This window comes from Bradyrhizobium sp., from assembly GCF_035570375.1.
Lineage (GTDB): Bacteria > Pseudomonadota > Alphaproteobacteria > Rhizobiales > Xanthobacteraceae > Bradyrhizobium.
In genome coordinates, this window is the sequence record NZ_DATMLW010000008.1 from 1 (window position 1) to 56,523 (window position 56,523).

General features: G+C 61.3%; 55 protein-coding genes (1 of these 55 only partly in view). 26 read left to right on the forward strand and 29 right to left on the reverse strand.

The genetic code is table 11. The features are described 5' to 3' along the window. Positions 1–222 (forward strand): PIN domain-containing protein (locus tag VNX23_RS00625; RefSeq protein WP_325626928.1); only part of this gene is annotated, 222 nt, incomplete at its 5' end. Between the two features lie 78 nt (positions 223–300). Here VNX23_RS00625 and ettA read toward each other — a convergent pair. After that, the gene (ettA, locus tag VNX23_RS00630; protein ID WP_325626930.1) at positions 301–1,953 is read right to left on the reverse strand and encodes an energy-dependent translational throttle protein EttA; all 1,653 of its coding nucleotides are present in this window, start codon (positions 1,951–1,953) and stop codon (positions 301–303) included. A gap of 229 nt (positions 1,954–2,182) precedes the next feature. On the opposite strand from ettA, the gene VNX23_RS00635 reads away from it, so the two are divergent. Together VNX23_RS00635 and VNX23_RS00640 are read left to right on the forward strand one after the other, a co-directional pair. Continuing rightward, complete coding sequence (locus VNX23_RS00635) at positions 2,183–2,383, forward strand: hypothetical protein (RefSeq protein WP_325626932.1); 201 nt, start codon at positions 2,183–2,185, stop codon at positions 2,381–2,383. A 231-nt stretch (positions 2,384–2,614) separates the two neighbouring features. Further along, positions 2,615–3,574, forward strand: coding sequence for a D-2-hydroxyacid dehydrogenase family protein (locus tag VNX23_RS00640; RefSeq protein WP_325626934.1), 960 nt, complete (start codon positions 2,615–2,617; stop codon positions 3,572–3,574). Between the two features lie 224 nt (positions 3,575–3,798). On the opposite strand, the gene VNX23_RS00645 is transcribed toward VNX23_RS00640, so the two are convergent. Both VNX23_RS00645 and VNX23_RS00650 read right to left on the reverse strand, forming a co-directional pair. Further along, the gene (locus tag VNX23_RS00645; protein WP_325626936.1) at positions 3,799–4,431 is read right to left on the reverse strand and encodes a hypothetical protein; all 633 of its coding nucleotides are present in this window, start codon (positions 4,429–4,431) and stop codon (positions 3,799–3,801) included. 178 nt (positions 4,432–4,609) lie between these two features. Further along, the gene (locus tag VNX23_RS00650) at positions 4,610–5,980 is read right to left on the reverse strand and encodes a L,D-transpeptidase (protein WP_414642927.1); all 1,371 of its coding nucleotides are present in this window, start codon (positions 5,978–5,980) and stop codon (positions 4,610–4,612) included. A gap of 494 nt (positions 5,981–6,474) precedes the next feature. On the opposite strand from VNX23_RS00650, the gene VNX23_RS00655 reads away from it, so the two are divergent. Further along, complete coding sequence (locus VNX23_RS00655) at positions 6,475–7,296, forward strand: hypothetical protein (RefSeq protein ID WP_325626940.1); 822 nt, start codon at positions 6,475–6,477, stop codon at positions 7,294–7,296. An 18-nt stretch (positions 7,297–7,314) separates the two neighbouring features. On the opposite strand, the gene sseA is transcribed toward VNX23_RS00655, so the two are convergent. The 3 genes from sseA to VNX23_RS00670 form a co-directional block, all read right to left on the reverse strand. After that, positions 7,315–8,175: a 3-mercaptopyruvate sulfurtransferase gene (gene sseA / locus VNX23_RS00660; RefSeq protein WP_325626942.1), complete on the reverse strand. Its 861-nt coding sequence runs from the start codon at positions 8,173–8,175 to the stop codon at positions 7,315–7,317. Between the two features lie 106 nt (positions 8,176–8,281). Beyond that, positions 8,282–8,695 carry a rhodanese-like domain-containing protein gene (locus VNX23_RS00665; protein ID WP_325626944.1) on the reverse strand — a complete coding sequence of 138 codons (414 nt, stop codon included), beginning with the start codon at positions 8,693–8,695 and terminating at the stop codon, positions 8,282–8,284. A gap of 110 nt (positions 8,696–8,805) precedes the next feature. Then, positions 8,806–9,981 carry a VWA domain-containing protein gene (locus VNX23_RS00670; RefSeq protein ID WP_325626946.1) on the reverse strand — a complete coding sequence of 392 codons (1,176 nt, stop codon included), beginning with the start codon at positions 9,979–9,981 and terminating at the stop codon, positions 8,806–8,808. 157 nt (positions 9,982–10,138) lie between these two features. Here VNX23_RS00670 and VNX23_RS00675 point away from each other — a divergent pair, with 157 nt between their 5' ends. Continuing rightward, complete coding sequence (locus VNX23_RS00675; RefSeq protein WP_325626948.1) at positions 10,139–10,384, forward strand: GlsB/YeaQ/YmgE family stress response membrane protein; 246 nt, start codon at positions 10,139–10,141, stop codon at positions 10,382–10,384. A gap of 82 nt (positions 10,385–10,466) precedes the next feature. After that, positions 10,467–11,309 (forward strand): MoxR family ATPase, encoded by an 843-nt coding sequence (locus VNX23_RS00680; protein WP_325626950.1) that lies wholly within the window; start codon positions 10,467–10,469, stop codon positions 11,307–11,309. A 1,022-nt stretch (positions 11,310–12,331) separates the two neighbouring features. Here the strand turns inward: VNX23_RS00680 and VNX23_RS00685 are convergent. Beyond that, the gene (locus tag VNX23_RS00685) at positions 12,332–13,933 is read right to left on the reverse strand and encodes a winged helix-turn-helix domain-containing tetratricopeptide repeat protein (RefSeq protein WP_325626952.1); all 1,602 of its coding nucleotides are present in this window, start codon (positions 13,931–13,933) and stop codon (positions 12,332–12,334) included. 133 nt (positions 13,934–14,066) lie between these two features. Between VNX23_RS00685 and VNX23_RS00690 the strand changes: the two genes are divergently transcribed. Together VNX23_RS00690 and VNX23_RS00695 are read left to right on the forward strand one after the other, a co-directional pair. Continuing rightward, positions 14,067–15,377: an MFS transporter gene (locus VNX23_RS00690; protein WP_325626954.1), complete on the forward strand. Its 1,311-nt coding sequence runs from the start codon at positions 14,067–14,069 to the stop codon at positions 15,375–15,377. Positions 15,378–15,816: 439 nt separating this feature from the next. Beyond that, positions 15,817–16,584, forward strand: coding sequence for a hypothetical protein (locus VNX23_RS00695; RefSeq protein ID WP_325626956.1), 768 nt, complete (start codon positions 15,817–15,819; stop codon positions 16,582–16,584). A 216-nt stretch (positions 16,585–16,800) separates the two neighbouring features. Here the strand turns inward: VNX23_RS00695 and VNX23_RS00700 are convergent, their stop codons facing one another. From VNX23_RS00700 to VNX23_RS00715, 4 genes are all read right to left on the reverse strand, one after another. Continuing rightward, entirely contained in the window at positions 16,801–18,420 is a 1,620-nt protein-coding gene (locus VNX23_RS00700) for a GMC family oxidoreductase (RefSeq protein WP_325626958.1), read from the reverse strand. 215 nt (positions 18,421–18,635) lie between these two features. Continuing rightward, positions 18,636–19,238, reverse strand: a complete 603-nt coding sequence (locus tag VNX23_RS00705) for a GNAT family protein (protein ID WP_325626959.1) — start codon at positions 19,236–19,238, stop codon at positions 18,636–18,638. Between the two features lie 133 nt (positions 19,239–19,371). Beyond that, a complete protein-coding gene (locus VNX23_RS00710; protein ID WP_325626961.1) occupies positions 19,372–20,301 on the reverse strand; it encodes an SMP-30/gluconolactonase/LRE family protein in 930 nt (309 codons plus the stop codon). 247 nt (positions 20,302–20,548) lie between these two features. Continuing rightward, positions 20,549–21,382: an AraC family transcriptional regulator gene (locus tag VNX23_RS00715; RefSeq protein WP_325626963.1), complete on the reverse strand. Its 834-nt coding sequence runs from the start codon at positions 21,380–21,382 to the stop codon at positions 20,549–20,551. Positions 21,383–21,620: 238 nt separating this feature from the next. Between VNX23_RS00715 and VNX23_RS00720 the strand changes: the two genes are divergently transcribed. Next, positions 21,621–22,850 carry an ABC transporter substrate-binding protein gene (locus tag VNX23_RS00720; RefSeq protein ID WP_325626965.1) on the forward strand — a complete coding sequence of 410 codons (1,230 nt, stop codon included), beginning with the start codon at positions 21,621–21,623 and terminating at the stop codon, positions 22,848–22,850. 151 nt (positions 22,851–23,001) lie between these two features. Here VNX23_RS00720 and VNX23_RS00725 read toward each other — a convergent pair whose 3' ends face one another. Then, positions 23,002–23,439: a hypothetical protein gene (locus VNX23_RS00725; protein WP_325626967.1), complete on the reverse strand. Its 438-nt coding sequence runs from the start codon at positions 23,437–23,439 to the stop codon at positions 23,002–23,004. Between the two features lie 500 nt (positions 23,440–23,939). Between VNX23_RS00725 and VNX23_RS00730 the strand changes: the two genes are divergently transcribed. After that, positions 23,940–24,146, forward strand: a complete 207-nt coding sequence (locus VNX23_RS00730; protein WP_325626968.1) for a hypothetical protein — start codon at positions 23,940–23,942, stop codon at positions 24,144–24,146. Between the two features lie 256 nt (positions 24,147–24,402). On the opposite strand, the gene VNX23_RS00735 is transcribed toward VNX23_RS00730, so the two are convergent. Beyond that, a complete protein-coding gene (locus tag VNX23_RS00735) occupies positions 24,403–25,056 on the reverse strand; it encodes a glutathione S-transferase family protein (protein ID WP_325626969.1) in 654 nt (217 codons plus the stop codon). Positions 25,057–25,276: 220 nt separating this feature from the next. Between VNX23_RS00735 and VNX23_RS00740 the strand changes: the two genes are divergently transcribed. Both VNX23_RS00740 and VNX23_RS00745 read left to right on the forward strand, forming a co-directional pair. Further along, entirely contained in the window at positions 25,277–26,500 is a 1,224-nt protein-coding gene (locus VNX23_RS00740) for a polyhydroxyalkanoate depolymerase (RefSeq protein WP_325626970.1), read from the forward strand. A gap of 223 nt (positions 26,501–26,723) precedes the next feature. Continuing rightward, positions 26,724–27,512: a molybdate ABC transporter substrate-binding protein gene (locus VNX23_RS00745; protein ID WP_414642929.1), complete on the forward strand. Its 789-nt coding sequence runs from the start codon at positions 26,724–26,726 to the stop codon at positions 27,510–27,512. Positions 27,513–27,541: 29 nt separating this feature from the next. On the opposite strand, the gene VNX23_RS00750 is transcribed toward VNX23_RS00745, so the two are convergent. The 3 genes from VNX23_RS00750 to VNX23_RS00760 all read right to left on the reverse strand — a co-directional run bounded on the left by VNX23_RS00750 (position 27,542) and on the right by VNX23_RS00760 (position 29,514). Then, positions 27,542–28,510 (reverse strand): ABC transporter substrate-binding protein, encoded by a 969-nt coding sequence (locus VNX23_RS00750; RefSeq protein ID WP_325626975.1) that lies wholly within the window; start codon positions 28,508–28,510, stop codon positions 27,542–27,544. A 126-nt stretch (positions 28,511–28,636) separates the two neighbouring features. Then, positions 28,637–29,263, reverse strand: coding sequence for a GNAT family N-acetyltransferase (locus VNX23_RS00755; RefSeq protein ID WP_325626977.1), 627 nt, complete (start codon positions 29,261–29,263; stop codon positions 28,637–28,639). A gap of 50 nt (positions 29,264–29,313) precedes the next feature. Next, on the reverse strand, positions 29,314–29,514 hold the full coding sequence (locus VNX23_RS00760; RefSeq protein WP_325626979.1) for a hypothetical protein: 201 nt from the start codon (positions 29,512–29,514) through the stop codon (positions 29,314–29,316). Between the two features lie 325 nt (positions 29,515–29,839). Here VNX23_RS00760 and VNX23_RS00765 point away from each other — a divergent pair, with 325 nt between their 5' ends. From VNX23_RS00765 to VNX23_RS00805, 9 genes are all read left to right on the forward strand, one after another. Continuing rightward, positions 29,840–30,403 (forward strand): hypothetical protein, encoded by a 564-nt coding sequence (locus tag VNX23_RS00765; RefSeq protein WP_325626981.1) that lies wholly within the window; start codon positions 29,840–29,842, stop codon positions 30,401–30,403. Between the two features lie 455 nt (positions 30,404–30,858). After that, entirely contained in the window at positions 30,859–31,713 is an 855-nt protein-coding gene (locus VNX23_RS00770) for an N-acyl homoserine lactonase family protein (RefSeq protein WP_325626983.1), read from the forward strand. A 116-nt stretch (positions 31,714–31,829) separates the two neighbouring features. Further along, on the forward strand, positions 31,830–32,021 hold the full coding sequence (locus tag VNX23_RS00775; RefSeq protein ID WP_325626985.1) for a hypothetical protein: 192 nt from the start codon (positions 31,830–31,832) through the stop codon (positions 32,019–32,021). After that, a complete protein-coding gene (locus VNX23_RS00780) occupies positions 32,021–32,581 on the forward strand; it encodes an ABC transporter ATP-binding protein (RefSeq protein WP_325626987.1) in 561 nt (186 codons plus the stop codon). The genes VNX23_RS00775 and VNX23_RS00780 overlap by 1 nt, the downstream gene beginning before the upstream one ends. Next, on the forward strand, positions 32,578–32,775 hold the full coding sequence (locus VNX23_RS00785; RefSeq protein ID WP_325626988.1) for a hypothetical protein: 198 nt from the start codon (positions 32,578–32,580) through the stop codon (positions 32,773–32,775). The genes VNX23_RS00780 and VNX23_RS00785 overlap by 4 nt, the downstream gene beginning before the upstream one ends. Then, the gene (locus VNX23_RS00790; RefSeq protein WP_325626990.1) at positions 32,739–33,278 is read left to right on the forward strand and encodes an ABC transporter permease; all 540 of its coding nucleotides are present in this window, start codon (positions 32,739–32,741) and stop codon (positions 33,276–33,278) included. The genes VNX23_RS00785 and VNX23_RS00790 overlap by 37 nt, the downstream gene beginning before the upstream one ends. Then, positions 33,275–34,768, forward strand: coding sequence for a GldG family protein (locus VNX23_RS00795; protein ID WP_325626992.1), 1,494 nt, complete (start codon positions 33,275–33,277; stop codon positions 34,766–34,768). Before VNX23_RS00790 ends, VNX23_RS00795 begins: the two co-directional genes overlap by 4 nt. After that, complete coding sequence (locus tag VNX23_RS00800; protein ID WP_325626994.1) at positions 34,765–35,286, forward strand: hypothetical protein; 522 nt, start codon at positions 34,765–34,767, stop codon at positions 35,284–35,286. The genes VNX23_RS00795 and VNX23_RS00800 overlap by 4 nt, the downstream gene beginning before the upstream one ends. Continuing rightward, a complete protein-coding gene (locus VNX23_RS00805; RefSeq protein WP_325626996.1) occupies positions 35,283–36,338 on the forward strand; it encodes a HupE/UreJ family protein in 1,056 nt (351 codons plus the stop codon). The genes VNX23_RS00800 and VNX23_RS00805 overlap by 4 nt, the downstream gene beginning before the upstream one ends. A gap of 68 nt (positions 36,339–36,406) precedes the next feature. Here the strand turns inward: VNX23_RS00805 and VNX23_RS00810 are convergent, their stop codons facing one another. Both VNX23_RS00810 and VNX23_RS00815 read right to left on the reverse strand, forming a co-directional pair. After that, positions 36,407–37,204, reverse strand: a complete 798-nt coding sequence (locus VNX23_RS00810; protein ID WP_414642928.1) for a transporter substrate-binding domain-containing protein — start codon at positions 37,202–37,204, stop codon at positions 36,407–36,409. A 251-nt stretch (positions 37,205–37,455) separates the two neighbouring features. Continuing rightward, entirely contained in the window at positions 37,456–39,213 is a 1,758-nt protein-coding gene (locus VNX23_RS00815) for a caspase family protein (RefSeq protein ID WP_325626998.1), read from the reverse strand. Positions 39,214–39,563: 350 nt separating this feature from the next. Here VNX23_RS00815 and VNX23_RS00820 point away from each other — a divergent pair, with 350 nt between their 5' ends. Continuing rightward, positions 39,564–41,171, forward strand: a complete 1,608-nt coding sequence (locus VNX23_RS00820; RefSeq protein WP_325627000.1) for an AMP-binding protein — start codon at positions 39,564–39,566, stop codon at positions 41,169–41,171. Positions 41,172–41,473: 302 nt separating this feature from the next. Here the strand turns inward: VNX23_RS00820 and VNX23_RS00825 are convergent, their stop codons facing one another. The 4 genes from VNX23_RS00825 to VNX23_RS00840 form a co-directional block, all read right to left on the reverse strand. Then, complete coding sequence (locus VNX23_RS00825) at positions 41,474–42,109, reverse strand: DJ-1/PfpI family protein (protein ID WP_325627002.1); 636 nt, start codon at positions 42,107–42,109, stop codon at positions 41,474–41,476. Between the two features lie 5 nt (positions 42,110–42,114). Then, positions 42,115–43,407: an MFS transporter gene (locus VNX23_RS00830; protein ID WP_414642930.1), complete on the reverse strand. Its 1,293-nt coding sequence runs from the start codon at positions 43,405–43,407 to the stop codon at positions 42,115–42,117. Positions 43,408–43,552: 145 nt separating this feature from the next. Further along, entirely contained in the window at positions 43,553–44,998 is a 1,446-nt protein-coding gene (locus VNX23_RS00835; protein WP_325627005.1) for a caspase family protein, read from the reverse strand. Between the two features lie 146 nt (positions 44,999–45,144). Next, positions 45,145–46,323, reverse strand: coding sequence for an MFS transporter (locus VNX23_RS00840; RefSeq protein ID WP_325627007.1), 1,179 nt, complete (start codon positions 46,321–46,323; stop codon positions 45,145–45,147). Positions 46,324–46,652: 329 nt separating this feature from the next. Between VNX23_RS00840 and VNX23_RS00845 the strand changes: the two genes are divergently transcribed. Together VNX23_RS00845 and VNX23_RS00850 are read left to right on the forward strand one after the other, a co-directional pair. Continuing rightward, the gene (locus VNX23_RS00845) at positions 46,653–48,014 is read left to right on the forward strand and encodes a malonyl-CoA decarboxylase (RefSeq protein WP_325627009.1); all 1,362 of its coding nucleotides are present in this window, start codon (positions 46,653–46,655) and stop codon (positions 48,012–48,014) included. Between the two features lie 258 nt (positions 48,015–48,272). Then, a complete protein-coding gene (locus VNX23_RS00850; protein ID WP_325627011.1) occupies positions 48,273–49,877 on the forward strand; it encodes a metallophosphoesterase family protein in 1,605 nt (534 codons plus the stop codon). Positions 49,878–49,881: 4 nt separating this feature from the next. On the opposite strand, the gene VNX23_RS00855 is transcribed toward VNX23_RS00850, so the two are convergent. Continuing rightward, positions 49,882–50,877, reverse strand: a complete 996-nt coding sequence (locus VNX23_RS00855; protein ID WP_325627013.1) for an AI-2E family transporter — start codon at positions 50,875–50,877, stop codon at positions 49,882–49,884. Between VNX23_RS00855 and VNX23_RS00860 the strand changes: the two genes are divergently transcribed. Together VNX23_RS00860 and VNX23_RS00865 are read left to right on the forward strand one after the other, a co-directional pair. After that, on the forward strand, positions 50,876–51,118 hold the full coding sequence (locus VNX23_RS00860) for a hypothetical protein (protein WP_325627015.1): 243 nt from the start codon (positions 50,876–50,878) through the stop codon (positions 51,116–51,118). The genes VNX23_RS00855 and VNX23_RS00860 overlap by 2 nt on opposite strands. Positions 51,119–51,438: 320 nt before the next feature. Further along, complete coding sequence (locus VNX23_RS00865) at positions 51,439–51,669, forward strand: hypothetical protein (RefSeq protein ID WP_325627017.1); 231 nt, start codon at positions 51,439–51,441, stop codon at positions 51,667–51,669. Between the two features lie 19 nt (positions 51,670–51,688). Here VNX23_RS00865 and VNX23_RS00870 read toward each other — a convergent pair whose 3' ends face one another. From VNX23_RS00870 to VNX23_RS00895, 6 genes are all read right to left on the reverse strand, one after another. After that, entirely contained in the window at positions 51,689–52,858 is a 1,170-nt protein-coding gene (locus tag VNX23_RS00870; RefSeq protein WP_325627019.1) for a mandelate racemase/muconate lactonizing enzyme family protein, read from the reverse strand. 135 nt (positions 52,859–52,993) lie between these two features. Further along, positions 52,994–53,263 carry a DUF3297 family protein gene (locus VNX23_RS00875; protein ID WP_325627020.1) on the reverse strand — a complete coding sequence of 90 codons (270 nt, stop codon included), beginning with the start codon at positions 53,261–53,263 and terminating at the stop codon, positions 52,994–52,996. Further along, positions 53,260–53,736 carry a glutathione peroxidase gene (locus tag VNX23_RS00880; protein ID WP_325627022.1) on the reverse strand — a complete coding sequence of 159 codons (477 nt, stop codon included), beginning with the start codon at positions 53,734–53,736 and terminating at the stop codon, positions 53,260–53,262. The genes VNX23_RS00875 and VNX23_RS00880 overlap by 4 nt, the downstream gene beginning before the upstream one ends. A gap of 16 nt (positions 53,737–53,752) precedes the next feature. Continuing rightward, on the reverse strand, positions 53,753–55,153 hold the full coding sequence (locus VNX23_RS00885; protein ID WP_325627024.1) for an amidase family protein: 1,401 nt from the start codon (positions 55,151–55,153) through the stop codon (positions 53,753–53,755). 192 nt (positions 55,154–55,345) lie between these two features. Continuing rightward, complete coding sequence (locus tag VNX23_RS00890) at positions 55,346–55,912, reverse strand: c-type cytochrome (protein WP_325627026.1); 567 nt, start codon at positions 55,910–55,912, stop codon at positions 55,346–55,348. A gap of 79 nt (positions 55,913–55,991) precedes the next feature. Further along, positions 55,992–56,523: the 3' end of a PQQ-dependent sugar dehydrogenase gene (locus VNX23_RS00895; RefSeq protein ID WP_325627028.1), read on the reverse strand. The gene runs 737 nt beyond the window's last position; 532 of the gene's 1,269 nt are visible here — the last part of the coding sequence; the start codon falls outside the window, past its right edge — the gene reads right to left on this strand; its stop codon occupies positions 55,992–55,994.

Below are 56,523 nucleotides of genomic sequence, written 5' to 3' on the forward strand. Positions count from 1 at the left end.
GGCCTCTTTGACGAGAGAGCACTCGCTTTCGATGAGGCGGCCGCCTCGGCTTATGCCTCGGTCATAAGCCGCGCGGGAGCGTTGGGGCGGCCGATCGGCGTGGCCGACGGACAAATCGCAGCGATCGCGATAACACATGGATTGACGGTGGCGACGCGCGATACGGCACCGTTCGAAGCGGCTGGCCTACCGGTGATCAATCCCTGGCACGACGGTGATTGACCTTCCTCGTCTGGGCGTGGCGTACGAGGCGACGTTGCCCACGATGAAACTGTGCCACCGGAGCCAAACCGAAGAATCCTACCTCGCGAATTTCTTGTATTTCAGACGGTGCGGAATGATGCTGTCGGTGCCGAGGCGGCGCATCTTGTCTTTTTCATAATCCTGGAAGTTGCCTTCGAACCATTCGACATGGCTGTCGCCCTCGAAGGCCAGCATGTGGGTGGCGATGCGATCGAGGAACCAGCGGTCGTGGCTGATAATCACGGCGCAGCCGGCAAAATCCTCCAGCGCCTCCTCCAGCGCGCGCAGCGTATCGACGTCGAGATCGTTGGTCGGCTCGTCGAGCAGAAGCACGTTGGCGCCGGATTTGAGCATCTTGGCCAGATGCACGCGGTTGCGTTCGCCGCCCGACAGCGAGCCGACCTTCTTCTGCTGGTCGGCGCCCTTGAAATTGAACGAGGAGCAATAGCCGCGCGAATTGACCTCGCGTTTTCCGAGCAGGATCAGTTCATTGCCGCCGGAAATCTCCTCCCACACCGTCTTGCTGCCGTCGAGGCTGTCGCGCGACTGGTCGACATAGCCAAGATGCACGCTTTCGCCGGTCGTGATCGTGCCCTTGTCCGGCTTTTCCTGGGAGGTGATCATCCGGAACAAGGTGGTCTTGCCGGCGCCGTTCGGCCCGATCACGCCGACGATGCCGCCCGGCGGCAGCTTGAAGGTGAGATCGTCGATCAGCAGGCGATCGCCATATCCCTTGGTGAGCCCCTCGAAATCGATCACGTTCTGACCGAGCCGCTCGGCCACGGGAATGGTGATCTGCGCGGTCTGCACCTGCTTTTCGCCCGCCTTCTTCAACAGCTCTTCATAGCGCTGATAGCGCGCCTTGGATTTGGCCTGGCGCGCCTTCGGCGAGGCCGCGATCCATTCCTGCTCGCGGGCGAGCGTGCGTTGATGCGCGGCTTCCTCGCGGCCCTCCTGCTCGAGCCGCTTCTGCTTCTGTACCAGCCAGGAAGAGTAGTTGCCCTCATAGGGAATGCCCCGGCCGCGGTCGAGTTCGAGGATCCAGCCCGTCACGTTGTCGAGGAAGTAACGGTCGTGGGTGACGATCAGGATGGCGCCGGGATAGTTGCGCAAATGGCCTTCGAGCCAGGACACCGATTCCGCATCGAGATGGTTGGTCGGCTCGTCGAGCAGCAACAGGTCGGGCTGGTCGAGCAACAGCCGGCACAGCGCGACGCGGCGGCGCTCGCCGCCGGAGAGCTTGGTGACGTCGGCCTCGTCTGGCGGACAGCGCAAGGCGTCCATCGCCTGATCGACCTTGCTGTCGAGATCCCACAGGCCTGCAGCCTCGATCTCGTCCTGGAGGCGGGTCATCTCGTCTGCGGTTTCGTCGGAATAATTGACCGCGAGCTCGTTATAGCGGTCGAGGATCGCCTTCTGCTTGGCGACCCCCAACATGACGTTTTCGCGGACGTTCCTGGCCGGATCGAGCTGCGGTTCCTGTTCGAGATAGCCGACCCGCGCGCCCTCGGCGACCCAGGCCTCGCCGGTATATTCCTTGTCGATCCCCGCCATGATTCGCAAAAGCGTCGATTTGCCGGAGCCGTTGACGCCGAGCACGCCGATCTTGGCATCCGGATAGAACGAAAGGTGGATGTTATCGAGGACCTTGCGGTTGCCCGGGTAGGTCTTTGACAGGCCTTGCATGAAATAGACGAACTGACGGGCCATCACGATCCCTGAAAGGTGAACGATTTGAGGAGATTTTTTCTGGCGCTGATGTAGCGGCGCAACCTTTAAAGGGCAACCGCGGGCTAAGCGTTTTCCGTCCGTTCACCACTTTTGGCGGGAATAGAAACAATTGAAACCGAGTTTTAACAATTGACGGCTGAAACTCCCCACCAGCGTCGAAAAGAACGCTTCGCGCGACAGAAGTCGCCGGAAGAAGACAGGATTCGTCATGGCGAGCATCACCTCGGACTCCCTGCCCTCCCCGACCCGCAGCAGTGGCCGGGCGGGCCATTTTGCCGAATTCCGAGCATTCTGGCGCCAGTTCTTCGCCAAAGCCTTCAATCCCTACCGCCCGGAACTGTATTATATGCGCGGACCAGGCCCCGCCTGCCGCGCCAAGCAGGCAGCCTCCCGCCGGCGCGCCAGCTGAATTCCTCGACCCGTGTCCTTCGGGGGCGCGAGCAGAAGCTCGCACCGCAATCTCGAGATTCCGGATCGGCAGGGGCGCGCGGACCGTCCGGCATGACAACAGTTCCTAGCGGCCGTCCTGCCTTTTTGATGGTTCCGGCGGCTTGCCTGAAAAGGCGCGGCGGGCGACGATAGGCATCGTCGAGCCGGCACGGATGCCGCGCCCTCACATTTTCCATGAACGGATCCTTTCATGACGCGGCTGCGCTGTGCAATTCTCGATGACTATCTCAACCTCGCTCTCAGCGTCGCGGACTGGTCGAAAATCGACGATCGCGTCGATATCACCGTCTTCAACCAGCCCTTTGCCTCGAGCGAGGCGGCGGCGAGCGCGTTGAAGGATTTCGAGATCATCTGCGCGATGCGCGAGCGCACGCCGTTTCCCCGCGCGATGTTTGCAAGCCTGCCCGGGCTGAAACTCCTGATCACCTCGGGCATGCGCAACAATTCGATCGACATGCAAGCCGCGAAGGAAAGACAGGTGACAGTGTGCGGAACCCACTGGCCCCGCGATCCGACCGCGCCACTGACCATGGGCCTGATCCTGGAACTGACCCGCAACATCGGCCGCGAGAACGCGCGCATGCATGCCGGCGAATACTTGCAGAAACACGTCGGCATCGAGATCGAGGGCAAGACGCTCGGCGTGGTCGGGCTCGGCAAGCTGGGGGCCAAGGTATCGGGACTGGCGAAGGCATTCGGCATGAACGTGATCGCCTGGAGCCCGAACCTGACCCCAGAACGATGCAAGGAGGTCGGCGTCGGTTACGCCACGAGGGAAGAATTATTCGCAACCTCCGACATCATCACCATCCACGTGGTGCTAAGCGACCGTTCGCGGGGTCTCGTCGGCGCTGCCGATCTCGCCCGCATGAAGCCGACCAGCTATCTCGTCAACACGGCGCGCGGACCGATCGTCGATGAAAAGGCACTGCTGGAAACGCTGAAAGCGCGCAAGATCGCAGGCGCTGCGGTGGACGTGTTCTCGGTCGAGCCGCTTCCCCTCGATCATCCCTTCCGCAAGCTCGACAATCTCGTGCTGACGCCGCATCTCGGCTACGTCACCAAGGAAACCTTTGTCGCACACTACAACCAGATGGTCGAAGGCATCGACGCCTGGTTCAAGGGCGAGCCGGTGCGAAGGCTGGCGTAGAGGGCGGCCTCATGGTTCGAGACTGCGCGGCCATGTTGCGACCTCGCTCCCGCTCGGGCTGCTTGGGTGCCCGCGCCTCCTCACCATGAAGGTCTCGCTCTGGACGCTTGGTAACGCCCTCGCCCTGAGGAGACGCGCACTTGCGCGTCTCAAAGGACGAACAGCAACAAAAAGGCCCCCCGCGGAGTGCCTTTTGCAAGGTTGGACCCAACTTCGCGGTACGATCAGGCCGTCTTGGGCGTAAACCTCTTAACGGGGAGCGAAAACGTCTGGTGGCCGGACTGAAACGTCACCTTGCCGTTCGTTCCATCGATATTGGTGAATGCCACCTTGCCGAAGAGAACGGCGTTCTGATTCACGTCGCCGACTCCCTTCCCGCTGTTGCCGTCGATAGTGAATTTGACCTGCGCATCCCGTCCGTCGATCGAGACGACCGTAAAGGAAACGCTGTGATCGGCGTCCGCGCCCGTAAAGCTGCCGATCAGCGGGTTCTGGTCCGAGGCAGGGGTGGGAGCCTTGGCGAGGACCGCGGTCTGCGTCCCCGATTGGGAAATCTGCCCTGGTGCCTGAAACGAAAACTCGAACGCGGCTTGTTTCCCGTCGCGGGTGGCGATCGTCACATTACCGAAGGTGATGAAATTCTGGCTGACGGTACCGGTGCCGCGTTCGGTATGGCCGTTGTGCGTATATTCGACCTGCGCCGTGCTGCCATTGATGCTGACGACCTTGACTTCAACGGCCCCATGAGTTTTCGAGATCGAGCCTTTCCAGTCACCTAAAAGATTGCTCTGGTGATAGACCCTCTCATTGACGGGCGTAATTCGACTGGTGCTCTGGGTCGCAGCGATTGCACTCACCGCCAGCTCTTTTTCAAAGTACGCGCATTACGGTTCCGCGATCTGCGGCGGAATCAGACAATCCGACTTCTATGAACGAACAATTAACTACACCTTGCAAAACGAGATCAAACGATTGCGAGCGCAACAAAAAAGGCGCGCCGCGGCGCGCCCTTTTGCGAATGTCAAATCCAGCCCACTATCGAATCGTCACCGGCGGCGGCAGCGGCGGCACCACGGTCGGTTGCGTGCCCGGAACGTTCGAGGGAGGCAGCGGCGCCGCCGCATGCGTTGTCGCATTGGCTGCCGCGCCCGGCGGGGGCAGCGGCGCTGCCGAAGCGGTGGTGGTCGATCCTGCCGGCGGGCTGCCGGGCCATACGACCACGCGGGTGCCGATCTTGACGCGATCAAAGAGATCGCTGACGTCTTCGTTCAGCATGCCGATGCAGCCCGAAGAGACGAACTTGCCGATCGTCGACGGCTGATTGGTGCCGTGGATACGGTAGACCGTATTGCCGAGATACATCGCACGCGCGCCCAGCGGGTTGCCGGGACCGCCGGCCATGAAGCGCGGCAGATAGGGCTGGCGATCGATCATCTCCGACGGCGGATGCCAATCCGGCCACTCGGCCTTGCGGGAGATCTTCTGCACGCCGGCCCAGGTGAAACCGTCGCGGCCGACGCGCACCCCGTAGCGGACAGCGCGACCATTGCCGAGCACGTAATAAAGATAGGTGTGCGGCGTATCGACAATCAGCGTTCCCGCAGGCTCCTTGGTGGCGAAATTGACTTCCTGACGGCGCAGGTTTGGCGGCAAGTTCGCCGGTGCCGCATCCGGCTGTTCCTCCGGCGGCAATGCCGAAAGCACCATCGGCCGTCCGTCAGCGCCTGGCGGTTGCGCAGGCTGCGGGGGCAGCGCTCCCTGCTGCACCATTCCCGGCTGCACGGTTCCAGTGACGCCCGGGGCGGCCCCGATGGCCGCGGGCGGACGAAGCGCCGGGTCCTCACCCGGATAGACCATGCCCGGTCCCTGCGGTGGCGCTCCGGGCGGGCGGTCCGCGTAGATCACCGGCGGCGGATCGCGGCGGCCATAACGCGGATCATCCGGCGAGAGGATCGGCCCGGTATATACCGGTGGCATATTGGCCGGATGGGCGTAGCGGGGGTCGTCAGGCGAAAGGATCGGACCCGAAGGCACCGGCGGCGCGCCGACCGGGCGGCCGTAGCGGGGATCATCGGGCGAAAGGATCGGGCCGCGCTCGGAATAAACCGGCGGCGCCCCGGCGGGCCGGCCATAACGGGGGTCATCCGGCGAAAGGATCGGACCCGGCGGCGGCAGAGCGCCCGGACCGTATCCAATTGGCCCTTCGTCCTCGTCCACGAGGTCGAATTCCATCGGGCGCGGTGCACGGTAATCGGTCGGATAGCCGGCCGGCGGGCGTGGCGCATAGACCGCCCCCGGTGGGACCGGGTATCCCTGTTGCGCCGACGCAGGCTGGGTTCCCGCCGCTCCTGCCGCCAAAGCGGCGGAAACAGCGACACAAATCGTCAGAATCCGTTTAGTCATCATTACTCTTGTATAGCCCCAAGCCGACACCGGACCGTTAACGGCTGATGACCGAAGATAGCGGCGCATTCAAGACAAATCCCGGCGATTGCGCCGGCTTCGGCCATTTTGTGAAGGCGCGTGAGAGCTCAGGGAAACCGGTCCTTCTGCCAAGGAAAGATCAGCCGAAAGCGTTCTTTGCAAGCGTAGCCGATGCGTCAAGAAGCCTCGCCCCCGAGATATCGCTAGCCGTGACGGCCTTTCGAAACGCCGAAGTGCGATCCGCTCGATCGCCCGCGAGACTCGAAGATCGCACCGGCGAGGTGAACAGTGGGCCTCGAGCCACGACGTTCGATATTTAACGAGCGTCTGGAATCGTTTTCGGTATTCTTCAATGAAGCCTGATTCGCTGCGCCGCGTGCCCGCTGCGTCCGCGAACGCGGCCAGTTCAATCACCGCGTTCCCGATGCCTCCACGGCCTTTGCAGATTGCTGACCAAGGCAGAACGCTTCAAGTCCATGCTCCCCGGCTTCCGCTTCCTGTTTGCGGCGATCATGTTGTCGATGTCGCTCCTGATCTTCGCCTTGGGCGCGGCGGCGTTGTTGCGCTCGGCCCACGAGGAATTTGCCTCCAACCCGTCGTGGCGGGCGACTCCGGAAGTAACCTTTGCGCAATCGGGCGACGCGCCGCCGGTACTGGCGGCGCTGAGGGTCGAGGAACTGCCGGCCGCGGAGAAATCGCAAAACGCGCCTGCCAGTGCCGCACCGGCGGAGGAAACGGCCGCAGGTGCGGCGCCGGCGGGCGCCCCTGAAGAGATCGCCGCATCAAAACCTGAAGAATCCCTGCCGCGTGAAGCTGAAAAAACGCAAACCGCGAACACCGAAGGTCCAGCGGGCGAGAATATCGCCGCGACCGAGGCCGCACCGGCGTCTACCGAAAAGCCTGCAGCCACAGAGCCCGTCGAGGCCGTCGCAACAAGGCTGACAGCGGCCGCAACGATCGACACTCCGCCCCGCGACGATCCGCCGGCTGCGGCGCGAGGCGATCTGATCGCCGCGCAGCTTGAATTGATCGACACCGGCGCCGCGGCGAAGATCGCTACGCTGGGCGGGCCGCCGGTCGACATCGAGGAGACCCCACCCAAGGCCAACGCCGCCACCAAGGCTGATCCATCACAAACCAATCAGGATGCGGCCAAGAAACGAGCCGAGGCGAAGCGCGCTGCAAACCGTCGCCAAATCGCGGCTGCGCGCGCCAAGCTGGCGGCACAACAGGCGCTGCAGCCCTTTCCAATCGATCCGATCTTCCGGCAGCCGGCGCAGGGCGCTCGCGCGCGCTAGTTAACCAGTTAAAGAGGATCAGCCCGGACCGGTCGCGATTGGCGGCCCGTCCGCGACGCCCCATTCCGACCACGAGCCGTCGTAAAGCGCCGTACCGCGCACCCCCAATCTGTAAAGCGCCAATGTCAACACGGCCGCCGAAACGCCCGACCCGCAACTCGTCACGATGGGCGCATCAAGCTTGACACCCGCCTCCGAGAACGCGGAGCGCAATTCCTCCAATGGCTTCATCGTGCCGGACGCCGCGTCGAACAGTCTATTGTAGGGAACATTGCGACTGCCGGGAATGTGTCCCGCCCTCAAGCCCGGGCGCGGCTCCGCCACACGGCCCTCGAAGCGATCGGTTGCGCGCGCGTCGATCACCTGCTCGGCCCTGCTTGCGACATTGGCGACCATCTCACCCATGGTGCGAACGCGCTTGGCGTCGAACGTGGCCCTGAAGGTGGCGGGCTTCGGCGACACCGCGCCGCTCTCGGTCGCTCGCCCCTCGGCGACCCACTTCTTCAAGCCGCCGTCGAGCACGCGGACCTTGTCGTGGCCGTAGGCGAGGAACATCCACCAGGCGCGCGGGCCGGCGACCCAGCCGCCGGCATCATAAATCACGACCGTATCGCCGTCGCCGATGCCTAGAGCGCCGACATCGCGGCCAAACTGCTCCGCGCTCGGAAACATGTGCGGCAGCGGGTTGTCATGGTCCGATACGTCATCGACGTCGAAGAACGCCGCGCCTGGAATATGCGCCGCGAGATAATCGTCCTTCGGCAGCGGAGTCACGCCGGGCATCTTGAAAGATGCGTCGATGATCTTGACCTTGGGATCATCGAGATGGGCGGCGAGCCATTCGGTGGAGATGAGGGGATCATCGGATGGTGTTGTCATGTACGAAAAATCTCCAGTATCACTCGATCGTCGTGGCCGGACTTGATCCGGCCATCCATCTTTCTTCAAAGGATGGACACGCGGGTCAAGCCCGCGTGTGACGATGTCAGGTTTTCTTCTTCGGTTCATATCCCTCGGTCGGACCGCCGGCCTCGCGCCAGGCGGCAAATCCGCCGGCGATATGCGCCACCGGCTTCAACCCCATGTCCTGCGCGGTCTTTGCCGCGAGAGCCGAGCGCATGCCGCCGGCACAATGGAAGACGAACTTCTTGTCCTGCTGGAAGATCGGTTTGGCATACGGGCTTGCCGGATCGATCCAGAATTCGAGCATGCCGCGGGTGCAGGAGAAGGCGCCCGGTATGCGGCCGTCGCGTTCGATCTCTCTGGGATCGCGGATGTCGACGATGACGATGTCGCCGCTCTGCGAGGCCTTGATGGCCTCGACCGCACTCAGCGTCTCGATCTCTGCATTGGCCTCTTCAAGCAGCGCCTTGATTCCGCGATGGATGTTCTGGGGCATGGGACTCCTATTTTGTTTTCCACCGTCATTCCGGGATGGTCCGAAGGACCAGACCCGGAATCTCGAGGTTCCGGGTTCGCCCTAAGGGCGCCCCGGAACGACGTTGCCGGCTACCGCACCAGCTCCTTCATTGCACCTTCCAGGCCTTCGATCGTGATCGGATACATGCGGTTGGAAAAGATCCGTCGGATGATGGTAGTCGATTCCGAATAGTCCCAGTGCCGCTGCGACACCGGATTGAGCCACACCGCATGCGGATAGGTGGCCGTGATGCGTTCGAGCCAGACCGAGCCCGCCTCCTCGTTGACGTGCTCGACCGAGCCCCCGGGGACCATGATTTCGTAAGGCGACATCGAGGCGTCGCCGACGAACACCACCTTGTAGTCGTGCGGGTATTTGTGCAGCACGTCCCAGGTCGGCGTGCGGTCGGTGAAGCGGCGGCGGTTCTGCTTCCAGACGCCTTCATAGAGGCAGTTGTGGAAGTAGAAATATTCCATGTGCTTGAATTCGCTTTTGGCTGCCGAGAACAATTCCTCGACCTGCTCGATATGGGAATCCATCGAGCCGCCGATGTCGAAGAACACCAAAACCTTCACCGCGTTGCGCCGCTCGGGGCGCATGTGCACGTCGAGATAGCCGTGGTTGGCGGTTTCCCGGATGGTGGTGTCGAGGTCGAGTTCGTCCGGCGCGCCGGTGCGCGCAAACTTGCGCAGGCGCCGCAGCGCGATCTTGATGTTGCGGATGCCGAGCTCGACATTGCCGTCGAGATCCTTGAATTCGCGGCGATCCCACACCTTCACGGCGCGGAAATTGCGGTTCTTCTCCTGGCCGATGCGGATGCCTTCGGGATTATAGCCATGGGCGCCGAACGGCGAGGTACCGGCGGTGCCGATCCATTTGTTGCCGCCCTGGTGGCGGCCCTTCTGTTCGGCGAGCCGCTTGCGAAGCGTCTCCATGAGCTTGTCCCAGCCCATCGCCTCGATCTGCTTCCTTTCTTCCTCGGTAAGGTACTTCTCCGCGAGCTTCTTCAGCCATTCGGCCGGAATGTCGGCCTTCTCCATGGCCCCGAGCAGGTTCTCCAGCCCCTTGAACACGGTGCCGAACACGCGATCGAACTTGTCGAGGTTGCGCTCGTCCTTCACGAGCGCCGCGCGCGAAAGGTAATAGAAATTCTCGACCGTCTGATCGGCGAGATCGGCATCGACGGCCTCGAGCAGCGTCAGATATTCGCGCAAGGTCACCGGGACCTGGGCCTCGCGCAGGGAAGTGAAGAATTGCAGGAACATGGTTCACAAATCGCGCCCCGGCCGCTCTTCGTCAAGGGCGGACAGCGCGGATCAGGTCACTGTATTTCGGCTGCCATCAGCCCCTTCACCAAGGTAGACCGGAGGCGTTTTTCGACTAGAATTGGACGGTCAATTTTCACGAAAGGGGGCTGCATTCATGGGTATTTTGGCTGCACTCATCATCGGTGCGATCGCCGGCTGGCTCGCCGGCCTGATCGTCCGTGGCGCAGGTTTTGGGCTGATCGGAAACATCGTGGTCGGCATCATCGGCGCGCTGGTCGCCGGTTTCGTCCTGCCGCGACTGGGCGTGGTGCTGGCGGGCGGTGTCGCGGGCCAGGTCATCGATGCCACCATCGGCGCGGTTATTGTGCTGGTAATACTCTCGTTTATAAAACGCGCGTGACCATATTGATGCGGATAACGACCGCCGATCAGGCGGTCGTTTCCTGTTCGCTTCCCTGAAAAGACAGCAAGGCAATGGCAGAATGAAATTCACCGGTACCAAGGATTATGTCGCCACCGAGGACCTCAAGGTCGCGGTGAACGCGTCGATCGTGCTCGAGCGGCCATTATTGATCAAGGGCGAGCCGGGCACCGGCAAGACCGTGCTCGCCGAGGAAGTCGCGAAGGCGATCGGCGCGCCGCTTTTGACCTGGCACATCAAATCCACCACCAAGGCCCAGCAGGGACTTTACGAATACGACGCGGTGTCGCGCCTGCGCGACAGCCAGCTCGGCGATGCGCGCGTCTCCGACATCGGCAACTACATCAAGCGCGGAAAATTGTGGGATGCTTTCACGAGCGAAAAGCGCCCGGTGCTCCTGATCGACGAGATCGACAAGGCCGACATCGAGTTTCCCAACGATCTCTTGCTCGAACTCGATCGCATGGAGTTCTTCGTTTACGAGACCGGCGAGAACATCAAGGCAAAGCTGCGGCCGATCGTGATGATCACGTCCAACAACGAGAAGGAATTGCCCGACGCTTTCCTGCGCCGTTGCTTCTTCCACTACATCAAATTCCCCGACGTCGAGACCATGGGACGGATCGTCGACGTGCATTTTCCTGATATCAAGAAGCGCCTGGTGGAAGAGGCGTTGCGGATTTTCTTCGAGGTGCGCGAGGTTCCGGGATTGAAGAAGAAGCCTTCGACCTCGGAGCTTCTCGACTGGTTGAAACTTCTCCTCAATGAGGACATCACGCCGGAAATGCTCAGGGAGCGTGATCCGCGCAAGCTGATCCCGCCGCTGCACGGCGCGCTGCTCAAGAACGAGCAGGACGTGCATCTGTTCGAGCGGCTGGCGTTCTTGAGCCGACGCGAGGTGTGAGGGTGCTGCTGCGTCATCCCTCGTCGTCGTCCCGCGAACGCGGGGACCCATACGCCGTACCCCTTGTTTTGAGAGATGCTGTCAAACGGCTTTCGCCAGACCACTAATCCCTGTGGTTATGGGTCCCTGCTTTCGCAGGGACGACCTATTGTCTTTGTGCGTCCGCTCCCGATTCAGCTCGTAGGATGGTGACGTCCCAACACACGCCCGCGCATTCCGCGACGCAAATTCCGCCCGGGTTATGGCGAAAACATTCGCCACTCCAATCGGAGGGCGCAGGGAATGCCGGACGCTCCGATAGCGCCCGCAGCCTCGCATGCAAAATAAAATGAGCATACGAGTGTAGTCACCACGGTCACACCGGAAACACCCGGCACTCCCGCGCAATGGTTTTAACGGCTTATAGCGCGCTCTCCCCGGTGACCGGGCTTTCTTGCCACCGTCGCGCGCGGATCATCTCCGCGAACTTGACGCCAGCGTCGGGGCGTCTAGTGCCCGCTTTCCGAAGTTCGTGCACCCTTGCGGCTCCTCCCTTCACGAACTTCGGAAAGCAAAGGGCACTAGCAAATTCAAAAAATTCCAGTGCCGCTTTCGATTTGACGTTCCTGGTACGGACTCGCGGCAAACTCTGCAGGAACTTCAAATCGGCGACACGGGCACCACACGACTTCGCCGTCCGCCTCAAGCGCTATTCGTCAAAAGCGCCGCAGCGTCCACCGCATCCCGCACCCAACGTTCGTGACGATCGCGAAACGCCCCTCTGATCGAGGCGGGACAGCGGGAAAATGCTTTTGATTTGGGCGCGAGATCAAGCGCGTCGGCTTGCGGCAGATTGACACGACGGGCAAATCAGCGGAGGCGCGGGCGGCACATGGAATGCAGGCTGTCAAGGGCTAAGCGCGAACCCGTAAATTCGGCGGTAGGCGATGGATATTCACGATCGTGTGCCAGACTCAAATCGGACATCCCGAGGTCCGCTCAGGGGCCAAATGCAGTCATTCGCAAAGCCGAGCGCGCTGGGCCTATCGCAGTCCCGCCTTGCGGAAGCCTTCGAGGAATTTTGCCATCGGTCCCGGCGTGTAAGGGACGTTGCGCTCGATCCAGGCAATTGAATTCTCAGGATGCAATTCTTGTAGTCGCGCGAGAGCTGAGCGAGCATCATCAATTTGGCCCGCCTGGGCCAGGCTAGCGACGTAAATTCGATGACCGTTGGTCAACTCGAATCGCTGTTGAATGGCTTTACGGCCGAAGCCGATGGCTTCCGCGTAGCGGCCCGCCTGATAATGAGCAGCAGCGAGGGCCGCTTTGAGCAACGCATTCTGCGGATCGTGCGGGCTCATTCGGATGGCTTGCTCAATGTGGTCAATGGCCTGATCGGATCGACCGTCAAAGGCGAGCGCGCAGCCGAGAAAGCCGTGCGCGGCCGCGAAGTTTGGATTGAGATCGAGTGCGCGCTGAAATTCCTCGGCCGCCTCGTCGGTACGCCGCCTGGTGAAGGCCACGAAGCCCAGGGCAAGATGCGCCCACGGATCGCTGTCGTCCAGTTCCACCGCCCGCGCCGCGAGGTTCGCAGCCTGCGTGACTTGTGGCTCCATCATGTGCCACCCGCCTTGACGTGACACCAACAGTACAAAGGCCAGCATGCTGTGAGCCGGCGCGTAGAACGGGTGTTGTTGAACGACCTGCTCAAGTAGCGCGATTGCAGCTTGGCTCTCGTCCTTGGTTAGTCGCCAGAACAGAGAGTTGGCTCGGATCAGCATGTCCCAGGCATCGAGGTCTTCCGGCGAGCGGTTTTGTGAACGGAGGCCTTCGGCCTCCAGCAACTTAGGCTCAATTGCGGCCACAACCTTCTTGGTGATTTCGTCCTGGAGCGCAAAAATGTCAGTCAGGTCGCGATCGTAGTGATCGGCCCAGAGGTGCTTGCCGGTCGCGGCGTCGATCAGGTCGGCGGTGACGCGCACGCGGCTGCCGCCCTTGCGGACGCTCCCCTCCAAGACGTAGCGCACCCCGAGTTCGTGCCCGACCCGGCGTATGTCAACAACCTTACCCTTGTACGTGAACGACGAATTGCGTGCGATCACAAAAAACCAGCGCAATTTGGATAAGCCGGTGATGATGTCTTCGGAAATGCCGTCGGCGAAATAATCCTGCTCCGTATCGCCGCTCATGTTGACGAAGGGAAGGACGGCGATCGAGGGTCTATCCGGCAGCGGCAACGCGAACCTTGGTTGTTTCGCCGCAACACCTGTCGTCGCTGCTCCAGGCTTGTGCTCTTCGCGCACGGTGCCCACAAAGCGAATGCCCTTGCGTAAAACGGTGCGGATCAATCGCTGATCTTCACCATTGTCGCCGATGGCATTTCGGGCCGCATTGATGCGGCTTGCCAGCGTTGATTCCGAAACGATCCGCCCGTTCCAAACCGCCGCCAGCATGTCGTCCCGGCTCACCATCCGATCGCGGTTTCGAATCAGGAACTCCAACAAGTCGAAGACCTGGGGCTCGACAGAGCGCAACTCCCCATCGTGGCGCAACTCGCGTCGATCCGTGTCAATTGAACAATGATCAAATGAAAACAGCAGCTTAGATGCCCCACTGATTGTCAGGTCGGCGAGTGCCTGCGGCAATATAATATAGCAAAATCAAGCCGGGCTGAATGCAAATGAATGCCGCCTAAAGGCGGCCTCAAAGCACACCGAGCGTCCTGGCATCATATTCGTGGCTACCTGCATCGTGGCGCAGCGAGGGGAGGGCTACATTATGAGCATCGCGGAACACGTTTCATTTACTGAATCGACGAGCAACACGACCGAAATAAAGCGCGTCGTTGTGTCAAGTGTCATCGGCACGGCGGTCGAGTGGTACGACTTTCTGGTCTACGGCACGGCAACCGCTCTCGTCTTCAACAAGCTGTTTTTTCCAATGTCCGATCCGGCACTGGGTATCATTGCCGCTTTCGGCACCTACGCCGTCGGCTTTCTGGCCCGGCCTTTGGGCGCCGCTATCTTTGGACATTTTGGCGACCGGGTCGGCCGCAAGGCGATGCTGGCGATGACCATTATCATCATGGGGCTTGGTACGTTTCTGATCGGCCTCCTTCCCACTTACGACCAGATCGGCATCGCCGCACCTGTCCTGCTTGTCTTTCTGCGCCTGCTTCAGGGAATAGGCCTTGGCGGCGAATGGGGTGGAGCTGTGCTGATGGTCGTCGAGAATGCGCCAGCCCGAAACCGCGGACTTCTCGGGTCGATGGTTCAGGTTGGTTGGCCGATCGGGAATCTCGCCGCAATCGGCATATTTGCGGCGCTCTCGCAGGTGCCCGATTCAGATTTTCTCGCCTGGGCTTGGCGCATTCCGTTCCTCATCAGCATCGTTCTGGTGGGCGTCGGCCTTTACATCCGCCTGCAACTCGAAGAGACACCCGTCTTCCGAGAGATCGAAGCCAAGAACGAGGTGGCCAAACTGCCGCTGGTCGAAATCCTGACCCGGCATCGTCGCTCGTTTTTCACGGCCGTCGGACTGAAGCTTTCGGAGGTCAGCTACGCGATTATCGTCGGCGTTTTTTCCATCAGTTATGTCACCGGCCATCTCGCCATGCCGCGGAGCGTGATCATCAATGCCATTCTTGTTTCTGCCGCCGTGGCACTCTTGATAATCCCGGTTTTCGGCTGGCTTTCCGACAGGATAGGCCGCAAGACGATGTTCTATTCGAGTTGTCTGTTCGCGATGGCCTTCGCCTTCCCGCTGTTCTGGCTGCTCGATACCAGGGATCCGCTGACCATTACGCTCACGGTCGTCGCGGCTATCAGCTTCGGGCAGATGGTGGGGTTCTCCGTCGGCGCGCCTTGGTATTCGGAACTGTTCGCGGCGCGGCTGCGCTACAGCGGCGCCTCGCTTGGCTTCCAAGTCGGCGCGGCCATAGGGGGTCTCACCCCGTTTGCAGCGGCGACCTTCATGGCATGGACCGGAGGCGCCTCCTGGCCGATCTCGATCTACCTGATCGTGGTCGCCTTCATCACCTTCATCGCCACGATGGCAGCGCCTGAAACGGCCGGCAAAGCATTGCGTTGACGAACAACTAGTGCTCCGATTCCGAAGTTCGTAAGCCTACGCGGCTCACTCCTGTACGAACTTCGGAATCGAAAGAGCACTAGCAAACTCATGATTCTAGTGCGGTTTTGCATTTGAAGTTCCTATGAAGGAGGTTCTGTGAAAACTGATAGGAACTTCAAATTCACCGCACTAGGCTCGATATTTTTACTCCGGCACTGGGGACCGTCGGCAAAGCTTCTAGTGCTCCGATTCCGAAGTTCGCAAACATTCGCGGCGACCACCGATGCGAACTTCGGAATCATAGGGAGCACTAGTAACCTAATGTCTTCTAGTGCGGTTTTTGAATTTGAAGTTCCTACGACGAGGTTGCAGCAAAACTGATAGGAACTTCAAATTCACAGCACTTGAGGGGCTCAGATGTTAAGCTATCTCTAACTAATGGCCGGAGGACAAATAAGTGCCGCCATTATCTTCGGTCACGCAGGTCGGACCCAATGAACTTGCGAGAGCCGCGGCGATAGATTTTGCTCGCCGTCTTGTCCGGCACTGGCAGGAGGCACTTGGGACTGAGTTACTCGGCGCTTACGCCATTGGCAGTGCAGCCCATGGGGGGTTCAACTTGCGCTATAGCGACCTCGATATCGCGCTCGTCACGGCGGCGGGACTGTCTCCACAAGCGCTCGATCGCTTGCGAAGCGAGGCCTTCGAGCTGTCTGTAGACTGGGGATCCAAGGTTTCGGTGTTCTGGACCAATCGTCACTTTTCTCTCGGTCGATTTCCGCCGCTGGATCGCATCGATTATCTCGATCACGCGGTCGTGCTGATGGAGCGCGAGTGCATTAAGCCGCCGCGGCCCACGCTGGAAGATATTCGACAATACCTGCGCGGCGCACCGTTTGCGAACTGGGCGGATGGTGCACGGAACTTCGCGGCAGCCGAAAGGCTTGAGCCGAAAGATCGCAAAGCATATCTGCGGACGCTGCTCTATCCTGGGCGTTTTTGCTACAGTTGGATGACTGGGCTCATGGCCTCGAACGATGACGCTGTGGCGTTTGTGAACGAAAGACCTCCGGCGCGGCTCACCGTCGGCTTGATCGCACGCGCGCTTGAGTGCCGCCAGACCGCTGCCGATCCGGATGCGCTGTTCTCCGCACGAAGGACGCTGTTGTCACAAATTGATGCGTGCGCTTCACTTTTCGCGGAAGGATACGATCTGCCGCGATAAGGCCGCACGCCTCGCAGTGGATTTTTCGTGGCGAACACCGACAGCGCGATTGCAGCAAGTCTTGCTTGTAAGCCGGGAACCGAATGTCGCCTTCGGGTCATTTGCGCCGTTTCGGCAGTCGGTCGACCGCTTCCGGTCTACCCCGATAAACAGACGTGGTCAGTGTCCATGGCTCTTAAAGCCGCCATCATAGCCGGCGATCGACCCGACCGCCGGTCACGATGACAGGCTCTTGCCGCGGATCAGATCACTTGCCCTGTCGGCGATCATCAGCGTGGAGGCGTTGAGGTTCGCCGAGATCATTCGCGGCATGATCGAAGCATCGATCACGCGCAGGCCTTGCATCCCATGGACGCGAAGCTGATCGTCGACCACCGCCCAGATGGAATCGGCCGGGCCCATCCGGCAGGTGCAGCCGGGATGGAATGTCGTGGTGCCGCGCCTGGTCGCCGCATCGAGGAATTCATCGTCGCTCTGCACATTGGGCCCGGGAAAGTCCTCGTGGTCATAATACGGCGCGAGCGGTGCGGACTTCAGAAGCCGCCGCGCCAGCTTCATGCCCGCGACCACGACGCGGCGGTCGAGTTCGGCGACGAGGTAATTGGTCTGGATGATCGGCGGCTCGAACGGATCGGCCGAGCGGACCCGGACATAGCCGCGGCTCTCGGGGCGCTGCTGCCAGGAGGCGACCGTCATGCCGGGTTCGTCTTCGAGCTGACCCTGGACGCCTTCCTTGTAGCTGGCGGGCGTGAAGGTCATTTGCAGGTCCGAGCTTTCGGTGGTCTCGCCGGAATGCCAGAAGCAGTAGACCATGGTCGGCGACAGCGAGAGCAGGCCGCGCCGGGTCGTCGCCCATTTGAGCGCCTCGACCCAGAGATGCCAGCCTTGCCGCAGCTGGTTGATGGTCTTGATGTTCTTGACCCGCGCCACCGTGCGCGGCGCGTAGTGATCCTGCAGCCCCTCGCCGACGCCCGGCAGCGCGTGGCGCACCTCGATGCCGTGCGAGCGTAGCAACTCCGGCGAACCGATCCCCGAAAGCTGCAACAGTTGCGGCGAATTGTAGCTGCCGCCCGAGAGGATCACTTCCTTGCTGGCGCGAACCTCCACCGGCGTGCCGCCCCTGCCGCCCTTGATGTAGCGCACGCCGACCGCGCGCTTGCCTTCAAGGATGATTTGCGTGGCGTGCGCATGCGTACGAACATGGACATTGCCGCGCTTGCGCGCGGGATGCAGGAAAGCCTTTGCTGCGCTGACGCGCAAGCCGTTCTGGATCGTGCGCTGGGCGTAAGAGACGCCTTCCTGGATTGCGCCGTTGTAATCGGGATTGCGCGGGATGCCGAGGCTGATGGCGCCCGCCATGAAGGCCTCGCACAGCGGATCCTTCCAGTCCATGGTGGTGACGGTGAGACTGCCCTCGCGCCCGCGATATTCGTCATCGCCCTCGCCGATGCGGCGCTCCAGTCGTTTGAAATAGGGCAGCACGTCCGAATAGCTCCAGCCGCGATTGCCGAGCTGTGCCCAGGTATCGAAATCCAGACGCTGGCCGCGATTGAAGATGTGGCCGTTGATCGAGGACGAGCCGCCGAGCGTCTTGCCGCGCGGCGCGTAGATGCTGCGGCCACCCGTCCAGGGGCCCACTTCCTGCTGATACGCCCAGTTGACGCTGCGCATATGGAAGGTCTTGATGAAGCCGGCGGGCAGATGAATGTAGGGATGCCAATCGCGCGGGCCCGCTTCCAGCACGCAGATGCTCACCGAAGGATCTTCGCTGAGCCGGTTGGCCAATACGCAGCCGGCAGAGCCTGCGCCAATAATTACATAATCGAAAGTATCCATGCTGTTCTTCTTTTAGCGCGCCAGGCGCGCCCGTGCCCCACCCTCCCCTGGAGGGGGAGGGTCGATTGCGAATGATAATGAGCAATCGGGGTGGGGTGACATTTTCTCCGAGGATCTCACCCCACCCCGTCTCGCATCCCGCTTCGCGCGATGCTCGCGACCTTCCCCCTCCAGGTGAGGGTGAAGGCGAGTTCGCCGAAAAACATGTTTCAATCTCACGATTTTTGCCGCGGCTTCTCGTTCAATTGATACGTCAAATGGGCCCGGACCGTCGGCCATTCGGAAGCGATGATGCTGTAGACCACGGTATCGCGCAACGTTCCGTTGGTCGCGACCTGGTGGTTGCGCAAAATACCGTCGAGCTTGGCGCCGAGACGTTCGATGCCGCGCCTGGACTGCTGATTGAAAAAATGCGTGCGGAACTCGACCGCGATGCAACCGAGCTTGTCGAAAGCATGCGCGAGCAGCAGCAGTTTACACTGGGTATTGAGCGCGCTGCGCTGCACGCTCTTGGCATGCCAGGTCGATCCGATCTCGACGCGGCGGTTCGCGGCATCCACGTTCATATAGGTCGTCATGCCCGCGATCTTGTCTGCGGCGTCGAACACGGTGAACGGCAGCATCGAGCCGGCCGCCTGCAAGGACAGTCTTCGCTCGATCTCCTTGCCCATGTCTTCGGGCCGCGGGATCAAGGTGTACCAGAGCTTCCACAGTTCGCCGTCTTTTACCGCCTCCGTCAGGCCGTCGAGGTGCTGGTGCGATAACGGCTCAAGCCGCGCATGCGCACCCTTCAGTATCACCGGTTCAAGCCAAGGCATGATTCCTCCCAATTGAGACCCCGTCATTCCGGGATGGTCCGAAGGACCAGACCCGGAATCTCGAGATTCTTTGATGTGCAAGTGCACATCATAGCTCGATGCTGCGCATCGCCCCGGAATGACGGGTTCGCCGTCACTTGTTCAAAAAATTCAGCGGCAGGCCGGGTCGATGCCAGTCCATCGCGATGAGTTCGCCCTTGCCGGACAGCGTGATATAGGCGGTCTTCAGCTCGCTTCCGCCAAACGCGATATTGGTGGTGACGCGATCGCCGGTTGCGACCTGTTCGACGATGGTGCCGTCGGGCGCGATCACGGTGATGCAGCCGGAGATCAGGGTCGCGACGCAGATATTGCCGCCGGCCTCCACGGCAAGCGAATCGAACATCTGATAGCCGCCAAGCCCCGCGATCGGCTTGCCGCGTTCGCCGCGATAGATCACGTCGCGCGGTCTGACCTCGCCCGGCGCGGCAAGATCGTAAGCCCACAGCCGCGCCGTCGGCGTTTCTGCGATATAGACCGTGCTTTCGTCCGGCGACAGGCCGATGCCGTTCGCCGGGAGCATGCCGAACGAGCCTTCGACGATCTCCTTCATGCCGGGCTTGATGTAATAGAAGGCGCCGACATCCATGTCGCGGGCTCTCCGCTTGCCGAGATCGGAGAACCACAGACCGCCGTGCCGGTCGAACACCAGATCGTTCGGCCCCTTCAGCGGATGCTCGCCGCATTTTTCAAACAGGGTTTCGACCTTGCCGGTTGCAAGATCGACGCGCTGGATCGAGCCGCCGATATATTCGTGCGGCGCCGGCGCGCCGGGCATCAGCATGCCGCGCGTGGGAATCCATGAAAAGCCGCCATTGTTGCAGACGTAGCATTTGCCGTCGGGCCCGATCGCCGCACCGTTGGGGCCGCCTTCGATTTTTGCGACCACTTCCTTGCGCCCGTCCGGCCAAACCCGGGTCAACCGTCGTCCGCGGATTTCGACCAGCACTACCGAGCCATCCGGCATCACCACCGGCCCTTCCGGAAATTCCAGGCCGGTCGCGAGCACACGAACATCAGGCATGAATCCCCCGGATTTTCCTGGGCGAGAGGCGATTTTGCACCAGGCGTGATCGCTTTCGCTCACGCAAAGTTATGGCAAAGTCGCCCTGGCTTGCAAGCAATCCCCGGGGTACTCACGGCGCAGGTCTGGCCTGCGTCCATCCAGTGCTCCGATTCCGAAGTCCGCAAACATTCGCGGCGACCACCGATGCGAAGTTCGGAATCAAAAGGAGCACTAGTAACCTGATGTTTTCCAGTGCGGTTTTGCACTAGGTACGCACCGGCACCCAAATCTCAAATCCGCCATTGCCGGTGAGCGGATCGAACTTCTCGTCATAACGCTCGAAGGTGGGCGCGTCGGCAGCCTTGAGGTTTGAAGCCGGCAGCCAACTGTTCCAGATCGTGTTGATGGTGCGGCGAATGGTCGAGACGTGGTCGCGGTGGGTGAACACGGCGTAGCGCTGCTCGCCGATCCGTACCGAGGCGAATTCGCGCGGCAAATCGGAGAAGTCGGAGACTTCCACGCCGGCGATGTAGTCGAAATTGCCGGCATCGTCGCCGTTGGTGCAGACGCCGTAGGCCACCTTCCCGACCCGGCCGGGAACATCCGCAACCCTTTGGTGGAAGCGCTGCCACTGGTTGGGGATGCCGGCGCCGTTTTCGTGGTTGTAGCGCTCTGAGATGCCGGCGATGAGCAGCGGCCTGGAAATTTCGAAACGCGGCGCGGCAAGATTGTCCATGCATGTTGAGTTCATCTGGATCGGCTCCTGAAGTGCAAGGGAATCGGTGCGCGCGAGGCTGCGGACCGCCTCGGGCGTGACACCGAAATGATCGCGGAAGGCGCGGGTGAATGCTTCGTGCGAGCCGTAATCCGCATCCAGCGCCAATGTGAGAATATCCGGCGCGCCGCCCGCAAGCGCACGGGCTGCCTCGGACAGGCGGCGGGCGCGCACGTAACGCATGACCGACAGGCCGGTCGCGGCGGCAAACGAGCGGACCATGTGAAAGCGCGAGATTCCGGCGATGCCCGCGATCTCGTCGAGGGTCAATTCGCGCCCCAAATGGCTTTCGATGAACCAAAGCGCCTTCTCGGCAGGATTCATGGATCGTTCAAGCCTCGTTGGAAGCGCACCTATCGTACTCGTCCGGCTCGCGGCGTGCTTGACAGTCCTTGCGGCGTGCGGCTCGGATTGGAACTCATGCTTGCATTCCGCAATGCGGAAAATCCGGCTAAACGAAAACCCAACGAAGGCATCATGGCACCAGTCTCGTATTGGTGCATACTCGAAGCCGAACGACGGCGAATGCCCGTTGGACTGAAAAATACCAGGGAGGACGAAGATGCCAATTTCGCCCCTTAGTCTCGGCCAATCGACGGCGATTGCCGCATTTCTTTGCCTTTTGATCGCAAGTTCCGCGACCGCGCAGAAGAGATACGATCCCGGCGCCACCGACACCGAAATCAAGATCGGCAATATCATGCCCTATTCGGGGCCCGCGTCGGCCTATGCCACGATCGGCAAGACCGAAGCTGCCTATTTCAACAAGCTCAATGCCGAAGGCGGGATCAACGGGCGCAAGATCAACTTCATCTCCTACGACGATGGCTACAGCCCGCCGAAGGCGGTGGAGCAGGCACGCAAGCTCGTCGAATCCGATGAGGTGCTTTTGATCTTCAATTCGCTGGGCACGCCGAGCAACAGCGCGATTCAAAAATACATGAACGGCAAGAAGGTGCCGCAGCTCTTTGTCGCCAGCGGCGCGGCCAAGTGGGACGACCCGAAGCACTTTCCGTGGACCATGGGCTGGCAGCCCAGCTATCAGGTCGAGGCGCGCATCTATGGCGCCTACATCCTCAAGAACTACCCAGGCAAGACCATCGGCGTCCTTTATCAGAACGACGATTTCGGAAAGGACTATCTGACCGGTCTGCACGAAGCGCTCGGCCCGCAGGCCGACAAGCTGATCATCATCGAGTCCTCCTACGAGACGACGGCTCCGACGGTGGATTCGCAGGTCGTGCAGATCAGGGGCGCCAACCCGGACATCCTCATCAATGTTTCAACCCCGAAATTCGCCGCCCAGGCGATCAGGAAAGTCGCGGAACTTTCGTGGCATCCCGTGCAGTTCCTGACCAACGTATCGGTGTCCGTCGGCAGTGTGATGAAGCCGGCCGGCTTCGAGAACGAGCAGGGCATTCTCAGCGCGGCTTACTTGAAGGACCCCAAGGATCCGCAGTGGAAGAACGATCCGGCCATGAACGAATGGCGCGCCTTCATGACCAAGTGGTATCCCGAAGGCGACCAGGCTGACGCCGCGACCGTGTTCGGCTACGGCGTAGCGAAAGGGCTCGAACAGGTGTTGCGGCAGTGCGGCGACAATCTCACCCGCGACAACATCATGAAACAGGCGGCGAGCCTGGATTTCGAGATCGGTGTCTACCTGCCGGGCACCAGGATCAAGACCAGCCCGACTGATTTCGCCCCGATCGAGCAGCTTCAGATGATGCGGTTCAAGGGCGAGAGCTGGGAATTGTTCGGACCCGTCATGAGCGGCGAGAAGAACAGCTAAAGCATGATCCGGACCCGAAGGGCCGCGTTAGCGCAAAGTGGAAACCGGTTTTCCCTCGCGACAAACGCGGAACGCGTTTGCGCGGAGATCATGCTCAAACAAAGAGATGAGATCATGATGCGGTTCCACTTAACCGCATCATGATTTAAGACTACTTCGCGCCTTCCTTCGAAGCCGGCGCAGCCGCAGCCGCCGGCGCGTCTTTGGCTGGCGGCGTCTCCTTGGCCGCCGGCGGGGCCTTGTTCCCATCCTCCGCCGTCTTTTTTTGCGAGGCCTGGAGATCGTTGACAATCTTCTGCAGCGAAACCACGGTGGCTTTCAAAGCCTCGATCTGAGCCTTCGCCACATCGATCTTCTGCTCATGCTCGAGGGAAAGCTTTTTGATCGTCGTCTGAAGGAAATAGATGTTGCTCTGCAGGCAGCTTGTGCGCCGCTCCATCGACTTCTCGGCGGTGCAGATTTCGATTCCGGGAACGTCCTGAGCCGGGGAGACGGACGGGATCAAAACACAAAACGCCAAAACGCAACTCGCCGAAACCAGGGACGCCAAAACCCGGGACGCCAGGACAAGAACGATCCGGTCGATCATGAGAAATCCTCTCCCGATGTTCGCCGCGGTCAAATTGTTGCGAGCCTGTGGGGCAAATTTGCCATTCGCTCCCCACCTACCCACTTGCGTTGCAAGCGAACGCCAAATTCCTGGTCCACTACGATCCTGAATTTGCTGGCGGTCTTTTGATTCGGAACATTTGCAAGAATGCGTCCGCTGCAATGGGAGGCAATGTCAGAAACGGATCACCGGCCTGGTGTGGCGGTTCAAAAGTCCGCATCATTATTGCCGCGAGTTCGTCATGCGGACTTCTGAACCAAAAGCCACACTGGAATCACGGATTTGCTGGTGTCCTTTCGATTCCGAAGTTCGCCAACAAGATCGCCGCAAAATGATACGAACTTCGGGATCAGGACACTGGCGAGATTTCGAGGATACCACATTGAAACCTTATTCGCGCGGAGAGCTTTTGGGGAACATTTTCGGGTTCAATCCAGGCTCGCCCCGTGCGAGAGGCGCAAGCGGCGGGAACAGCAAAGATGACGACGCGCGAAAAGCGGCTGGCTCAATTCGATGGCGAGGGAGAGCCACCGGCGGACCTGCCGGTTCAGGTTCTATGCGAGGACCGTAGCGGCACGTATCAATTGCCATTCGCCTGTCGCTTTGTCGACGGCGCCTGGCACAATTGCGAGTCCGGCCGCAGGGTGGAGGCGACCGTGGTCGGCTGGCGCCTGCAACGTTCCTGAATGAAGGGCGGTCGCGTTCGCCTTGTACCAAAATGCGACGCGGATCGGCCGCCGCGTTAAGATTGGGAACGTGCGCGGAATGAATCGCGCCCGAATCAGCCGACCGGCCGCGTACGCCGATGTTCACGGCTAGATGTCGCCGTCACCGTGGCGCGGCGTACCAGATCGAGACCGATCGCGCGCTCGCCCGGCCGGCAGCATCCCGCAAAGCGTTAATGCCCACGATCGATCCGAAGCGGCCCGACCTTGGCGAGCCTTAATATTCCACCTCAAGCTCTTCGATGTCGGCAGGCTCGGCCTTCGCGGCTTCGATCCACTCCCGCATTTCCGGCAGGCGCATGATCAGATCGGCATATTGCCTCAGCCGCGGCTCCAGTTTCACGTCATAGGTCACAAAGCGGGTCACGACCGGCGCATACATCGCATCCGCCATCGAGCGTTCGCCGAACAGAAACGGCCCGTCGGATTTTTCCAGGCACTCGCGCCAGATCGTGCAGACCCGATCGATGTCGGCCTGCGCGCGCGACCAGATCTTGAAGCCCGGGAAATGCCCCTTCAGGTTCACCGGAAGCGAGGCGCGCAGTGTCGTGAAGCCGGAATGAATTTCGCCGCAGATCGAGCGGCAATGCGCGCGCTGGATGCGATCCCGAGGCAACAGACCAGCGTCCGGCATCACCTCGTTGAGGTATTCGGCTATCGCCAGCGTATCCCACACGGTCGCGCCCTCATGAAGCAGGCACGGCACCAGGATTGTCGGTGACAGCAACAGGATTTCGGCCCGCGCCGCCGGGTCATCTGGCGCAGTGACGATCTCCTCGAACTCAAGCCCCGAAAACCTCGCCAATAGCCAGCCGCGCAACGACCAGGAGGAATAGTTCTTGCTGCTGATGGTCAGTGTCGCCTTCGCCATTTGCCCTCCCCTGAACCCATCAACGTCGACTTCGGCCCGGTTCTCCGGATACGATGCGGCGAGTTGCCCAATTTCTGGGCTTCCAGCCCTCGCTACCGCCTGTTTATTTCCCGCTTCACAGCTCCCGCAGTTTTCAACAGCAAGCAACGTGCCAGTTTCCTGGGCTGTTTGACTTCGCCCTGGCTTCGATATTGCATGACGATTCGGGCGGGGGCGGCCGATGATGTCGATGTGGTATCAGGCCTATCAGAACCAGGTTGATCTGATGGCGCCGTGGCGGACAGGCGCCGCGCAAGCGCTGAGATATCTCAACCTCGCGCCGCAGGGTGCATCCGACAGACTGTTCACGCGGCTTGCCGCGGCGCTGGAGCTGATCTCGCGCACCTCGCTCACCTATACGCGCCCGGCCTACGGCATCGACAAGGTGCTGGTGGGCAACCGCGAACTGGGGGTGACCGAGGAAGTCAGTTTCGCCACGCCTTTCGGCTCGCTCCTGCATTTCAGGAAGGACAATGCGCCGGAACAGCCGCGGCTGTTGCTCGTGGCGCCGATGTCCGGCCACTTCGCCACCCTGTTGCGCGGCACCGTGCAGACGCTGCTGCAGGACCACGACGTCTACATCACCGACTGGCATAACCCGCGCGATATCCCCTTGCGTCACGGCGGGTTCGGCCTCGACGACTACACCGAGCATCTGATCACGTTTCTCGACAAACTCGGCCCCCGCGCGCATCTGGTGGCGATCTGCCAGCCGTCGGTATCGGCGCTGGTTGCGGCTGCGATCATGTCGGAGGACAATCATCCCGCGCGACCGGCTACGCTGACGCTGATGGCCGGCCCGATCGACACGCGCATCCAGCCGACAAACGTCAACACCTTCGCCATGAGCAAGCCGCTCAAATGGTTCGAGGACAATCTGATCAATTACGTGCCGGTGCAATGCAAGGGCGCGTTCCGCAAGGTCTATCCCGGCTTCGTGCAGCTCGCCGCCTTCGTCTCGATGAACCTCGAGCGCCACATCAGGCAGCACATCGACCTCGCCAACCATTTGGCGAAGGGCGATAAGGAGAAGGCGGATACGATCAAGACGTTTTACGACGAATATTTTGCGGTCATGGACCTGCCGGCGGAATTTTATCTCGAAACCGTCCGCAGCGTGTTCCAGCAGCATCTGTTGCCGCTGGGCAAAATGAAGTATCGCGGCCGGCCGGTAAATCCGGCCGCGATCAAGCGCTTGGGCCTGATGACGGTCGAAGGCGAGAAGGACGACATCTGTTCGGTCGGCCAGACGCTTGCCGCGCAAGAGCTTTGCACCGGCGTGCGCGCCTATCGCAGGGTGCATCACATGCAGGCCGGCGTCGGGCATTACGGCGTGTTCAGCGGCAAGCGCTGGAACAACGAGATCTACCCGATCCTGCGCGACTTCGTGCACGTCAATTCGTGAAACTCCCGCCATTCCGGGGCGATGCAAAGCATCGAACTATGATGTGCACTTGCACATCATAGAATCTCGCAGACGCCAACTCGAGATTCAGGATCGGTCCGCACGCGGACCGTCCGGTATGACGACCCCGCGAGATTTCGCCTTTGCACCAAACGATCCTGCCTTTATTGGTGTAGTGCTCGGCCAGACAAGAGCCGTCCCGGGAGGAACTTCCATGAGGTCGATGCACAAAAATTTCCGCAAGCTTGCGCTCGGCCTCGCCGCTGTGCTTTGGCTCGCAGGCACCGCTAGCGCCGCCGAAATACGGGTGATGATCTCGGGCGGTCTCTCGGCCGCCTATAACGCGCTGGTGGGGGAATTCGAGCGCACGACCGGGCACAAGGTGCTCACGGCTTACGGGCCTTCAATGGGCACCACGCAAAATGCGATTCCCGTGCGACTGGAACGCGGCGAAGGCGCCGACGTGCTGATCCTCGTAGGTTACGCGCTTGGCGAATTGATCAAGCAAGGCAAGGTGGTACCCGACAGCCGCGTCGACCTCGTGCGATCGAAGATCGGCGTTGCGGTGAAGGCAGGCGCGGTAAAGCCGGACATCTCGTCAGCGGACGCGCTCAAGCGTACGCTGCTCGCGGCCAGATCGGTCGCCTATTCCGATAGCGCCAGCGGCGTTTATGTCTCGACCGAAATGTTCCAAAAGCTTGGCATCGCCGATGAGATGAAGGACAGAGCGAAAAAGATTCCCGCAACTCCCGTCGCCGAAATCGTGGCCCGCGGCGAGGCCGAAATCGGCTTTCAGCAGATCAGCGAATTGAAACCGGTTGCCGGCATCGACATCCTGGGTCCGCTGCCGGATGAGTTGCAGAAAGTCACGGTGTTTTCCGCAGGCATCGCCAGCGTTTCGAAAGAGCCCGACGCCGGCCGCGCGCTGATCGGATTTCTCGCTTCCGCCGCCGCACGAGACGTCATCGTCAACAGCGGCCTCGAACCGATCAATGCGGGCGGAACGAATTAGCGCTTCTCCTTCCGGACGCGTCGCACGCGCTATTCGATCAACTCGTCGGCGCGCACGAGGAACGACTCCGGGATCGTCAGTCCAAGAGCCTTCGCGGTCGTCAGGTTGAGGACGAGCTCAAATTTTGTCGGCTGCTCGACCGGCATGTCGTCCGGCTTTGCGCCGTGCAGAATTCGGTTGACGTAGTCGGCCGCACGCCGGAACAGGTCAACGTAGTTCGGCCCGTAGGACATCAGCCCGCCGGACCGGACAAAATCGCGGGTACTGAAGATCATCGGAAGTCGCGTGCTGAGAGCGAAAGTGAGAATGCGCATGTTGGCGACCACGAGCTGGTCGACCACGACGTAGAGGGCCTCCGCTGGTGGCTTGAGCGTCTCAAATGCGGAGGCAATGTCCTGCATCCGCCGAATTTCGAGCAGTGCGACGTCGAGGCCAAGCGTGCCAGCGGCGGCCCTGGTCTCGCTCATCTCCAGTACGGTCTGGTCGTTGCCACCATTGAAAATGATCGCCAGTCGGCGAAACTCGGGGATGAGTTCGCGCAACAGCTCCAATCGCTTGCCCGCGAGATTTGCCGCCTGCAGCGACAGGCCGGTGATGTTGCCGCCCGGTTTTGCCAGGCTTGCGACAAGGCCGCTGCCGACCGGGTCGATCGCCACCGCAAATACGATGGGAATGGTCGTCGTCGCCTGTCTCACTGTAGGAACGGCGCTTCCGACCGTGACAATGACATCCACCTTGAGGCGGACGAACTCTGCCGCGATTTCAGCGTAGCGTTCGGTGCGGCCTTGCGACCATCGATACTCGATCGCGACGGTGCGACCATCGATCCAGCCAAGTTCCTGCAGGCGCGCGACAAACGCCGCAGTCCATGGACCAAAGCCGGAAGGATCCGCGCCCAGAAAGCCTATTGTGGGCAGCTTGCCCGACTGCTGCGCATTTGCGGCCACCGGCCAAGCCAGCGCGCCGGCGACGGTTTCGATGAATTCGCGCCGCCTCATCAGCCCTCCGGAGCACGCGGCCATCAGACTAGCACGCTGCGACCTCGGAGGTTGCGACATGATGTCCGCATGGGCCCGAGCCGCCCATTGGCGGGTCCGCTATGGGTTGAGACAGGACGTCGCCAGTCAAAGAGCCTTTGTGAAGTAATAGCGACGAATTCCGCCACCCAGGGTCTTGTTGCTGGCGACGACGGCAAGCTCTTCGCCGACTGGCTCATATCCTGCATTTTGATAGAATGAGAGAGCTTCTCTCTGAAGTTCCGAAGTGCTCAGATTCATTCTCGGTCGGTTGCGTCGTCGGCATTCTTCTTCCGCGAAATCCAACATTGTTCGGGCAATCCCTCGGCGCCGAAAATCGGGGTCGACGTACATGCGGCGCAGCTCCATCGTGTCGTCACTCGATGGCTCCAGCCCGAACATGCCAACGATCTTCCGGCCATCGACGGCGACCCAGAAACCGCCCCTCCGTTCCGAGCAGTAGTCAGAGATCTTATCAATTTCTTCGGCCAGCGAACGAGCAATGTAGATTTCGAATGCCTCCCTTAGGTCCGCAGGTGCCAATAGACGGTTCACCTTGATGAATAGCTCGCGCACAGCGGTCGCATCGTCAGACGAGAAGCCGCGGATTTCCATCTGGACTCCCATGCTTCCGGTCGTATCCGGCGCCAAAGCATCGGCGCCCGCAAGACCGGTCATCATGATCGAAACACCAACGATAATGCCGGCGAACAGCGGCAACGGCACATCGTGCACAAATTCCTGCTTCTTCGGCCCCGGTTCAACTCGTCAGGCCTCACCATTCACTATGGTCTGTTGGCGGAAGCCGGCACAACAGAATTTGGCTGAAGAGGAGGTGAGCGGCGCCACGTCACGTTCGCCTTGCCGGCAAGAGGGCTCGCCGCATCGGCCGCCATTTCCCTGACGATGACGGAGGCTGGCTCGATTCCGGCGATCAGACCGGCCGGTTCGCCGAACCAGACGGCCGCGTTCTGAGGTTGCGACATGATGTCCGCTCTGAGGCCCCGCGGACGTTGTGCTATGCTACCAAAGTCGTACGGTTGCGCCTTCCTGGTGTGTAGACCGTTCCTCAGCCACGTCTGAGTCCGGTTCTGCTACCAACGGTGATGAACCGGCGATCAAGGTCGTACTCGTTCTCTCCCACATACTTCGTCGGTTAAGGCGAAGCCTCGTTAGAGCATGATCGCGCTGGCGTTCGGTGCCGGCGCGGATTTTTTCGATTTTAGCACGCAGAATCTTGAACGACGCAAATAGATCGTCTTGAACTCAGCGGCACCTCACGGAAGCCGCGCTTGATCCAAGGAGGAATAAATGAAGTTCATTAGCCAGAGCATGATCTTTACATCCACCATGGCGAGGAGCCTCGCCAAGGCAACGGCCTTCGCCGCCCTGCTTGTGGCGATTGCCCCCGCGGCTGTTCAGGGTGAACCTGAAAAGAAGGGGACCACGCCCTATGTGACGCATTTCATCTTTCGGCCGTTGATGAGCATTGACACCGCCGAACTCGGCAAAGCGACCACGCTGGAGGCGGTCGGGACCACTCAAAACATGAAGGGAGAGAAGATGCTGGACAAGATGTCCGCGCGTTGCGTGGCGCTGAACGTTGCGTCCGGTGACAAGAAATACATCGACGGCGCCTGCGTGCTGGCCGACAGCGATGGCGACAAGATCTTCTCGACTTTCGATACCCGCGACCTCGACAAGTCACAGCCGAAGATGGACTGCGGCACGCATGTCATCACCGGCGGCACCGGAAAGTACAAGGGGATCACCGGCAGCGAGCCGTTTGCTTGTATTTCCATGCCTGCGCTTGCTGGTTCTGGCGATTATTTTGCGATGGACATCCCGCACAACACGTCGTGGGAGATCAAATGATACGAAGCTTGATATCTCCATAGGAAACCGGCAACCGACGCCGCGTTTCAATCACGGAAAAAAGAGCCCGGGCCGAAAGCGGGGCTCTTTTTTTTAATTCCTCCCGCGCGCCTTATCCGGGCTGGCACGCTATTGCCGCGAGCTTGCGACGAAATTCCGTCAAGTCATCGCAAAAACGGACCGCCGCATCGGCTGGCAGCCGAATGAGGTCCGCTTTGCGCTCCTGAACACCGTTTCCGCCCCGGAAAACCGCGCATCCCAGCTGCGGTCCCGACACTGAGAGCGGCCCATCGAAGTCGAGGTCCGCCCCCTGGGCGGGTCCTTTTTAGGTCGCGAGCCAACTTGCTTTTGCGGACGCGCGTTCTATTCTTGCCCATCCAGATCTCGATCGTCCGAGATGTGGCCCGTGGCTGCACACAGACAGCCCGTAAAACGAAGGTTCAGGAGGAATCGCCATGACGCTCAAGTGGGTTTTGTTGGGTCTTGCTACCCTATTCGGCCTCGGCACTGCGGCTTCTGCACAGGAGGGACCAAAGCTTTACGTGTTCTCGTCGGGTTCGCTGGGAGGCTTCCCGAAGGCGGCCCTGCAGATGGGCGGGCAAGGCAATATCGATTGGGCCCCCGTGAGCTTCTACGTGCTCAAGCATCCCAAGGGCAACGTCATTTTCGATACCGGAAACAACGACAAGACCATCACCGATCCCGAGGGCTGGTGGGGACCTCTCGCCAAAGGGTTCGGTCTCAAGATGACCAAGGATGATGCGATTCCCGCGCAGCTCGAAAAGATCGGGCTCAAGACCAGTGACATCAAATATGTGGTGGTGGGCCACCTGCATCTCGATCATGGCGGCAATGTCAGCCAGTTTCCCAATGCCACGCTGGTTACCCAGGAAGACGAGTTGAAGGCTGCCTGGTGGCCGGACGTCGGCTTCTCCGTCTATTACATCCCGGGCGACTTCGCCGACACCAAGAAGATGAACATCATTCGCCTGAGCGGCGATCTCGACCTCTTTGATGACGGCACCGCGCGCATCATGCGTGCTCCCGGCCACACCCCCGGCAGCCAGTTCATGGTGGTGAAACTGCCCAAGACGGGCAGTGTCATTCTGACCAGCGACGTGGTCTACCTGAAGGAGAATCTCGACAAGAACCTGATCCCGCCGATTCCCGGCACGGTCAGTCCGGGCGACGCCTATCGCAGCTACCAGCGCGTCAGGCTGATTCGCGACGCCAACAATGCACAGATTTTCTACGGGCACGATCCGGAGGTCTTCAAGGCGACCAAGCACGCGCCGGAGTTCTATGATTGAGCATTGAGCCGGCGCGGGCTTGCCCGCCCGCGAAAGTCCGCGCCGACCCTTGAGGCTAAATCCGCCCGCGGCGACGCCGCATGCTCGCTCCGCCCGGGCGAGCGTTGAGATGCTGCATGGCCATTCTGTCGATCGACGCGCCGCCTGTTGAAACTCCGAGTGGAACCGGCACCCCGGCAATCTCCGCAATCGATGTGACCAAGCGCTACGGCGCTGTATCGGCTCTCGAAGGGTTGACGCTCGAGGGGTCCGCCGCGGCGAGGTCTTCGGCCTGCTCGGCCCCAACGGTTCCGGCAAAACCGCCCTGATGCGGCTGCTCGCAGGCTATCTGCTGCCTTCCGCCGGTCGCCTCGTGGTGATGGGCCACGACACCACCACGGATTCGCTCGCTGTGAGGCGATGCATCGGCTATGTGCCGGAATCGGCTCCGCTTTACCGGCAGATGCGCGTTGGCGAATTCCTTGCTTTCATGGCGCGGCTACGCGGCGTGCGTGAGCGCAACGTCAAGGGCGTTGTCGAGCACGTCGTTGAACGGCTCGCGCTTTCCGCCGTTGTCGACAAGCCGACGAGGGCTTTGTCGCGCGGCTATCGGCAGCGGGTCGCGCTCGCGCAAGCGCTGATCCACGATCCGGACATCCTCATTCTCGACGAACCGAGCAACGGCCTCGATCCGCGCCAGATCATCGAAATGCGGCAGCTGATCCGCTCGTTGGCGGGACGCCACACCGTGCTGATGAGTTCGCACATTCTTGGAGAGGTCGAGAAGACCTGCGACCGCGTAGCGGTGCTGCTCGACGGACGCCTCCTGGGTGTCCGCCGGATCGCCGATACGCCCGATCTCGAAGACTGGTTCCTGTCGCTCACATGAGAACGCTGCGCATTCTCTTCGCCAAAGAGCTCAGCGCGACGCTGACGTCACCGATCGGCTACACGGTGGCCGCGGTCTTTCTGCTCGTGCTCGGCTATACCTTCAGCCTGACCCTGTTTGCGACCAAGGTTGCCAACCTGCCTACATCTTTCACCAGATGTATGTGCTGTCGATCCTGCTGGTGCCGATCCTGACGATGCGCAGTTTTGCCGAGGAGCGCAGATCGGAAACGCTCGAGCTGCTCCTGACGGCCCCGGTGCAGGAACTGTCGATCGTGCTCGCCAAATACGCCGCCACGCTGACACTCGTGCTCGGGATCTTTGCGCTCTCGCTGGTGTATGCCGTGATCCTCGACCGCTACGGCGATCCGGACTGGGGACAGATCTACGCCGGATATCTCGCGCTTGCGCTGCATGCTTCGCTCCTGGTGGCGGTCGGTCTGTTGATGTCGAGCATCACCGAAAACCAGGTCGTCGCCGCCGCGCTTTCGATCGGTACCTTCCTGATGCTCTGGTTTGCCGATTCCGTCTCCTACCTGCTCTCGCCGCCGTTCGACAGCCTCGCCCTCAACCTTTCCCTGATCGGACATTTCAAGCCGATGGTCTCGGGATCGGTGTTCGTCTCCGATATCGGCTATTTCGTCACCGCGAGCATGCTCGCGCTGTTCCTGACCACCTGGGGCCTGGAGCAGCGATGATGGAGTCATCCGAAGCGATCAATATCGGCTGGTTTTTCGGCGTGATTGCCGCGCTTTCGCTGCTGTTTGCCGCGGGCTTGAGGCTTCCGGTTCGGCTCGGCTTCGCCCGCCGCGCCATCGCGGCGACGCTGGTGATCGGGTCGGCCGTCGGTATCGTCATTCTTGCCAACGTCGCACTTTTCCGCCACGACGCCCACCTCGACCTCACCCGCGAAAAGGCCTTTACGCCTTCAGTCGACGCCGGCAACGTCATTCGCGGCCTGAGCGAGCCGGTCGAGGTCGCCTATTTTTTCCAGAAGCAGAATCCGGGTGCGGTCGCCCTCGGGACCATGCTGCGACAGCTCGAACGGGAGAATGCGAATTTCCGCGTTCGCCTGATCGATGCCGACCAGAATCCGGGACTTGCCAGCAGCCTGGGCGTGCGCACCTACAATTCGGCCGTGCTGCGCTCGGGCGATCACCGCATCGAAGTCGTGACGACGGACGATCGCGAGATTGCGCTCGGTGTGCTGCGCCTGCTGCGCAAGCGCGAGGTCGTGATCTGCTTTGCTTCCGGCAACGGTGAGTACGACATCGACAATTTCGAATTCCACACGCATTTCGAGGGCGCCCACAGCCACAGCCATGACGCCTCGGGACTTGCGGTCGTGCAGATGGAGCAGCACGGGCTGGGCCGGCTGAGGCGCGCGATCGAGAAGCTCGGCCTTGCCGCGCGCAAGATTTCGTTTGCGACCGGCCAGCCGATTCCGGAGGATTGCGGCGCTGTCGTGGAGGCCAATCCGCGCACCGCCTATTCTCCCGGAGAGAGCGAATTGATGCGACGCTATCTGCAGCGGGGCGGCTCGGCGATGTTGCTGATCGAGCCCGACTACGAACTCGATGAAAGCCTCGCGGCCCTGCTCGCAAGTGCCGGCATCAAGGTCGCAAACGGCGTCATCGTCGATCCCAGGGAGCACTATTTCACCGACGAACAAATGATCGCGGTGTCAAACTATGGCGTCCATCCGATCACGCGCGGACTAGCGCTGTCGTTCTTTCCGGGAGCGCGACCGCTGGAAATGATACCGACTGCCGGGATCAAGCTGACGCCGCTGGCCTTGAGTAGCCCGGAGACCTACGTCATCGCCGATCGCCTGGGAAACAATTCGACCGCGGCTTCGGGACCACGCGCATCGAGGATTATGGTCATCGCCGCAGAAGGTGCCCTGAATGAAGCGGCGACCGCGCCGTTCCGCCTAGTGGTGGCGGGCGATGCGGATTTTGTCTCCAACTCGTTCTTCCCGTATCTAGCCAACTCGGACGTCGTGCTCTCGGCTCTCGCCTGGCTCACGCATGAGGAGCGAGCGCCGGCCGTGAAGCCGCCGATCGAGGTGCTGCCGACGGTCACGCTGACCGGCGAGCAAATGCGCGGCATCTTCATCGTCACGGTTCTGTTGATCCCGGGGCTTATCGCGTTTGCCGGCGGCACGATGTGGTGGCTGCGACGATGAAGCACTTGATCTGGAGCGCCGCCGCGCTGGGAGCCGCCGGCTTTCTGGTTGCGCTCGCGTTGACCGGCGGTCGCGGCGGTCCGGGCCTGGGAGCGTTCACTCCGGCCGGACTGATGACGATCCCGCTGCAGGACATCCGCGAGGTCGACGTGCAAACAGGCGAGGATCGCTGGCATTTTGTCCGCGCCGGGGACGGCTGGCGCACCACCGTCGGCACGTCGCCGCCAGGATTTGCGGCGCGGCTCGATGGCGCGCTCACATTGCTGCGCAATTCGGGGCCGGAGCGGGTGCTGGACGCAGCTGAAGTTGCAGCCGTCGAGCCCGCGCAATTCGGACTGGATCCTCCGCGGCTGCGCGTCGTCGTCAACGGCAGCAGCGGCTCGAACTTCGCTATCGGATTCGGTGCGACCAACGTGCTGGGGCTTTCACATTATGCGAGGCGCGAGGGAAGCCGCGAGATAGTACTGCTGCCCGGCTTCGTCGCCGACGAGTGGCAGCGGGTGGGGAAAGTACCGTGAAGGCGCGCATGGCACATGTGATGGCGGTCTGGCTCGTGCTGGCGTTCGGCAACGCCGCCTCGGCGCATGTGACCACTACCGGCCTGGTACGAATCGAATTGACCGGCGACCGCCTGACCTATGCGCTTTCGGTGGCGCTGCCCGAAATACCGGCTTCCTCGGTTTCGCTATTGAATGCCGCTGCGAACCGCGATCGCTCGGCAGCCGAAACGGTTGCGCAAGCCGCCCGGAGGAGCGTCGTTGTCGAGCTTGGCGGAATACCGTGCCGGGCCGGACGCGTACGCATCGGTGGTGGGGGCGCCAACGAGGCCCGGGCGACGATCGAGATCGACTTCAGCTGCGGCGCCGAGCACGGCCGGCTCACGGTCAGCGAAGACTGGAGCGGTCTTCTCGGCGAACACTATCAGAACCTCGGCAACATCCGCGGTTCGAGCGGCGAGCGGCAGGTTGTGTTTGACGAATCATCGCGAACGGCGACGGTGGACATTGATCGCCCTGTCGCCACCGGATGGCTGGATTTTGTGAAGCTCGGCGTCGAGCACATCCTCACCGGCTACGACCATCTCCTGTTTCTTCTCGCGCTCCTCGCGATTGCGCGCGGCTTCTGGTCCGTGGTCAAGATCGTGACCGCCTTTACGATCGCCCACAGCGTGACGCTCACGCTCGCTGCGCTCGGCCTGGTCAAGATCCCCGACCGGATCGTGGAGCCGTTGATCGCCGCAACCATCGTCTGGGTGGCGCTGGAAAACCTGTTCGCCGCCACACCTGACCGCAGGCGGTGGATGTGGAGCTTTGGCTTCGGCCTCGTGCACGGGTTGGCATTCGCCTCCACGCTCGGCGAACTCGATTTGAAAGGCTCTGCCCTGCTCCGCGGCCTCGTCGGCTTCAACCTGGGCGTCGAGATCGGGCAGCTGATCTTCGTGGCGATTGCGCTTCCCCTGTTGACGCTGATGTCGCAAGGGCGGGGCGCGCAGCTGACCCCGCGCCTTGCTTCGCTCGCCGCCGCCGCGATCGGAACGTACTGGTTCTTCGAGCGAGTCCTTGTCGGCTGAAGCTGGCGACGCAAGGGTACCCCTCGCAAGAGAGCGGCGCTCTTGTTCAGCACAGGCGGAGAGCTGGCCTACTTCGCCCGCAATGGCGTGTCCTTCAGCCCGTTATTGTCGAAGGCGTTGCGCAAGAGACCGTTGGACTTGGCGTCCGTCATGAATTTGGTCGCGTACTCAAGCGACAGATTGTGACCGAGCGGCACCGCTATCGCGGTTACGGTCTGCTTGAAGGTTTCGTCGAGCACGCGCGTGCCAGCAATTTTCTTCGCCAGCGCATTGAGCTGGTCGCGCGAGAGCGCGAAGGCGTCGACTTCGCCGCCCTTAAGCAGATTGAAGATTTCGTCATAGGTCTGATAGCCGGTCACCCTGGCGTTCTTCAGATGCGCCACGGCACCTCGCATGGTCGTGGTGTCGTTGACGGCCGCGACCTTGACGCCGGGCTGGTCGAGGCTGGCGAAATCCTTGATCGCCGAGCCCGGCTTGACGATGTAGGTCGCATCCGCGATCTCATAAATCGGACCGAACAGCATCTTGGTTTCCCGCTCCGGATCTTTCGGCAAAAAGCTGACGTCCCAGGCTCCTTTAGACGCGGCGTCGGTGATCTGTCCGGAATTAGGATAGGCGACATATTCGACGGGCACGCCGAGCTGTTCGGCCAGCGCCTTGCCGAGATCGACCGGGACCCCGGCGTAACCATTTTCCGTCCTGGTGGACCAGTACGCCCCGCCCGCCGGGCTGATGCCGATCGCCACCCGCAGCTTGCCAGTCGGCGCGATTTCATCCTTCAAGGCATCGGCGCACGCAGAACCGGCTGTCATCATTGAAACACAAAGAAAGAGGCCGGCAATTCGCCGCCAAGACAGATCACGCATCAATTCCTCCCGAATCCTTCCCCGGGCCTTGCCGCCCATTATGGTCGATTGACACAAGCCGGAACAACGGGGATCCGATCGAAAAACCATGCAGATCGGCGGCTAGCTCAGTGTCACGTTCGCCCTGCCGTCAAGAAGCCATGCCGCGTTTGCCGTCAGGGTGGTCGAAGTTGAACTTGCGCGTCAGCTGGTCCGAAATGGTGGTGGCCAAGGGTCGGTCTTTCGCGGGCATCAATCGTTGGCAGATATGCCTAGTTTCTGCAAAGAAATCCGCCACCCTCACGATGGCCGGAAGCATCGAGCCCGCAACCCCCACCTGACGAACCCGATGAACCGGTCGAACCGGGCCGGAGCTGAAGCCCAGGCCCTCTTCGGGCCGTCCTTGCTCTTGGCGCCGGCTCGGGGCGCTTTTCGCATGAACCGCTCGAATTCAGGAAGTAGCCATTCGCGCAGCCGATCTCGACGCAGCGATCGCCCTCGGCGCGCTCCCCTTTTGCGCAAACCAGCGGACATACCCGATCCTGCTTGCCCCGGACCGCATCGAGCGCATCGAGGCTGGCGAGCTTGACGTCGAATTCGGTGTGGGCATTCCTGTTGAACAGTTCGAGCGCCTTTCTGGAACTGTCGTCCCATTTGCCGTCGACATTGCCAAAATTGCAGCCGACGCGTTTCAAATGAGCCTGAAGCAGTCGCGCAATGTCCGCCTGATCGATCGGCGGAGAAGGCAACGGCACTTGCGGACCGGTCGTCCCCGGCACCAAGGCGGCGACCTTCCCGGCATCCTGCTTGGCGGCTTCGTTGGCAGCGACTCTCGCTTGCTCGACCTGGCGCTGCGCGTCCGCGATCGCCTGCCGCTTGGCTTGTGCGACTTCCTGCCGCGCAGCCTCGGCCTGTTGCTGCGCAAGCTCCGCCCGCCTCCTGGCCTCCTCGAGTTCCTTCCTGGTCTGTTCGAGGAGCTTCTGCTTTGCCGCGGCGGTCTGGCGCGTATTCGGTTCATCGAGCTTGCGCAGCTCCTCGGCCTTCTGGGCCGCCTTTTCTTCGGCGTCGCGGCGCGCGTTATCGGCGCTGGTGTGGGTTTGCTGTGCGGCCAGCAATTTGTTGTTCTGGGCGCGAGCCAGATCCGCATAGAGGCCGGTCGGATATCTTGCCAGGAATGAATCCCACGCCTCCCTGGTTCCGATTTGCGCGGCCAGTTCGTAATCGATGCGCGGCTGGACCTCCGCGTCGGCAGACTTTGCGGCTTGCGGTACCAGCGCCACCGTTTCGCCGCCAAGCGAGCCGTAGACGAACGGCTCCTGGCGATTGTCCGTGACTCTCAATACCTCGTCGCGGACGCGGCCGAACGCAATTCGCAAGTCAACCCCGGGCTCGGCAATGTATTTGACGAGTGCGGAGGCGAACGGACTGTTGTCGCCGCCGCCGTCCTGCGCCACAGCGCCGGCCTTCGCGGCGAAAGCGACCAGCGTGTTCGACATCGTTGGCTCGATCTTTGCAAGACCGCGGCCGATCGAGCGGCTGGCGACCGTTCGCTTCATGGTCCTGGAAAACGGATTGTCGCGGCAGGCATCAAGGATCACGAGCCTGAGGCGTTTGACGGGATCGAGCGCCCGCAGCACGCGGTCGAGCGACATGGCTTCGTCCTCGACGTCGAAATCGTTCGACAGTTTTGCATCGGCCGGCACGAGATAATTGGTGCCGTCGACCTCCATGCCGTGGCCGGCGTAATAGATCACCGCGATGTCAGCATCGCGTGACCTGCCTGAGAATTCGCGGACCGCGCGGCGCAGATCGGCGATGCCAAGGTCGCGTTCACTGTCGACGATATCGAAGCCAGCTTTCCTGAACAGCGCCGTGACGGCGTCGGCGTCGCGCACCGGATTGGCGAGCCGCGGAGCCTCTCGATAGCTGGAGATGCCGACGACAAGCGCGACGCGCTTGTCGGCCTGCGCCGGACCGGCAAAAACAAGAAGGGAAAATCCGAGAAAAAACCGGATTGCGGAGTGCGGCATCGGCCCCTCCCAATAAGCGTCATTGATAACAGGGAGACTTTCGGCGAGCAACGCGACAGGCCGTCTCATCGGAACGTTCGGCACCAGGTCCGGTGTTCTCGGCAGGCAATGGCGGGACTCACTCGAAATCTCAGCGATGTGCTAGTGTGGCCACACTGACGTTCCTTTCAGTTTTGCTGCGACCTCGTCAAAGGCACGTCAGAGTCAACCCGTTGGTTCTGACATAAAGGGCCCGCAGTGATATGATACGAATGTCAGAACCGGGACACTAGTCTGCGACCCGGCTTGACCATCGGTGAAACGCCAGCAAGAGCGCGCCGCACGGCTTGGCCCATACTTGGGAGGGGACCTTGGCTTTGACGCAATCCTACGTCGCCGGACCGGCCACGCCTGCGGTTCGCGAGATGACGCTCGGCGACCTCTTGCGCATGGCGGCCGAATCCGCGCCCGATCGCCTTGCCCTGATCGCGGGCGTTGCCGACCCGGCCCTGCGGCGTCAATGGACCTACGCGGAATTCTACCGCCAAGCCCGGCGCACCGCCCGTGCCCTGCTCACCCGCTTCAGTCCTGGAGAGCGCATCGCGGTCTGGGCCCAGAACATTCCGGAATGGGTGATGCTCGAGTTCGGCGCCGCAATGGCGGGCATGGTGCTCGTCACCGTGAACCCTGGTTTCCGCGTCAGGGAAGTGGAGTATGTGCTGAAACAGTCGCGCTCGGTCGGCGTCTTCGTGGTCAGCGGCTTCCGCGGCAATCCGATGCTGGAGACTGTGCGCACCGTCGCGCCAAACTGCCCCGAGCTTCGCCAGATCGTTTGCTTCGACGACTGGAACGACTTCGTCGCCGCAGGCGACGACGAAACGATTGAGCTTCCGCTCGTTCGCCCCGGCGATCCCGTCATGATCCAGTACACTTCGGGTACGACGGGCTTTCCGAAGGGCGCCCTGCTTTGTCATCGCGGGCTTCTGAACAATGGTGCCGACACGGCCGAGCGGATGGGGCTCGATCCCGGAGACGTTTTCGTCACGACGATGCCGCTGTTTCACACCGGCGGCTGCGTCTGTTGCGTCCTTGGAGCAGTCTCCAAAGCGGCGACGCAAGTCCTGATCGAGGCGTTCGACCCGGCAATCGTGCTCGAGATGTTTGCCACCTATCGCGGCAATGCAATGGTTGGCGTGCCCACCATGCTGATCGCCATGCTGGAACACCCGGCATTCCCGACCACCGACCTCTCGTCGGTCAAGGCGATCTGCTCTGGCGGCTCGACCGTGCCGGCGCCCCTGGTGAAGCGGCTGGAGGAGAAACTCGGCGCCCCCTTTACCATCGTGTTCGGCCAGACCGAATGCTCCCCGGTCGCGGCGCAAACCCGCACCGATGACAGCATCCCGGACAAGGCCGGCACGATCGGCCTGCCACTTCCCAACATGGAAACAAAGATCGTCGACCCGAATACCGGCGAGACGGTGCCGATCGGCACGATCGGCGAATTCTGTACCCGCGGCTATCATGTCATGCTCGGCTATTTCGAAATGCCGGACGCAACCAGAGCCGCCATCGACGGCGATGGCTGGCTGCATACCGGCGATCTCTGTGCCATGGATGCGCGCGGATACTGCACCATCGAGGGTCGCCTGAAGGACATGATCATCCGCGGCGGCGAAAATATTTATCCGCGCGAAGTGGAAGAATTGTTGTTTCAGCATCCCAAGGTCGGCGAGGTCGCCGTGATCGGCGTTCCCCACGAGAAATGGGGTGAAGAGGTTGCGGCCTTCATCCGCCCGGTTTCCGGAGCCGTCGTCGACAAGGATGAACTGACCGCTTACATGCGCAGCTACCTCGCTCCGCACAAGACGCCGAAATACTGGATCGCGGTCGATGCATTCCCGCTCACCGGATCAGGCAAGATTCAGAAATACAAGCTGCGCGAAGCCTGGACAAAGGGCGAGGTGAAGGGGCTCTAGTGTGGCGGTTCAGAAGTCCGCATCATTATTGCCGCAAGTTCGGTCACGCGGACTTCTGAACCAAAGCCACACTAGAAACAATGACTTACTAGTGTCCTTTCGATTCCGAAGTTCGCAAACGAGGGTGCCCGTAAAATGATGCGAACTTCGGAATCGGGACACTAGATCATGATGCGATTAAGAGGAATCGCATCATGATCCAGTTCTTTGTTTGAGCATGATCTCCGCGCAAACGCGTTCCGCCTTTGTTGCGACGGAAAACCGGTTTCCACTTTGCGCTAACGCGGCCCTCCGGGTCCGGATCATGCTCCAGCCACCGGCGCAAAGCCTTCGCGGTTAGCACGCCACGCCCGCTGATATTCCATGATGCGCGCGGTTTCCTGCGCCACGTGTTCGCCAAGCATGCTGGCGATAAGATGAAGCGTGGTGTCGATGCAGAGCGTCACGCCGCCACCGGTAACCACGCCGCCCGGTCCCTCCACCAGCACCGCCTCGCGCACGTCGATCTGCGGATAGATCGCGCGCATCACCTCGATCGGCGAGGTTTCGGGCGGCACCACTTCGCGCTTGGTCGTAGCTGGAGCGCCATCGAGCACGCCGCTGGCGGCGAGGATCATGCCACCCGTACAGACCGAGGCGATGCGGCGAGAGGCATGAACGCGCCGGATATAGTCGACCGTCGCGGGCGAGTTGGCCTGCGCGGTCCAGGTGGGACCGCCGGTGACGATCACGAGATCGCAAACGGGCGCGTCATCAATGCCGAAATCGGCCGTCACCTTCAATCCGTTGGCGAGCGTGACCAGTCCCGGATGGGGTGCAATGGTGCAGATCGCGATCTCCGGCGCGATCCGACGCGCCATCGACAGCACGCCGAAGGTTGCAAGATCGATCGGCTCGACGCCGTCATAGATGAAGATGCCGAATTGCAATGCGCGCACCTGTTCTAGTCCAGCGGGTCACCCCTGGTTTCGCGCGCGGCGAGCGCCGCGGCAAGCGTAATCAGCGCGAGAATGATCATCATGATCGAGACGCCGGCGGTACCGCCGAAATATCCGACCATTGCGGTCGCAATGAGCGGCGAAAAACCGCCGCCAAGCGCCGCGGAAACCTGGAAGCCGAACGAGGCGCCGCTGTAACGGACGCGGGAGCCGAACAGTTCGGGAAAATAGGCCGATTCGGGTCCGAACATCATGCCGTGGCCGAAATTCATCGCGATCATGACGGCGGCAAAGATCAGCGCCACGCTCCTGCTTTCGAGCATCCAGAACAGCGGGAAGGCGAAGGCAATCGTGAACAGGGCGCCGAGAATGAAAAGCGGCCGCCGGCCGATCTTGTCGGAGAGCCAGCCGAACAACGGCAGGCTGATAAGTTCGCAAATCGCTGCATAGATCACGGCATCCAGCATCATCCGTTTGGGCAGACCGAGCTGGGTCGTGGCGTAACCGACGACAAACACCGTGAGCATGTAGACCCAGGAGACTTCCGAAAGTTTCAGGCCGACGGCGATCAGAAAAGTCCTGGTGTTCTTGCCGACCGCTTCGACAACCGGATTTCCGGAAAGCCCGTCGCGCTTCTTCAATCTTTCGAAGACTGGCGTCTCCGGCACGCGCGCTCGAACGAAGGTGCCGACGGCGAGCAGCACGATGCTGACAAGGAACGGGATGCGCCAGCCGTAACTTGCGAAATCAGCCTCCGGCAATTTGGTGACGAGCGAGAAGGCGAGCGAGGCCAGCACGAGGCCGATCGGAAAGCCGATCTGCACGAAGCTTGCGTAAAAGCCGCGTCGGTCGGCCGGCGCGTGCTCGAGCACCATCAGCGAGGCACCGCCCCATTCGCCGCCAAGCCCGATGCCCTGGATGAGGCGCAGCACGACCAGGATAATCGGCGCGAGCGCGCCGATCGAGGCATAGGTCGGCAGCAGGCCGATGCAGAAGGTGCCTATGCCCATGATGAACAGCGTCAGCACCAGCATCGACTTGCGGCCGAGACGATCGCCGAAATGGCCGAACAGCGCCCCGCCGAGCGGACGCGCCAGGAAGCCAACCGCGTAGGTGCCGAGTGCGGCCAGCGTGCTGGCGAGCGGATCGAAGGTTGGAAAAAACGCCTTGTTGAAGACAAGCGTGGCGGCCGTGGCATAAATCAGGAAGTCATACCATTCGATGATCGTCCCGAAGCAGCTCGCGAAGACGATTGAATTCATCCTGGGGCGCTCGACGACCGGCGCCGTGGCAGTCATCGTCATTTTGGCCTCCGGGTGATGCGCGAATCCCGAAATGCGGGACGATATTATCAGATGAATGCAAGGCGCGTGCCGGGCCGGCACGCGCCTTTGGGGTCATGCTCTACAGCTTCCTGATACCGTCGCGAAACGAAAGACCGGGCTATCGGTCGTACATTCTGGGGGAATTGGTGGCAGGCGTGCCACCTCTCATGCCGCCGCCGCGCATACCGCCTCCCAGTCCCAGGCCGATCGCCGCACCGATGCCAATGCCTTCGAGGATAGCGCCAGGCGGCGGCCCCGGCGGGCCGCGATCAACGACGACGGGTTCGTTGTCGCCGCCCTTCTTGCGCTTGTCGGCGCGCTTGGTCGGCGGCTGTGGCGTCGGCTCCACCTTCTTGAGCAGCGGCGGCACCGGCGTCGTCGGGCACGGACAGGTCGGCCCGAGCGCAACGTTGGTCGGCACCAGCAGCGTGCGGTTGATGACGCGCACCTGCAACTTGCGCGCGGTGGCCGCAAGATCGCTACTGGCATAGGCCGCCAGGAACGCCTCGTAGGACGCCGCCGTGTTGGTTGCAACCGCGATTTCCCAAGCCAGCATTTCCCTGCGGCGTTCGAGCAGCGAGCGCACGCGCGGGGCGTAGGATGACTGTCCGTACAACGCTCCGAACGCCTCAAAAGCCGCCACCGAATTATCGGCGATCACGAGCTCATAGGCCGCCTTCGGCTCCTTGCCGCCAAGATCCCTGCGCCAATCATCGGCACTGCGCGTCACCGTGGCGGGCTTTGGCGCCGCGGCCTGACCCGAAGGCGTCGCCCCCGAAGCCGCATCGCCAAAGAACCTGAAGTCGCTCGTCAGCGAAGAGCTTTCCCAGGGGACCTGACGCCCGTCGGTGGCCTCATTCACGGCGACACGGACCCGCTTGAACGCTTCCTCGATCGACAAATTCGGCTCTTTGGCAACGGTGAGCACCGCGGTCGTGTAGGGACTGTCCTCGCCGCTGCCGTCCTCCGCCTCCGCGCCCGGCGAGGTCGAGAAGGAAATGAACGAGCCGGGTGCGCCGGCCCTGGTGTTGACAATCGCAAGCCCGCGGCCTGCGGTCTGGCTGAGCGCGGGGAAAGGATTGTTGCGGCAGGCATCGAGCATGAAGATGCGCATTCGCGTCGGCAACACCCCCAGCGTGTTCATGAGATCGTTGAGGCGCACCGCCTGCAACGGAATATCGGCCTCGCGCTTCGGATCGATGTCGACCGGCACCAGATAGTTCTCGCCGTCGATCTGCAGCCCGTGGCCGGCGTAGAACACCAGCGCGACCGTGTCCGGTCCTTTTGCCGCCACCTTGGCGGCGAAGTCGCTGATCGCCTGACGCATCTCGTTCTGCGCCAGATCAGGCGCCGCGGTGACGTCAAAACCCGCGCTGCCGAGCAGTTCGGCCATGTGCCTGCCGTCATTGGCGGCGTTGGGCAAGGCCGGCACCGCACGATAGGCGGATTGACCCATCACCAGCGCCACGCGGCTCTCCGCCAAGGCCGCGCGAGGCAGTGAAATTTGGGATGACAAGAGGAACGCAACGACAAGTACCAGATCGCGAAAAGCCCCACCGCGCATGACGACACCCCCTTAGAACCGGTTTCATGATGCCAGCTTTCTTAAATCTGTGCCATCAGGTCGTATGTGAGCCACCTCACAGCGAGCTTTTGAATTCTTGAAGGAAAAATGACACCAAGGTCCATCGGTAGCATCCATGACAATGCTCAACCGACGCGAGCGGCCTTGACCTTGATTTCGGACGGCAGGATGAGTGCAGCCGCGATCACCAGGAGACACAGGCCGGAAAAGGCATGCAGCATGGTGACGAAACCGCCGTGCTGGTAGAGCCAGGCCACGAGGCCAACGGATGCGCCGGCGGCGGTGAAGCCGACGAAATAGCGTACGGCGTAGGCACGTGAGCGCCACTCCTCGCTGGTGTATTTGCCCACCATGGCATCGTTGACCGTAACCTGGCCGAAGGCGCCCATGACGATGCCGATCGCGGCGACGATCAGGGGCAGGTTTGACAACTCTGCCGCCATGTAAAGGAACGGCGCCAGCACGAAGGACAAGGGCAGCGAAACCGCCTTCAGCGAATGGCGGTCGAGCAGCTTGCCAATGGTATATTGCGTCAGCGCGCCGAACACATAGACGCCGGCGGCAATCAACCCCAGCAACGCCGGACTTCGCGTTAGACCGCCCAATCGCTCCGCAAACAATTTGGGCAACGCCACCGTCACCGCGTTGAAGGTGGTGGAGATGGCAACCACCACGATCAGGAGCGCCAAAATCACCCGCCACATGTCCGCCTTGGCGACACGCGCCTGTGCCGCTGCCTGCCTGACGCCGGAACGATCCTCGTGGACCACTGTCCGCATGAAGGCGATGCCGATCAGGATCGTGACCACGCCCGGGAGGATGAACGCCCAACGCCAGCCGAGATACTGGCCGATGACGCCGGTGACCAGCGCCGAGGATGCGACCCCGAGATTGCCCCAGACGCCGTTGAGACCCATTTCGCGGCCGAGCTTGTCGGCATAGGAAACGATCATCGCGGTACCGACCGGATGGTAGATCGACGCAAACAGGCCGATCGACAACAGCGCGCCGCCGAGCCCGAGCGGGGTATCCGCCAGACCGACGGCGATCATCGAAGCGCCGATGCCGACAAAGAAAATCACCAACATGTGGCGGCGGCTCCAGCGGTCGCCGAGCCAGCCGGTCAGGAGCGAGCCGGCGCCGAAGGCGACAAAGCCCGGCGTGGCGTAAGGCAGCAGCTCCGAATAGGCCATGCCGAGCGCCGGCCCCATGATGATGACGGCGGCGGCGAAGATCAGCATCGAATAATGGTCGATGAAATGGGCAGCGTTGACGAAGCCGATCACCCTGGCCGGGCTGTTCATGAGCCGATTCTCTCCTGATCCTCTTGCGGCGCACTATACGATGCCCTGAACCCGCCAGCCATGCACCGGCCTGCATCGCTCCCCCCGCCCGGCTCGTTCTGGCGCGCCATTGCGCGGCCGAGCGCCTCTTTCTCCCCGCGCCTGCGGGCAGGGTCGGGGTGGAGGTTCTTTCGCAAGCCCGGATCGATCGCGCGTCGATTTTAACGTTACTCCGCGCGGCTTAGCTCGCCAAAAGGGTACCGCTTTTTTTGGCGCTACCTTTGGAGCGCTTGATTGTGATCGGCTTTGCCTTAAATCCATGTCACAATCCCGACGGTTGCGGATCCGACATGGCCAACAGAAACAACGCGTTTTTCTCCGATCTTCTCGCCTCGATTTCCGAGCGCGGGCGCACCCTGCTCCGCCGCGCCGGCTCTTCGGACGCCGGGCAGGATGCATCCGGCCTGATCGAGTTGTGCGAGGCATTGCTGTCGGGCCGTGGCGAGGCTTCCGGAACGGTGATTGCACGCGAGGTGCTCGATCGCTACCAGGACCTCGACAAGGCCAGTCAGATTTCATTCTTCGAAAGTCTGGCCCGCAATTTCGGTCCCGACCGCGAGAGGCTTTCGAAGGCGATCGAGAGCTGGCGCGCGCAGCCGAACGATACCGACGCCAGCGATCTGCATTTCGCCTCCGAGCCGCGACGACAGGAATTGATCCGCCGGCTCAACCGCGCGCCCGGCGGCACCAGCGATCTGGTGGCGATGCGCGCCGATCTGCTCGATCTTTTGAACGGCGACAAGGAGCTTGCCGCGCTCGACCGTGACGTCGTGCATCTTTTGGCCTCGTGGTTCAACAGGGGGTTTCTCGTGCTGCGCAGGATAGACTGGTCGACGCCGGCGAACATTCTGGAGAAGATCATCCGCTATGAAGCCGTGCATGAGATCCGCGACTGGAACGACCTGCGCCGCCGCATCGATCCCGTCGACCGCCGCTGCTACGCCTTCTTTCACCCCGCGCTCGTCGATGAGCCGCTGATCTTTGTCGAGGTGGCGCTGACGGAGTCCATTCCGGGCGCCATCGCGCCGCTGCTCGCCGCCGATCGCGAGCCGGTACCGATCGAGGACGCCCGCACCGCCGTGTTCTATTCGATCTCCAACACCCAGCGCGGCCTGGGCGGAATTTCCTTCGGCAATTTCCTGATCAAGCAGGTGGTAGAGGAATTGCGCCGCGAACTGCCGAAGCTGGAAAATTTCGTGACGCTGTCGCCGGTGCCCGGCTTCATGCATTGGGTGAAGCACTCGCACTATCTTCCTGTCACGGGAGAGGAGCGAACGCTGCTCGAACATCTCGATAAACCCGATTGGCTTGAGAACGCCGAACTGGCGGACGAACTGCATCCCATCGTCGAGCACCTTGCAGCCTATTATTTTTTGAAGGCCCGCACGCCCAAAGGCCGCCTGATCGATTCGGTGGCCCGATTCCATCTCGGCAATGGCGCGCGGCTCGAGCGGATCAACTGGCTCGGCGACGTCTCGCCGAAAGGCTTGCGCGAATCCGCCGGCATCATGGTCAACTATCTCTATCGTCTCGAGGACATCGAGAAAAACCATGAGGCCTACGCCAATCAGGGTACGGTTGCGGCCTCGAGCGCGGTGAGGAAACTGCTCAAGAACGAAAGCCGGCGGCTGCTCGACATGCGGCTGGGTTAAGAGACGCAAATCCGCCCAGCTTTGGGTTCCAGCGAGATGACGGTGTAATCCTGCGCAAAGCGCGCGTGGAGGGCATGGACCATGAGTGCGGAACCTGGTCCAACTGACGGCGCCGGCCAAGGCGGACCTCCACTTGTAGATCCACGTCGCGGTGACATTGAAGACGATTTCGCGAGTCCTGAGCAGAAGTCCCTTCTGGCAATCGCCGGGAGGCTGCTTGCAGAAATCAGCCTGCCCAAGCTGCTGTTCTCGTGGGTCATGTCCCTACTGCTGCCTGCAATGCTGCTCGGCCTTGCACCCCTGATAGTAACGGCCTGGTTTGCCAAGGCGTCGGCTCACATTCTGGCGCTGACCGAGTTCGGCGCTGCCTTGGTGCTTGTTGCAATCGTTGCACTGGGATGGCTGGGTTGGCGGCCATTGTGGCGAATGGCGGAGGACAATTTCTGGTCCTTAAACGCGCTGATCGTTCAGCCTGGATACGTGTTTGGTTCCGAGCTGCTGCGGCACCTTGCGGAGCAAACATTCGCCAGGCGTTGGACGGACATCCAACGCGCACGGCTGCGCGCGACGAGCTCAGCCGCGGCTGGCATGATCATGTGCGCAGGCGGCATAGCGATTGCTGTTCTGGTTTGGCCGAGCTCGCGATGGATAGGCGCGGTGGGCGACGTAGCCATACTGCACCGCATCATCGTGCCGACGCTGGCCAACGCCGCCGTTCTGGTCTCGGCCTATCTGGCAATCACCGCACTGCTCTGGGGCTTCGCGGACGCCACCATGGACCAGCCGCTCGACCTTGCGGTCTTCGATGTTGCGGCTTCCCCTCGCCGCAGCTTTCGGATTGCACATCTTTCCGATCTTCACGTGGTCGGCGAACGATACGGCTTTCGGATCGAAAGCGGTCGCGGCGGGCCGCGCGGCAACGATCGCCTGTTTCGCGCTTTGGCGCGCCTTGCCAGCATCCACGCGACCGATCCGGTGGACCTCGTGCTCGTCAGCGGCGACATGACCGATGCCGGCCTTGCAACCGAGTGGGCCGAATTTTTTGATGCGATCGCCAATTATCCGGCGCTCGTCGCGCGCATGATCGTGTTGCCTGGCAATCACGATTTGAACATCGTAGACCGGAAGAATCCGGCCCGGCTTGATCTGCCGTTCAGCCCCGGCAAGCGCTTGCGGCAGATCAGGACACTATCCGCGATGGCTGCGGTGCAGGGCGACCGCGTCCGCGTGCCGCAAGGCCAGGGGAAACCGTGGCCGACCCTCAACGAAGCCGTGAAACCGTACTGCCAGCGGATCGCCGAGTTCGCAAGGCAAGGAGGGCTGCGCCTGTCGGTCGATCTCGAACGCGTCTTTCACGACCAGTTTCCGATGATCGTCACCCCCCAGGAAGCGGATGGTCTCGGGGTGGCGATTCTCAACTCCAACGCCGAAAGTCATTTCTCCTTCACCAACGCGCTGGGATTCATACCGGTCGAACAGGCCCGTCGCCTTTTCAAGTCCGTCGCCAGATTTCCCAGGGCGAGCTGGATTATCGCGCTCCATCACCACCTGATGGAATATCCCATGCCTGTCGGTTTCTCGGAACGAGTCGGAACCGCGCTCATCAATGGCAGTTGGTTCGTCCGCAATCTAAAACCCTTCGCGGCGCGTACGGTTGTGATGCACGGCCACCGTCACATCGACTGGATCGGCAGTTGCGGCGCGCTGAAAATCGTCTCGGCACCATCTCCCGTAATGGGCTCGACCGACGATGCATCCACGCACTTTCACATTCATACGCTTGTCGCCGCCACCGACGGGATCCGTCTCCTGGCGCCCGAGCGCGTCGAGATAAGCCCTCCGTCATCGACGCCCTCAATTTGAGGATTCAGCCGGTGTTCGGCTTTTTCGGTCCCTCAAGCAGATCGGCGATCCATCGGCTCGAGGGATGCTGCCTGCAGAAACTGAGCATCGCGAGAGCGATCGGCACTCCGATGAAGGTGCCGAAGAGCCCCCAGAGAAACGTCCAGAACAGGATCGCGAAAAGCACGACCGTGGGCGATATCGAGAGAATGTTGCCGGAGATGCGAGGCTCAATATAGCTGCCAATCGCAAACTGTATGATGTTGAGGCAGATGAACAACGTCAGAACCTCCTGCCAGCTGTCGAATTGAGCCATTGCCAGCAATGTCGGAAAAAGAGTTGCGACGAAGGGGCCGATAAATGGAATATAGTTGAGCGAGAAGGCGATCACGCCCCATTCGACTGCAAACTGAAGGCCCGTCGCCCAGGCGAAAGCCCCGACAAAAAGCCCGGTGAGCAGACTCATCTGCGTTCGCACCAGCATATACTTTCGGATCCTCGCCGCCGTCAGGGCGCTTCCATCCAGCAGAACCCGTGCCGCTTGCCGATTTTCGAGCGAAGCGATTTTCCGCTTGATGTCATCGACTTCGAGCAATCCAAGCATGAGGTAAACCACCGCGATCAGCCAGAAGGTCAGCGTCGTGTTGGCGCGGGTCGTCAGGTATTGTGCCGTGCGCACGATCCAACCGACGTTGAAGTGCTCCGCCCATAATCCTGCGATATCGATCCCGTGGCTGTCGAGCCAACTCATCATCCGTGCATAGATTGCCTCGTAGCGAGCAGCATCGGCCAACACGGATCGGCCGACACGGCCGAAACCCCATGCCGCCAGAGAGGCAAAGCCGAGAGCTACCGCGAGTGTAATGGCGAGCGTGATCGCCAGTGCTGGCAGTTTCGGGAGGCGACGCTGCAACCGCGATTGCAACGGCCAGACCAGCGCAATGATGAACAACGCAAGCGCAAGCGGAGCAAACACCGTGCTTGCTTGCGCGACGGCGGCAAGAAGGACGACCGATGCCATGATTGCAATGCCAGTATTCATTCCCCACCGGATGCCGTTTCGTGGACGATTCAAAAAAGTCCTGCTGCCGGAAAACACCTCGTTATGTAACGGAGCCGTAACTGCAATCCTCGCGCCGAGGCACCTTCTTGCGCTGGCTGCTGTTCCGGCGCAGTCTGTATCCTGCCAATTCGTCGGCAACGAGAATAATCGAAAACATCAAGAAGCCGTTGTGGCCGGCATCATCCCTCAGCTATCCTAGAGCATGATCCGGAAAAGTGGGAACCGGTTTTCCCTCGCGACAAACGCGGAACGCGTTTGCGCGGAGATCATGCTCAAACGAGGAGATGAAATCATGATGCGATTCCACTTGATCGCATCATGATCCAGGCATCTCTCGCCAGTGTCCCGATTCCGAAGTTCGCATCATTTTGCAGCGACCTCGTTTAACGAACTTCGGAATCGAAAGGACGCTAGCAAGTTATTGTTTCTAGTGTGGCTTTGGTTCAGAAGTCCGCACGACGAACTCGGAGCAGCAATGATGCGGACTGCTGAACCGCCACACCAGGAGGAGGAGAGCATATGCGCTGGATTTATCTGGCCGTAATCATTTTGTTTGCGGTCTCGACCCTGATCTTTGCCCTCCAGAACCTTGAGTCAACGACGGTGTCGTTCCTCAGCTTCAGGGTCCGAGCGCCGCTGGCGGTTCTGACGATCCTCGTATACCTGCTGGGGGCGGCGACCGGCGGCAGCCTGCTGGCGCTGCTGCGTCGATCCTACCAGAGGTCACCGACCTTCAGGGGTTCTGCGTAAGGGCCCCCGCGGCTGCGTCTTACTCCACCAGCGCCTTCATCTCCCTGTAGAGATCGGATTTTCCCTCAAAGCCGATGCCCGGCAGATCGGGCATGGTGATGTGACCATGCTCGACGCGGACGCCGTCGGGGAAACCGCCATAGGGCTGGAACAGGTCGGGATAGCTCTCGTTGCCGCCGAGCGAAAGGCCTGCCGCGATATTCAGCGACATCTGGTGGCCGCCGTGCGGAATGCAGCGGCTGGCCGACCAGCCGTGCGTTTGAAGGACCTTCAGCGTGCGCTGGTACTCGCAAAGCCCATAGGACAGTGCGCAATCGAATTGCAGCCAATCGCGATCGCCCCGCATCCCGCCATAGCGGATCAGGTTGCGCGCGTCCTGATGGCTGAAGAGATTTTCCCCGGTCGCCATCGGCGCGGGGTAGAATTCCGAAAGCGCGGCCTGAAGCTGAAAGTCGAGCGGATCGCCCGCTTCCTCGTACCAGAACAGCGGATATTGCCGCAGCATGTTGGCGTAGGCGATTGCGGTTTGAAGATCGAACCTTCCGTTGGCATCCACCGCAAGCTGGGCGTCGCTGCCGATCTCTTCCAAGACGGCCTCGATACGCTGTTGGTCTTCCGCGATCGGCGCGCCGCCGATCTTCATCTTGACGACGTTGTAGCCGCGGTCGAGATAGCTTCGCATCTCGCCGCGCAGCATCGAGAGCCCCTTGCCCGGATAATAATAACCGCCGGCGGCATAGACGAACACGCGCGGATTGGCCTTGAGGCCGTGACGCTCGGCAAGCAGACGAAACAGCGGCTTGCCCGCGATCTTGGCGACCGCATCCCATACCGCCATGTCGATGGTGCCGACCGCGACCGAGCGCTCGCCATGACCGCCGGGCTTTTCATTCGACATCAGGATGGACCAGACCTTGTCGGGATCGAGATTGTCGCCGGCCTCATCCAGCAGCGTCGTCGGATCGGCCTCCTTGAGCCTTGGTGCAAACCGCTCGCGGATCAACCCGCCCTGCCCGTAGCGGCCGTTGGAATTGAAGCCATAGCCGACCACGCGCTTGCCGTCGCGCACCACATCGGTGACAACCGCGACAAGGCTCGTCGTCATTTTGCTGAAGTCGATATAGGCGTTGCGGATGGCCGAGGCGATCGGCTTGGTGATTTCCCGGATATCGACAATGCGGACGGACATTTGGATTTGGGCCTTTGGTTTTTTTCGTCATGCCCGGCCTTGTGCCGGGCATCCACGTCTTGCTTTGCGGCGGCAAAGACGTGGATGGCCGGGTCAAGCCCGGCCATGACGCCGAGTTACAGCTTCTCTCCAAGCTTATGACTTCGGCTTGTCCCTGAAATACGGCTCGACGGGGCCATGGACCTTGATCGTGAGCGGGTTGCCGTAGCGATCCTTGGCGTTGCCCGCGGTCACGCGAATCCATCCCTCGCTGACGCAATATTCCTCGACATTGGTTTTCTCGATGCCCTTGAAACGAATCCCGACATCGCGCGAAAGTATAGCCTCGTTGTAATAGGGGCTTCTCGGATCGATCGATAGCCGATCCGGAAGCGCCTCGGGCGTCTCTTCCTTCTTCTCGTTCACAACAGCGCCTCGATTTCCTTTGTGAGTGCTTCGGGCGTCGTGGTCGGCGCGTGGCGCGCCACCACCTTGCCCGAACGATCGACCAGGAATTTGGTGAAATTCCATTTGATCGAAGGGCCGAGCAGCCCGGATTTCTCACTCTTGAGATATTGGTACAAGGGATGCGCATGATCGCCGTTGACGTCGATCTTGTCGAACATCGGAAAGCTGACGGCGTAGTTGCTGGCGCAGAATTGCTGGATCTGGGCCGCATTTCCCGGTTCCTGACGGCCAAACTGGTTGCAAGGAAAGCCGAGTATCGAAAAACCCCGCGGCCCATAGGCCTGCTGCAATTTTTCGAGGCCCTTGTATTGCGGCGTGAATCCGCAGGCGCTGGCAGTATTGACGATCAATAAAACCTGTCCGGCGAACCGGTTTAAGGAAACGTCCTCGCCGCCAAGCGATGTTGCCGTAAAATCATAAATGCTCGACATGATTGCTCTCAGACTCCTAACTGACGGGATCGATGGGCGAGCCCGGGGTCCCGAATGATTCAATCGCCTCGCCTGCGGAGAGGCACAAATCTTCCCTGAAGCGGCCGGCCACGACCTGAACGCCGACGGGAATGCGCCCCACCAGGCTCGTGGATACCGTCAGCCCCGGCAAGCCCATGAAGGGAATCGCGATCTGCGTCAGTTGCGCCTGCCAGACGCGGGTGAAGGAGGCCTCGTCTCGCATGTCGAGCTGATCGGCAAACGGCAGTTCAGCCGAGACCGGGATGAGAAGAACCGGATAGTTCTCGAGGAACTGTGACCACTCGCGAACCAGCGTGGCGCGCCGCGTCAACGCGCCGGACAAAGCGGCAGCATCGAACGGAAAAACCCTGGCACGGTTGCCGCGCAGGCAGGCGAGCGCGCATGGATCGCCTTCCCGCTCGGCAGCCGCGAGCTGGGCTTCATAACCGTCGCCGAGCCAGAGCCTGGTCTGAAGTTCGGCCGCTTCGCGCAAGGGCGGCGTGTCTGCGATTTCCTCGACCGACCAGCCGGCACGCTCCAGCCGCTTGCCGGCTTCCGACAGTGCCGCCTTCACCTCGGCCGCGGTTGGCAAGCCGCCCGGTTGCAGGCACAAGGCGGCGCGCTTTGGCATCACTGGGCCTTCGAGCGGCGCCGGGACCCACCAGGGATCGCGCACGTCCCTTGCCGACATTGCCGCCAACGCTACCCTGAGATCGCCGATGGTGCGCGCGAGCGGGCCCGAGACCGCAGAGATCTGCGGGCCGATCGTGCGTTCGGGCAGCGCCGCGTTGAAGGCCGGGATGCGGCCGACCGTCGGGCGCAGGCCGTGAACGCCGCAGGCATAGGCGGGGAAGCGAATTGAGCCCGCGATATCGGTGCCGTGCGCTATATGGCCGATGCCGGCGGCGACTGCCGCGCCCGCTCCGCCGGACGACCCCCCCGGTGTGATCGATGGATCGCGCGGATTTTTGGTGTCGCCGTGGACGAGGTTGGTGGTGAACCAGCGATAGGAAAACGCCGGACAATTGGTGCGCCCCAGCATCACCGCTCCCGCCTTGCGAAGATTGTCCACCACGGGACTGTTGGCGCGCGCGATTGTTTCGCGCTGAATCTTCAGGCCGTTGGTGGTGGCAAAGCCTTCCTGATCGATATTGACCTTGATCGTGACCGGCACGCCTGCAAGCAGGCCACCGTCTTCGCCGCGTGCGATCTTGCCATCGATCGCTGCGGCCTCTGCCAGCACCTGTTCAGCCCGGTGATCGACCACCGCATTGATGGAGGGATTGACCGCGTCAAGCCGGGCGAGCGCCGCGATCGCTGCCTCCCTGGCCGAGACTTTTTTCGACCGGATCAGGCCGGCGAGTTCGAGAGCCGACAGGCGCCAGAGATCTTCCATGACCAACTCCCCGATATCGCGCCCACGAAACCAGCGCGCTTTTAGATCATAATGCGATTAAGTGGAATCGCATCATGAGCGCATCTCCTTGTTTGAGCATGATCTCCGCGCAAATGCGTTCCGCGTTTGTTAGCTAAGGGAAAACCGGTTTCCACTTTGCGCTGACGCGGCCCTCCGGGTCCGGATCATGCCCTAGCGGACGCGGGCGATATAATACGCCAGATCGGCGATCTGCTCTTTGGTGACCACCTGCATCACGTCCGCCATGGTCGCATCATAGCCGTGGCGCGAGTTGTCCTTGTATTCGACAAGCGTCTTGTTGAGATAGTCCTCGCGCTGGTTGGCGATGCGAGGGACGTTCTCCTTGCCCGAAAAATCCGCATTGTGGCAGTTGTTGCAGCGGTGCTGCTGCACGAGCGCCTGACCGCGCTGCATACGAGCGGAATCGGGGGTATCGTCCGGCGGTTTCGGCTTCGGCAGTTTGGAAATCAAATCGGAAAACTTCTGCAGATCGTCATCGGTGAAACCTTTCGCCATGTCGTTCATGGGCTCGAAGGTCCGCAGCTTTTCGCGAAACATGAAAAGCTGGATCAGCGCATAGGGTGCCTGCTGGCCGCCAAGGGATGGCGTATTTTCCGTCTCCGACTGTCCCTTCTCGCCATGGCAGGCAAAACAGGCGGCGGTCCGCTCTTGCATCGTTTCCGCGTGTGCCGAAAAAGCCAGCGAGAAAAACGCCAGCGCCGCGATCAAACTACGCATCGATTCGTCCTGAGGTAGTCGCTTCAGATAATGAAAATCGGGGGCAGTTTGAAACTGCCCCCGATTGTTTCCCGCGGGCTTACTGGCCCGCGACTTTCTGCTTGCCGTAGGTCACGCGCCAGACGGCGCCGTTCCAGTCGTCGGAGACGAGCAGCGAGCCGTCCTTCAACTGCATCACATCGACCGGGCGCCCGACATATTTGTTGTCTTCGAGGAAGCCCGTGATCAACGGCTCGATGTTCTTGACCGTGCCGTCCTTGTTCAGGTGCACGACGACGACGTCGCCGCCGAACTTGACGGTCTTGTTCCAGGAGCCGTGCCGCGCCACGATGATCGCGTTCTTGAACGTCTTCGGGAACATGCTGCCGGTGTAGAACCGCATGCCGAGCGCGGCCGCGTGTGGTCCCATCAGGCCGACCGGCGGGGTGAACTCGCTGCAGGAATGTCCCCAGCCGAATTCGGGATCGGGGATGTTGCCCTGCCAGCAATACGGCGAGCCGAAGTGCTCACCCACCTTGGTGATGCGGTTGAGCTCGTCGTTCGGAAGATCTTCCGACATCCAGTCGCGGCTGTTGTCGGTGAAGTAGAGCTGCTTGGTTTCCGGATTCCAG

Bases quoted from the DNA above. Each gene is read 5' to 3' on its own strand.
- ettA (WP_325626930.1), bottom strand. From the start codon at position 1,953: ATGGCCCGTCAGTTCGTCTATTTCATGCAAGGCCTGTCAAAGACCTAC.
- VNX23_RS00635 (WP_325626932.1), top strand. From the start codon at position 2,183: ATGGCGAGCATCACCTCGGACTCCCTGCCCTCCCCGACCCGCAGCAGT.
- VNX23_RS00640 (WP_325626934.1), top strand. From the start codon at position 2,615: ATGACGCGGCTGCGCTGTGCAATTCTCGATGACTATCTCAACCTCGCT.
- VNX23_RS00650 (WP_414642927.1), bottom strand. From the start codon at position 5,980: ATGATGACTAAACGGATTCTGACGATTTGTGTCGCTGTTTCCGCCGCT.
- VNX23_RS00655 (WP_325626940.1), top strand. From the start codon at position 6,475: ATGCTCCCCGGCTTCCGCTTCCTGTTTGCGGCGATCATGTTGTCGATG.
- sseA (WP_325626942.1), bottom strand. From the start codon at position 8,175: ATGACAACACCATCCGATGATCCCCTCATCTCCACCGAATGGCTCGCC.
- VNX23_RS00665 (WP_325626944.1), bottom strand. From the start codon at position 8,695: ATGCCCCAGAACATCCATCGCGGAATCAAGGCGCTGCTTGAAGAGGCC.
- VNX23_RS00670 (WP_325626946.1), bottom strand. From the start codon at position 9,981: ATGTTCCTGCAATTCTTCACTTCCCTGCGCGAGGCCCAGGTCCCGGTG.
- VNX23_RS00675 (WP_325626948.1), top strand. From the start codon at position 10,139: ATGGGTATTTTGGCTGCACTCATCATCGGTGCGATCGCCGGCTGGCTC.
- VNX23_RS00680 (WP_325626950.1), top strand. From the start codon at position 10,467: ATGAAATTCACCGGTACCAAGGATTATGTCGCCACCGAGGACCTCAAG.
- VNX23_RS00690 (WP_325626954.1), top strand. From the start codon at position 14,067: ATGAGCATCGCGGAACACGTTTCATTTACTGAATCGACGAGCAACACG.
- VNX23_RS00700 (WP_325626958.1), bottom strand. From the start codon at position 18,420: ATGGATACTTTCGATTATGTAATTATTGGCGCAGGCTCTGCCGGCTGC.
- VNX23_RS00705 (WP_325626959.1), bottom strand. From the start codon at position 19,238: ATGCCTTGGCTTGAACCGGTGATACTGAAGGGTGCGCATGCGCGGCTT.
- VNX23_RS00710 (WP_325626961.1), bottom strand. From the start codon at position 20,301: ATGCCTGATGTTCGTGTGCTCGCGACCGGCCTGGAATTTCCGGAAGGG.
- VNX23_RS00715 (WP_325626963.1), bottom strand. From the start codon at position 21,382: ATGAATCCTGCCGAGAAGGCGCTTTGGTTCATCGAAAGCCATTTGGGG.
- VNX23_RS00720 (WP_325626965.1), top strand. From the start codon at position 21,621: ATGCCAATTTCGCCCCTTAGTCTCGGCCAATCGACGGCGATTGCCGCA.
- VNX23_RS00725 (WP_325626967.1), bottom strand. From the start codon at position 23,439: ATGATCGACCGGATCGTTCTTGTCCTGGCGTCCCGGGTTTTGGCGTCC.
- VNX23_RS00730 (WP_325626968.1), top strand. From the start codon at position 23,940: ATGACGACGCGCGAAAAGCGGCTGGCTCAATTCGATGGCGAGGGAGAG.
- VNX23_RS00735 (WP_325626969.1), bottom strand. From the start codon at position 25,056: ATGGCGAAGGCGACACTGACCATCAGCAGCAAGAACTATTCCTCCTGG.
- VNX23_RS00740 (WP_325626970.1), top strand. From the start codon at position 25,277: ATGATGTCGATGTGGTATCAGGCCTATCAGAACCAGGTTGATCTGATG.
- VNX23_RS00745 (WP_414642929.1), top strand. From the start codon at position 26,724: ATGCACAAAAATTTCCGCAAGCTTGCGCTCGGCCTCGCCGCTGTGCTT.
- VNX23_RS00750 (WP_325626975.1), bottom strand. From the start codon at position 28,510: ATGAGGCGGCGCGAATTCATCGAAACCGTCGCCGGCGCGCTGGCTTGG.
- VNX23_RS00760 (WP_325626979.1), bottom strand. From the start codon at position 29,514: ATGTCGCAACCTCAGAACGCGGCCGTCTGGTTCGGCGAACCGGCCGGT.
- VNX23_RS00765 (WP_325626981.1), top strand. From the start codon at position 29,840: ATGAAGTTCATTAGCCAGAGCATGATCTTTACATCCACCATGGCGAGG.
- VNX23_RS00770 (WP_325626983.1), top strand. From the start codon at position 30,859: ATGACGCTCAAGTGGGTTTTGTTGGGTCTTGCTACCCTATTCGGCCTC.
- VNX23_RS00775 (WP_325626985.1), top strand. From the start codon at position 31,830: ATGGCCATTCTGTCGATCGACGCGCCGCCTGTTGAAACTCCGAGTGGA.
- VNX23_RS00780 (WP_325626987.1), top strand. From the start codon at position 32,021: ATGCGGCTGCTCGCAGGCTATCTGCTGCCTTCCGCCGGTCGCCTCGTG.
- VNX23_RS00785 (WP_325626988.1), top strand. From the start codon at position 32,578: ATGAGAACGCTGCGCATTCTCTTCGCCAAAGAGCTCAGCGCGACGCTG.
- VNX23_RS00790 (WP_325626990.1), top strand. From the start codon at position 32,739: ATGTATGTGCTGTCGATCCTGCTGGTGCCGATCCTGACGATGCGCAGT.
- VNX23_RS00795 (WP_325626992.1), top strand. From the start codon at position 33,275: ATGATGGAGTCATCCGAAGCGATCAATATCGGCTGGTTTTTCGGCGTG.
- VNX23_RS00800 (WP_325626994.1), top strand. From the start codon at position 34,765: ATGAAGCACTTGATCTGGAGCGCCGCCGCGCTGGGAGCCGCCGGCTTT.
- VNX23_RS00810 (WP_414642928.1), bottom strand. From the start codon at position 37,204: ATGCGTGATCTGTCTTGGCGGCGAATTGCCGGCCTCTTTCTTTGTGTT.
- VNX23_RS00815 (WP_325626998.1), bottom strand. From the start codon at position 39,213: ATGCCGCACTCCGCAATCCGGTTTTTTCTCGGATTTTCCCTTCTTGTT.
- VNX23_RS00830 (WP_414642930.1), bottom strand. From the start codon at position 43,407: ATGACTGCCACGGCGCCGGTCGTCGAGCGCCCCAGGATGAATTCAATC.
- VNX23_RS00835 (WP_325627005.1), bottom strand. From the start codon at position 44,998: ATGCGCGGTGGGGCTTTTCGCGATCTGGTACTTGTCGTTGCGTTCCTC.
- VNX23_RS00840 (WP_325627007.1), bottom strand. From the start codon at position 46,323: ATGAACAGCCCGGCCAGGGTGATCGGCTTCGTCAACGCTGCCCATTTC.
- VNX23_RS00845 (WP_325627009.1), top strand. From the start codon at position 46,653: ATGGCCAACAGAAACAACGCGTTTTTCTCCGATCTTCTCGCCTCGATT.
- VNX23_RS00850 (WP_325627011.1), top strand. From the start codon at position 48,273: ATGTCCCTACTGCTGCCTGCAATGCTGCTCGGCCTTGCACCCCTGATA.
- VNX23_RS00860 (WP_325627015.1), top strand. From the start codon at position 50,876: ATGATTGCAATGCCAGTATTCATTCCCCACCGGATGCCGTTTCGTGGA.
- VNX23_RS00855 (WP_325627013.1), bottom strand. From the start codon at position 50,877: ATGGCATCGGTCGTCCTTCTTGCCGCCGTCGCGCAAGCAAGCACGGTG.
- VNX23_RS00865 (WP_325627017.1), top strand. From the start codon at position 51,439: ATGCGCTGGATTTATCTGGCCGTAATCATTTTGTTTGCGGTCTCGACC.
- VNX23_RS00870 (WP_325627019.1), bottom strand. From the start codon at position 52,858: ATGTCCGTCCGCATTGTCGATATCCGGGAAATCACCAAGCCGATCGCC.
- VNX23_RS00880 (WP_325627022.1), bottom strand. From the start codon at position 53,736: ATGTCGAGCATTTATGATTTTACGGCAACATCGCTTGGCGGCGAGGAC.
- VNX23_RS00885 (WP_325627024.1), bottom strand. From the start codon at position 55,153: ATGGAAGATCTCTGGCGCCTGTCGGCTCTCGAACTCGCCGGCCTGATC.
- VNX23_RS00890 (WP_325627026.1), bottom strand. From the start codon at position 55,912: ATGCGTAGTTTGATCGCGGCGCTGGCGTTTTTCTCGCTGGCTTTTTCG.